Here is a 56357-nt window from a genome sequence, read left to right as displayed (position 1 = left end):
AAATTCCGCAACAAACAGGCGATTATCTGGTGCTGGTGAATGCGGGAATTGCTCGCAAGAAAGCCTTGCAGCTGATGTCGGTTGCTGGTCTGGCTGCAGTGTTGGGCGCAGGTTTGGGCTACACCTTGTTCACTGAATTGCAGGCTTTACTGCCCTATGCCTTGGTGTTTGCGGCAGCCAGCTTCATTTACGTGGCGGTTGCCGATCTGATTCCGCAAATGCAGCAGCGTGTGAAAATCAAGGAAAGCGTGGTGCAGTTGCTTTGTATTGGGTCGGGCGTGGCTTTGGTGGCTATACTGGCCGAAATTCTTCATCACCACCATTGAACAACTACTCGCCCACCAGTTTTCTCTGGTGGGTTGCATAAGAAGACATTGCTCCGCAGGCAATAATCAGTAAAACACCCAACCAGGTTGTGCTGGTGGGAATGTCGCCCAGCACCACAATTCCAAAGAATGTCGACACCAGAATTGTGCAGTATTGCAAAGCGGCTGAAAGCCAGGTTGAGCCGCTTCCGAATGAACGGGTCAGCGCCAGGTTGCCCGCACCACCAAAAAACCCCAGCGCCACAAGCCACAACAAGGTCCAATCGGTGTCTGGAGTCTTAAACACCTCAAATTCCCCGAAGCCAAGGATGTACACCAGTGATGTCACAGTGGCTGTGCCTGCGAAGTAAAGCACAGTTCGCCACTCGGGTTCGCGGGCTTGCCCAAGGCTTTTTAATTGCATGTAAGCCACGGCAGACACCGCACCAGCACTCAGGCCTAAAAGAGCAGTTTGTAGTTGGTTGCCGTAAAACACGGGTTGAAGAACCGCAATGACACCAGAAAAGCCGATTGCAATTGCGAACTGCTCCAGGCGATTTCTGGATTGCCCATACCAAAGCCACAAGATCAGGGCAATGAACAGGGGGGAGGTGTACATCAGTGTGGTCGCCGTGGCCAGGGGCAATTGCGTGGTCGCATAAAAGCCGCACCACATGGCAATGATTCCTGCAACATTTCGTTTCAAATGAAGAAATGCAACCGGGCTTTTCAGGCTCAGGCCTTGAAGCAGAGCCCAACCGGTGATTGCAATGACCGGCACTGCTCCGCGAAAAAGAACAATTTCACCCAAGCTGGCGTGGGTGCCCGCGAGTTTGACCATCAGGCCCATGGTGCCGAAACACAGGCAGGCCATTAACATCCAGAGTGCTTGCATGGGGGCAGATTGTAGCCCGGCTTCATGTCCCGGGGCGATGCTCAGGACAATTCGGGCGTGGCTTTGTAATGTGCAAAGCTCGGATCAAGCCACACCTCCCGTTTCTCCAGTGGCGTATTGTCCATCGAATGGGTAATGCGAAATACACGCAGACTGGGCGCATCCGGAATTTTATTGAACAGGCTCGCAATACGCGGTTCCATTGACTTCACCGACACCTCATCGGTCATCTGGCCAATCCGCATTTGAAACACCTCGGAGGCCAAACGGTACAGGTTGCCGGCCGATTTCTGCAGCATTTCAATGCTCAATTTCGGAAAAACCTTTTTGGAGAGGCACAGCTGTTCATAAGCAATCAGTTGGGTGTGCAGCATGTGCCGAACTTCAATCAACCAGATTGGATCGCCCAAGGCGATACCTAGGGCTCGAGATTCTTCGGTGTCAGCATGAATACTCTCCAGGCTGATCAACTCGGTTTTTACTTCGGTACCCGCATACTCGGTTGCCCAATGGTCATTGAGTTTGAAGGGATCTGCCCGATCGTATACCGGCGAAGGTAAGGCTTTGTCGGTCACAAATGTCCCGAGCCCCTGCATTTTTGTCACCAGTCCAGATTTTTCCAGCGATTCGATTGCGCGGCGAATAGTGCCGATTGACACCTGAAAACGGTCCGACAGTTTTTTTTCATTGGGCAGTGGTTCACCGACTTTCCAGGTTTGCCTGAAAATTTCATCGGTCAGAACTTCACTGATTTGCTGGTAGGCGGGGCCGCCACTACGTACAACGGGCCCGTCCAAGGAATTGGAGCCACGCATCATCTAAATATATCCAGAGTTTTATTTTTGTCTAATCAATGTACCAGAAAAAGATTGAACAAAAATACAAATCGCGATATTGATTTTGACGACGCGTGGTTTTACGGGTCAGAAGGTTTTTTTCAGTTTCCCGGACTGGTGGTGAGTGGGGTTCATTTGAGCCCCATACCAGGAGTGAAAGTGCGCCATGCCATCTTCCATCGGGCTTTGATAGGGGCCTGCGTCGTGTTCCCCTCGATCCATCAGCACCCGGCGGCCTTCGTCCATTCTCTCGGCAATTTCATCGTCTTCGACAGCAGTTTCCATGTAGGCTGCTTGTTCAGCCTCGACAAATTCACGTTCAAACAGGCGAATTTCTTCCGGGTAATAAAACTCCACAACATTTAGGGTTTCTTGTGGACCCTTCGGGTGCAGGGTAGACACCACGAGCACGTGCGGGTACCACTCCACCATGATGTTGGGATACATACAAAACCAGATTGCGCCGTACTTGGGCTCTACACCGTTGCTAAACTTTTTCACGGCTTCGTGCCATTGCCTGTACACCGGCGTGCCCGGGCGACGTAGGCCTGCTTTCACACCCACCGATTGCACGCTCCAGTTCTCGCCGTAGTACCACTGCAAATCCGAGCAACTTACAAACTGGCCAAGGCCTGGGTGGAAGGGCTCAACGTGGTAATCCTCCAGATAAACCTCAATGAAGGTCTTCCAGTTGTAGGGCAGCACATTGGTTTTTACGGAATCCAGTTGAAATTCCGAGAAATCGATTTCTGCGAGAAACGGAACATTCTTCAGATCCTCAAGCACGTTACGCCCGGAATTGAATAGCAGACCGCGCCAGTTCTGCAATGGATACGACTGAAGTTTGGTGCAAGGTTGCTGCGCAAAATGCGGCGCACCCAGCAATTCACCTTTCAAATCGTAGGTCCAGCGGTGAAGCGGGCAAACGATATGGCTGGAATTGCCATGGCCTTTCAACATAATTGCCTGGCGGTGGCGACACACATTGGACAAAAGCTCGATTTCAGAGCCGTTGTTGACTAGAATGCGGCCGTCGCCCTCCCACGGAAGTGACCTCCAGTCGCCGCACTCGGGCACCCAATGGGTGTGACCGACGTAACCCGGTCCGTCTCGATAGAGTAGTTGGATTTCATCCTTCAAAACATGTTCATCGAAATACGTTGAAACATGAGGCTGTAAACTTGATTGCGTCACGGCATGTGACACATTGGACAAATCACTCAAATCGGACATGATCCCGGGGACCTCCTCCAACAGTGTCCCTGATCGACACTGATGCAAATTAACCTGTTGAACAAAAAGAGAAAGTGGGATTGTACCCTTTAGTCTGCATTCCGGCCAAAGACTTTTCGCCTTTGGACAAAGTCGCAGTAAAATGGAGGACTTTGTATCATGCGCCGCAGCACAATGAGCCCGAGCAAATCGAAAATAGCGCCAGTTGACAATGCCCAAGCGGTGCCAGCCTCTTTTGAAGAGGCAGTGGCCGAGCTTGAGGCTTTGGTGAATACCATGGATTCCCAGAATCTTGGCCTGGATCAATTGCTGACCGATTACAAACGTGGGGCCTATCTCGTGAAGTATTGCAGGGACCGGTTAAGCCAGGTTCGCAAAGAGGTCACCGAGATTGAACAAGCATTGAACAAACCCGCTGATGAAGGTGCGCAGTGAGCTTCGCCCAGTCTATTCAGTTGAACTGGTTTGACGAAACTCGCGCGGGTTTTGAAACAGCATTGGCAGAAAAGTTAAACCAGTCCAAAGGTCCTTCCAGTGAGCTGAATGCCGCAATTGAATATGCTTTGTTGGATGGCGGCAAGCGCCTGCGCGCTATGTTGGTATTCGCAGCGGGCCATGCAGTAGAGACACCAGCCAGTGAGTTAAGCGATGCAGCCTGCGCCATCGAAGCCATGCATGCCTATTCTTTGGTGCACGACGATTTACCCAGCATGGACAATGATGTACTTCGCCGTGGCAAACCAACCTGTCATGTGAAATTTGGTGAGGCTTTTGCCCTGTTGGCAGGTGATGCACTACAAACAATTGCTTTTCAATGGCTGGCTGAATCGGACCAAGGCAATGTTCAGGTTCGCATGCAGCAAATTGCAGCCTTGGCTGGCGCCTCTGGTTTGCAAGGCATGGCTGCCGGGCAGGCAATTGACCTTGCGCATGTGGGCAAGCCCATGGACTTGCAGTCGCTTGCCAATATGCACGCGCGCAAAACGGGTGACTTGATCTCGGCGTCAGTGCGCATGGGATATGTAAGCAATACAGCGCTTTCGGCCGTTGAGAGGAATGGATTAGAGGCCTATGCCCATTGTTTGGGCTTGGCATATCAGGTAATTGACGACATATTAGATGTGGAGTCCACCAGTGAGGTGCTCGGTAAAACATCGGGCAAAGACGCACTGAACAACAAACCCACCATGGTGAGTTTAATGGGCCTGGGCGAAGCCAAAGCACTTTTGGCCCGGCTGCGAGAACAGGCTTTCACAGCCTGCGAGGTTATTGCTGCCCCGCGCCGCGCGCCGCTGGAAACCCTTGTAGAACTGATTACAAACCGGAAATCATGACCGATCTGCTGAAAAAAATTGATTGCCCCGCAGACCTGCGGCGACTGTCTGAAAACCAGCTGCCCAAGCTGGCCGACGAGTTGCGCAATTACATCGTGGAGCAAGTCGCAAAAACAGGTGGGCATTTGTCGTCCAACCTGGGCACGGTTGAATTGACTGTGGCTTTGCACTATGTGTTCAACACCCCGAATGATCGCGTGGTGTGGGACGTGGGCCACCAAACCTACCCCCACAAAATTTTGACTGGCCGGCGCGACGCCATGCCAGGTTTGCGCCAATACGGCGGCATCTCCGGTTTTCCGAAGCGTTCGGAGTCTGAGTACGATGCCTTTGGTACTGCACATTCCAGTACCTCGATTTCGGCTGCTCTTGGCATGGCGGTTGCCTCGCGCAACCTGGGCGTGAACCGCAAACACATTGCCGTAATTGGCGACGGCTCCATGACCGCTGGCATGGCCTTTGAAGCCTTGAATAACGCGGGTGTGACGCCCGACATTGATTTGCTGGTTATTCTGAATGACAACGACATGTCCATCTCGCCACCCGTGGGTGCGCTGAACAAGTACTTAGCCAAGCTTTTGTCCGGCCGCATGTTGAACAATGTGAAGGAAGTGGGCAAGGGTATTTTGGGCGTGGCTCCGCCCTTGTACGAACTGGCGCACCGGCTTGAAGAGCATGTCAAAGGCATGATGAGCCCAGCCACACTGTTCGAGGAATTTGGATTCAATTACTACGGCCCCATTGATGGTCACGATCTGGATGCCTTGGTGCCCACCCTGCAAAACCTGCGTGCAATGAAAGGCCCGATCTTCCTGCATGTCATCACCAAGAAAGGGGCAGGCTACAAGCTGGCTGAGCAAGACCCTGTGCTTTACCATGGCCCGGGCAAGTTCGATCCCAGCATCGGTATTCAAAAATCAAGTACACCCAAGCCCCCCACCTACACCCAAATTTTTGGCAAGTGGCTGTGCGACATGGCGCAATCCGATCGCAAACTGGTGGGCATTACCCCTGCCATGCGCGAGGGTTCCGGTATGGTTGAATTCGAGCGTCGCTTCCCCTCGCGCTACTTTGATGTTGGAATTGCAGAACAACATGCAGTCACATTTGCAGCCGGCCTGGCGTGCGAGGGCATGAAACCCGTCGTGGCTATTTATTCCACATTTTTGCAACGCGCTTACGATCAGCTGATTCACGATGTGGCCTTGCAGAATCTGGATGTAACCTTTGCGCTGGACCGCGCCGGTTTGGTGGGTGCTGACGGAGCGACCCATGCGGGCAACTACGACATTGCTTACCTGCGTTGCATTCCCAACATGGTGATCGCCGCTCCCTCCAACGAGGATGAGTGTCGCAAATTACTCACAACCGCTTATCACTATCCCGGCTGCGCCTCGGTTCGCTACCCGCGCGGCATGGGCCCCGGTGTGGTCGCTGACGAATCGCTCGATTCCCTTGAAATTGGCAAGGCAATTGTGCGTTATTCGCCCGATGAATCGGAGCACAAACTTGTAATTTTGGCATTTGGCTCCATGTGTGAATCAAGCCTTGAGGCTGGCCGCGCGCTGGGTGCCACTGTGGTGGACATGCGCTGGGTCAAGCCCATTGATGCCGAATTGCTACAAAGGTTTGCCGAGCAGCGCTACAGCTTTGTGACCGTGGAAGAGGGCTGTATCATGGGTGGCGCAGGTTCAGCCGTGACCGAACACTTGCATGCCCAAGGCTTTAACAATGCAGTTTTGCAACTCGGCTTGCCCGATGAATTCATCGACCATGGAGACCCTGTTCTCCTGCTCAAGAATCTTGGATTGGACGCCCAAGGCATAGAAACGTCCATCAAGCAGCACTATGGCGAGCTCTTCGATCGCCACACCAATGTGGTACGCCATGTAGCAGGGCGTGCCGCGAACACATGAGGAAGTTATGAATACACGTGACAAAGGCTTGGAGAATGCCGTGGCCACCAACCCAATTGACCAGGCCATTCCCGATGTCCAAAGCACCATCGACACCCGCCACATTGCAATCCAATCGGTGGGTATTCGTTCTGTCAAATATCCAGTTCTGATTGAGCTTCAAGGCCAAAAGCCGATGCCCTCCGTGGCCGAGTTCGAAATGACCGTGTTTCTGCCTGCCGATCAAAAAGGCACACACATGTCTCGTTTCATTGCCCTGCTCGAAGAAGCGCAAGGTAATGTGCTGACGGTTAGTGGTTTCCGCGCGATGCTGGTGGAAATGTTGCAGCGCCTGGACGCACCTTCCGGTCGCATCAAGATGGAACTGCCTTATTTCCTATCCAAGGTTGCGCCAATCAGTGGTGTGTCCAGTTTGATGGATTACCAGTTGACACTGGAAGGCTCCGCCACTGAGGCAGGACAAGACATTTACCTGACAGTTGTTGTGCCCGTTACCAGCTTGTGCCCTTGTTCCAAGAAAATTTCTGAGTATGGTGCGCACAACCAGCGTTCGCATGTCACTGCGCGTGTGCAGTTGAAAGAAGACGTGGACATCGCCCAGTTTATTTCAGCGATTGAACAGCAGGCCTCCTGCGAGTTGTATGGTTTGCTCAAGCGTCCCGACGAAAAGTACGTGACGGAACGTGCCTACGACAACCCGAAGTTTGTGGAAGACCTGGTGCGTGATGTGGCCATTGCCATGAACAAGTTCAAGCAGGTGGGCCAGTACACCGTCGAAGCCGAGAACTTCGAGTCCATTCATAACCACTCAGCTTACGCACGCATCGATCGAGCGTAAGCAGCACTCGCAGGTTCTTCAGCACATTGTAAGAATCAACCCCGACAATACATATCAAAATTACATGTCGGGGTGCGAACCCACACCTCAGGAGCTATTCGGTTATGGCTGAACCACCCAAGGTCAAGCCCAAGGAACTGTTTATTCTCGGGCTAACGTCCACGGGAAAACCTTTTCGTCCATCAGATTGGGCCGAGCGCCTGTGTGGCGTGCTGTCCTGCTACCGCCCGCCGGGTCGCCAGCAAAGCCAGCAACACCTGGCTTACAGTCCCTACGCCAAGCCAATCTTGATGAACAATGTAAAGTGCGTCGTGATCGATGAGCGCTTGCGCGACATTGAGCCCATGGCCATGACTTTTGTATTGAACTTTGCGCGTGACAACGACTTGCAAGTGTTGGATGCCTGTTTGTTACCCGATCCAGAGCAGTAAGGTTTCCTGCGTAGTATTTCCGAGCTGTTTGTTAACAGTGGTCAGGCAACACAAAAAGCCCCTTTCAATCAAGGGGCTTTTTTATGTGGAGCAAATTAAAACCTTAAGGCCTCTTAAGACCTATTAGGCGGCCATGCCTTTCACAAGTGCTGACAAGCGTGACTTGTTGCGTGAGGCTTTGTTTTTGTGGATCAGGTCTTTGTCTGCAACGCGATCCAGAATGCTTGTTGTTTCGCGATAAACTGCCTGAGCGGCGGCTTTGTCGCCTGCTTCAACAGCAGCGCGTACTTTTTTAACTGCGGTTCTCATCGCTGAGCGAATGGCTGAATTGTGCGCATTTGCTTTGGCGGCTTGTTTTGCGCGCTTGCGCGCCTGTGCTGAGTTGGCCATATTGCTGAGGCTCCAAGGGGTGTAGAATTCGAAAACCCGCAATTTTAACAAAATACTAGCCCTTTCACAATCACTATATGAATTTATTGAAATCGGCCGCAGCGGTGAGCGCCATGACCATGCTCTCCCGGATCACTGGCCTGATCCGAGAGACAATCACCGCGCGCCTGTTGGGGGCGGGTGCTGAATCCGACGCATTCTTTATCGCTTTTCGAATTCCCAATCTTTTGCGCAGATTATTTGCTGAAGGTGCCTTTTCGCAGGCCTTTATTCCCATTTTGTCCCAGACCAACGCCACACAAGGAAAATCAGCAGCGGTTGACCTGGCCCGGCGCGTCAGTTCTCTCTTGTTCATCGTTTTGTTGCTGATTGTTGTGGCTGGTGTATTGGGTGGCAGTTGGGTGGTCATGGGTATGGCCAGTGGGCTTGATCGGGGTAGTGAGCAGTTTGAGCTGACAGTGTTGCTCACGCAGTGGATGTTTCCATACATTCTCCTGATCTCCATGGTTGCACTGGCCTCTGGCTTGCTGAACACTTTTCGCTCATTCGCATTGCCGGCCTTTGCGCCGGTGCTGTTGAACATCAGTTTTATTGCTGGCGCTTTGCTGCTTGCACCTTACTTTGACCAAGCGGTGAAAGCGTTTGCAATTGCCGTGATGGTTGGAGGTGTTTTGCAGGTGGCGGTGCTTTGGTATGGGCTGGCGCGCACAGATTGTCTGATCAATCCTTTTGCAGGTCTTGGGGACATTAAGGCAGCTTGGGGCGATGAGCGTGTTCGTCGGGTTCTGAAGAATATGGTGCCAGCCACGTTGGCTGTGTCGGTGGCGCAGATCAGTCTGATCATCAATACCAACATTGCATCGCATCTTGAGCAGGGCAGTGTCTCTTGGATTTCTTATGGCGATCGCTTGATGGAATTTCCCACCGCCCTCTTGGGTGTCGCTTTAGGCACTGTATTGCTGCCATCCCTTTCTGCCGCCGCAACACGAAGCCACGAGGAATATTCACGCTTGATGGATTGGGGTTTGCGCTTGACGGTGGTGCTTGTTTTGCCGGCCGCTGTGGGCATGGGCTTGTTTTCGGATGCCTTGGTGGCTCTGCTGTTTCACTACGGACGCTTTGATGCCAACGACGTGGCCATGACCAGTCAAGCCGTGGTTGCTTACAGCTTGGGTTTGGCTGGCTTGGTCTTGGTCAAAATTCTGGCCCCTGGCTTTTATGCCAAACAAGACATCCGGACGCCCGTGAAGATAGGGATTGTGGTGGTGTTGGCCACCCAAGTGATGAATTTGATCACCGTACCATGGCTGGGCCATGCAGGGTTGCCATTGAGCATCAGTGTTGGTGCTGTTCTCAATGCCTCAGTGTTGTATTGGGGGCTTCGCAGGCGTGGTCTGTACACGCCTTCAAGCGGTTGGGGGCTTTATTTGATCAAAGTGTCGGTAGCTGCAATGGCCATGGGCTTTGCCTTGTGGCTCATGAACCAGCAGTTTGACTGGCTAGGCATGGCTTCTACGCCACTGGTGCGTGTGGCCGCTGTACTCGGGGTAATTGGGGTGTGTGGCGTGCTTTATTTTGCGGTATTGGCCGCCTTGGGTCTAAACCCGAAACGCTTGATTCGCAAACCTGTTGTTTGAGTGGGTGTGTGGTGTAGGCGGTGCAGCACCTTCGCAGGTGCTGCAGCCGGATTACTTTTAATTTCAGTATTACTTCAAAGCATCAAAGGCACGCGCCTTGATTTCTTCTACGCTGCCAACACCTGCAATTTTGCGATATTGTGGCGCACTGGCATCGCCTGTGGCTGCCCACTGGCCGTAGTAGTCCACCAAGGGGCGTGTTTGCTTCTCGTATACGTCAAGGCGTTTCTTGACGGTTTCTTCCTTGTCGTCATCACGCTGAACCAAAGGCTCGCCTGTCACATCATCAATGCCTTCCTGTTTCGGAGGGTTGAATTTTACGTGATAGGTGCGCCCCGAGGCTGGGTGAGTGCGGCGGCCACTCATGCGGTCAATGATCGCATCGTGAGGCACGTCAATTTCCAACACGAAGTCGATTTTCACGCCGGCTTCTTTCATGGCTTCTGCTTGCGGAATGGTGCGGGGAAATCCGTCAAACAAATAACCATTTGCACAATCGGATTCCTTCAAGCGCTCTTTCACCAAATTGATGATGATCTCGTCGGACACCAGGCCGCCACTGTCCATGACTTTTTTTGCTTCGATACCCAGGGGGGTGCCGGCTTTAACAGCTGCTCGCAGCATGTCGCCAGTGGAAATTTGGGGAATGCCAAACTTTTCCTTGATGAATGTCGCCTGCGTGCCTTTGCCAGCACCGGGCGCTCCCAATAGAATTAAACGCATAGTCGCCTCAAGAGTTTTAAATCTGCTGGCCTGTTGTACAAGATGCGTCGTTTACAACAGGCAATATTTTTGGCCGTTTTTTCTTATTCGAGGCCTTTGCGATTATGGGTGCTTCAACTTGCAGAAAACTTACCCATGGGCAGGCTCGAATATTTTTTCATGGTCGTTCAGCCTTAACGAGACCCGAACAATGCCCTGACTTTCTCCAGGTCTTGCGCGGTGTCTACCCCGGGAAGCGGGGCATCCTGAATCATACACACTTTTATGCGAAAGCCATTGGCCAGCGCCCTGAGTTGTTCAAGTGATTCAAGCACTTCGATTCTGGCTGGGGGCAGTGTTTGATACACCTTCAGAAAGCGGGCGCGGTAAGCATACAAACCAATGTGCCGAATGCCCAGTTGCCCCGCTGGCACCCCTTGGGGCCAGGATTCAGTCGCATAAGCATCCCGCGGATAAGGAATAGGGGCCCGGGAAAAGTAAAGTGCTTCGCCGTCTTCACGCATGGCGATTTTCACCACGTTGGGGTTTTTGAACTCTTCCCAGTTGTCGATTGCATGCCCACAGGTCGCAATGTCTTGAGCATCTTCCAGCAAGGCTTTGGCCACCAGGTCAATCAAGGCTGGGTCAATCAGGGGCTCATCGCCCTGTACATTCACCACCACGGTGTCGTTGGCCCAGCCTTTGAGTTGGGCCACTTCCGCAATCCGGTCGGTGCCTGTTGGCCAGTCGCCACGGGTCATGACAACCTGCAAGCCATGGTTTATACACACCGACTCAATTTCCGGGTGATCGGTGGCGACCAAGACTTCGTCTGCACCCGATTTCAAGGCCTGCTCGGCCACTCGCACAACCATGGGCTTTCCCGCAATGTCCAGCAGGGGTTTGCCTGGCAGGCGAGTAGACGCATGGCGGGCCGGGATAACGGCTTTGAACATGGAAACTTAGTTGTTGGAGGTTGATACAGGTTCGGCTTGTTCCACCAGCATGATGGGTATTCCGTCCCGTACGGGAAATGCAAGTTTGTCGGCTTTGCATACCAGATAGCTATCGCTTGGGCGTTTTTCAAGCGGCCCTTTGCAGATGGGGCAAACCAGAATGTCAATCAATTGTGGGTCCAATGCAATCCTCTAGGGCTTGTGTCAAGGCAGGGGGCAATTTTACGCTGATCTCGGCCACCCACACTTTTGGGTTTGAATCACCCAATTTTACGGCATCTTTGCCGCTTGTGATCAGCACTTGTTGATCGAACTGTGCGCAAAAGTCTTCAGGGTAATTGAAATGGTCGGGAAGTCCGCGGCATGCGTCAAGATTGAGGCCGGCTGATCGAATCGCATCAAATAATTTGCCTGGATCACCAATGCCGGAAAAAGCCATCAGTTTCAGCTGTTTCCACTGTTCCATGGCTTGTTCGGTTGTCAGGAATTGGCCAGAGCGTAGTTGCCGAAAGCCAGTGAGTTGAACGTGTACCGCGTACCAGTTGTCCCGACACGGCCAATCCAATGCTTTGCTCAGGGCCTCGGGCGAAATGTTGGAACACAACACCGCATCCACTGAGCCTAGCCGGGAAAGTGGCTCGCGCAACGGGCCTGCAGGCAGCAAGCGGCCATTGCCATGAGCCCGCCGGTCGAATACAACCCATTCAATTTGCCGGGCAAGCTTGTGGTGTTGCAGGCCATCGTCCGACACAATAAGTTTCAAATCCGGGAAATGGGCCAAAAGAAGCCTGACCGCTTGGTTTCGATCCGCGCACACAGCCACCGGGCAACCGGTTTCACGGCTTAAGAACAGCGGCTCGTCTCCCGCTTCAATTGCGGCGGGTGTGTTTTTGGCTGGGTCAATTACTATTGGCGCAGTTGTGGATCGCCCATAACCCCGGCTCACGATACCCACCTTGTTACCGCGGGCGACCATGTATTGGCAAATTGCCATCACGATGGGCGTTTTTCCTGCACCGCCGGCAATCAGGTTGCCGACCACCAACACTGGCGGATGGCTTGCTTTCTTTGCGGCAATCGATTTGTAATTTTGCCGGGTGGCCCAGCGCAACGCCTTGTAAGTACATTCAAGTAAACCCAGGGTCAAGCCCGTAACAAGCCCTGGTTTTTGCCCCGAGTACCAAATATTGAGCAACGCAGACTCAATCCTGGCCTTGCGTTCATCTGCGCTCATGGGGATTTGCCACCTGCTGTGGCAATTGATACCTTGGCCACACCCAACGAGGCCAGCATGTCCATCACCATCACCACCGATTGGTGCGTGGCAGCCGCATCGGCCTCAACAATGGCCCTGCGTTCCTCGCTTGCAGGTTTGGCTGACAAAACCTTGCTCAGTTCTGTGCGAAGTTGGGTTTCCGTCAATACACCCTGAGCGCCCAGCGCATAGTTGCCATCCCGACCCACTCGAATTCGAAGTGCTTCAGGCGGTGTGGCATCTTCCTGAGCGCTTTGTGTGCCAGGCAAATCAACTTCCAGTTGGCTGGGCTGCATGAATGTGGTGGACACAACCAGGAAAATCACGATGACCAACAACACATCGATCAGCGGGATGAGGTTGATGTCGGGTGCTTCCGTGCTTGTTGTACGCTTGATTCTCAAAGCCCCGCTCCTTAGCCTGGCTTGCGCGAGTTGGTGTGCTGTTTCAGCAGGTCTTCAAAAGGCTTCAGTGAGTTTCCCATGTCCTCGAGCAGGCCGTTGATACGGATCCGGAACAGTCGATAGGCGACCAGGGCCGGTATCGCAACAATCAAGCCGAATGCCGTGTTGTAAAGAGCTACTGCGATGCCAGCGGCAATCGCTTCGGGCGTCTGGGCACCCGAGCCTTGAACTGCAAAAATCTCGATCATGCCGATGACCGTTCCCAGCAAACCCATCAAAGGCGCGGCACTGGCGATCATGGACAGCACGTCAAGATGTTTTTCAAGTGTGTTTTGAATACCGACAGATTTGTCCTGCATCGCGGTTTCTATGTCCTCGTTCTTGTAGAACGCAGACAGCCCAGCAGCCATCAAGCTTCCGAGCGCACTGTGTGATTCCAGACGGGCAATGTTTTGCCGGTCTTTGAACTGGGGCAGTGTTTTGCACACATCGGCCACCAGGTTTTCCGGGATCAAGTCTTTTTTTCGCAAGGCCCAAACGCGCTCAAGCACGATTGCCAACGCCACCACCGAGCCAAAAATCAAAGGCCAAATTGGCCAGCCCGCTGCAGAAATGATTGACCACACAAGTAGACTCCTATTCAGTAAGACAGGGACTCTAGCGAAAAAACCAACATTACACAAATTACACAAAAGCCGACATATTTGTTCATTGTGGATAACTTTGGGGAAAAGCCCCCCAAATTTTCGAATAATCAGTCGCTTGTGAGAAAGATGAACTTTTTGTGTATCGTATTTTGTTGTATTTTTTCTTTTTAATCAGTTACTTGTGTATATTTTCTTGTATTTCAGCCATGTTGCACAGAAAGTAGCTTTTTGTTAGCGCATGTGGAAATGTTCTGGTTTTTTAGCCAATTTGGTCTATAAATGATTGACTTAAAAACGGTTTTCTCGGTCAGCCAGCTCGCTAGGCACCTGAATGATCACCTCCGAAATGAATTTGGCGCTATCCGGATTCAGGGTGAGGTGGCGTCCTTTACCCGTGCCTCCTCCGGGCATTGGTATTTGGCCCTGAAGGACGAATCTGCACAACTGAAGGCGGTTATGTTCCGCCAACGCAATGTTCTCGCAGGTTTTTCCCCAGCGGTGGGCGATAAAGTTGAAGTGCTTGCGCAACTGGCCATGTATGAGCAGCGCGGCGAGCTGCAATTGATTATTGATGTTATGAAGAAAGCCGGGCAAGGCAATCTGCATGAACAGTACCTGCAACTGAAAACCAAATTGACTCAGGAGGGGTTGTTCGATTCTGCCCGCAAGCGCCCACTGCCTTGGGTGGTTTTTAATCTCGGGGTAATCACTTCACTGCAAGCCGCAGCACTTGCTGATGTAAAACAGGCCTTGGCAAGGCGTGCCCCCCATGTTGAGTACTCGGTTTACCACACCGCGGTGCAGGGCGAACAGGCCGCAGCACAAATTATTGAGGCCCTTCGCAAAGCCGATTCAGCAGGCCACGAGGCGTTGGTGCTTTGCCGCGGAGGTGGCAGTCTAGAGGATCTGTGGAGTTTCAACGTAGAAGCGGTTGTGCGCGCGGTGGCCGCATGCAAAACCCCCATCGTGGTTGGCGTGGGGCACGAAACGGATGTAACCCTGGCTGAATTTGCCGCAGACCTTCGCGCCGCCACGCCCACTGCCGCAGCTGAATTGATTAGCCGGCCCACCAGTGAGCTGCTGTCCGAGATTCAAGGTTTGCATGTGGGCTTGCGCAAGGCTTTACGTCACCGAGCCCAAATGCTTGTTCAACGGGTGGATCGGGCTGAGCTCGGTTTGCTGACGCCCACGGCTTACCTGCATGCGCTTGAGTCACGTTTGAATAACGCAAGTAGTCGCCTGCCGCGCCTTGTCGAGCGAGGCCTTGCACAACAAACCAATTCAATTCAGGTGTTGTGGGAATCCGCGTCGAATGAAATGGGTGAAGCGCAAAACTCGGCCACCAGAAGCGCTCAGTTTCTCGACAGTACGCTTTCATCTGCGCAGCGGCGCAACATTGCAGCGCTAGTTTCCCGCCTTGATCGTCTTGGGTCCGTAGTCGAGGCCGTCTCCCCCCAACGAACCCTAGAGCGAGGCTATGCCTTTTTGCGGCCACAGCACGGGAACGCAGTAGTTCGCTCCGTGCTGGATGTGCAAACTGGCGATGCCTTGCGCGCCACACTGGCGGACGGTGAAATTTTGGTGAATGTGCGCGAGAAAACTGAGCTGCGCGGACCGTTGACCGAGGACGTCAAAAATTCAAGATAGAATCAAAGGGTTGAAATGCGGGGTTTTACCCTTAGCTGAAGTTTTCGTATTGATTGAAGTGAGAGAGGATACTGATATGCAACATACACTGCCCGAATTGCCCTACGCGATGGACGCGCTGGCTCCCCATATTTCCAAAGAAACACTGGAGTACCACTACGGCAAGCACCACGCTGCTTATGTGACCAACCTGAATAATCTGGTAAAAGGCACCGAGTTTGAAAGCTCCAGCCTGGAAGACATCGTCAAGAAGTCAACCGGTGGCGTGTTCAACAACGCAGCACAAATCTGGAACCACACGTTCTACTGGCATTGCCTGTCTCCCAATGGTGGTGGTGCGCCCACAGGCAAGTTGGCCGATGCCATCAATGCCAAATTTGGCAGTTTTGATGCGTTCAAGGAAGCTTTTACCAAAAGCGCGATTGGTAACTTTGGTTCCAGCTGGACATGGCTTGTGAAAAAAGCCGACGGTTCAGTGGATATTGTGAACACGAGCAACGCAGCCACACCCTTGACCACTCAAGACAAGCCTTTGTTGACCTGCGACCTGTGGGAACACGCCTACTACATCGATTATCGCAACGCCCGCCCCAAGTACATTGAAACTTTCTGGAACTTGGTGAACTGGGAATTTGCATCGAAGAATTTCGAAGGTTAACCCCTCGAAATCATCTTCAACACGCCGACCCCTTTTTGTGCCCACAGCGCGAGGAGGGGTCGGTTTTTTTGCGGTCTATTCCTTGGTTTCCAGGACCCGCTCTGGCACCTGTAGTATTTCACCAGCATCAATACCGCGCGTTGAAAACCAATCCCGGTTCATTTCCAGTGCAAGTTTGGCGTTGCCGCTGGAGCAGTGAATGTCAGCCGTACCTGCTGTCATCTGTTCGATATTCAGAATTTTGCCGTTGGCGTCTGCAAAGGCCACATCCAGATCAATCAGGGTGTTTTTCATCCACATACATTGTGTTTCACTGCGTTTGAACACAAACAGCATCCCCGAATTTTTGCCCAGCTCCTTTCTGTTCATCAGCCCGATTTGACGGCTTATATCGGTGTTGGCCAACTCTGCTTTTACCTCATGTTGGCCTACGCGCATTTGAAGTGTTGGCAATTGGGATTGCGCGGGTCCAGCAGCATTGCCTATGCAGGCAGCCAAGCCCAGCGCAGCTGTCACCAAAGTCAACCTGAAAGTAGTGCAGTATTTGTTGATGTGATCAAAGTGCATGAAATCTGGTTCCTGTCAGAGATCTGAAAGAAGATGGCGGTATTATACGGCTTGGCGCAATAAGGAATGCAATTTCATATTGCGAAATAATTGTGATTTTCGTAGTGAAGGGATACACTAGAGTGTTCCCTCTAACACACCAGAGAAGCAGCGGAGAGACCATGTACCAACACATTAAAGTCCCATCAGTCGGCGAAAAAATCACGGTCAATAGTGATTACTCGTTGAACGTACCCGATCAACCCATCATTCCATACATCGAAGGCGATGGCACTGGTTTTGACATTACACCAGTGATGATCGACGTGGTCGACGCTGCAGTGGCCAAAGCGTATGGCGGCAAGCGCAAGATCAGCTGGATGGAAATTTACGCGGGTGAAAAATCGACCAAGGTGTATGGCCCCGATGTTTGGCTGCCCGAAGAAACCCTGGAAGTGCTGAAAGAATATGTAGTGTCCGTCAAAGGCCCATTGACCACGCCCGTGGGTGGCGGTATTCGTTCCATTAACGTTGCACTGCGCCAGCAGCTTGACCTGTATGTGTGTTTGCGCCCGGTGCGCTACTTTGCTGGCGTGCCCAGCCCGGTAAAAGAGCCCCACAAAACCGACATGGTGATTTTCCGCGAGAACTCGGAAGACATTTATGCAGGTATTGAATACGAGGCGGAAACTGACAAAGCCAAAAAGCTGATCAAGTTTCTGCGTGAAGAAATGGGTGTGAGCAAGATTCGTTTCCCTGAAACTTCAGGCATTGGAATCAAGCCAATTTCCAAAGAGGGTACTGAGCGCCTGTTCCGCAAAGCCGTTCAGTACGCCATCGACAACAAAAAGCCCTCGGTGACAATCGTGCACAAGGGCAACATCATGAAGTACACCGAAGGCGCTTTTGCGGCTTGGTCGTATGCTTTGGCAAAGAACGAATTCGGCGCCGAACTGCTTGACGGCGGCCCCTGGATGAAAATCAAGGCTGCGCATGGCGACATCGTGATCAAAGACGTGATCGCCGATGCCTTTTTGCAGCAAATTCTGCTGCGCCCCGCGGAATACAGCGTGATCGCAACCATGAACCTGAATGGCGACTACATCTCTGATGCGCTGGCAGCGCAGGTGGGTGGTATTGGTATCGCCCCAGGTGCCAACCTGTCCGATTCAATCGCCATGTTCGAAGCCACGCACGGCACAGCACCGAAATATGCCGGCAAAGACTATGTGAACCCAGGTTCACAGATTCTGTCTGCGGAAATGATGCTGCGCCACATGGGCTGGATCGAGGCTGCTGACTTGATCATCTCCTCAATGGAAAAATCCATCACGTCCAAGAAAGTAACCTATGATTTTGCGCGCTTGATGGACGGTGCCACACAGGTAAGCTGTTCCGGGTTCGGACAGGTGATGATCGACCACATGTAACAAAGTCTCCGACTTTGGAAAATGAAAAAGCCCCGTTCTGCGGGGCTTTTTTATGAATCGTTTTCGAATCGGCATACAAGAAAAAAGCCGGCTTGGGGCCGGCTTTCCTCTTAATCGGTGGTTTGATTATTTTACTTGTCAGGCGGCGCTGGTTGCGTCCATCACAGAGATGTTCTGAGCCTGCTTACCTTTTGGTCCATCCACCACTTCAAAAGTCACTTTCTGACCTTCTTTAAGTGTGCGGAATCCAGATGCCTGGATTGCTGAAAAGTGGGCGAAAAGTTCATCGCTCCCTTGATCTGGAGTGATAAAACCAAAACCCTTTGCATCATTGAACCATTTTACGGTGCCGGTCGCCATCGCGAAACCTCCTTCAAAAAACAATACTTCGATCGGAACGCACGAACTTTCCGACAACTCGCCAGTCTGAACCAGCTTGCCTTCTATTCTTTGACCTGTTTGGGCTGGGGTCAACCATACAATAGATACATTTTTTAAGGGTTTACCCCTTGTAATAGACAGGTGTTGTCTACATCTGGTGAATTCAGGCTTTTCGGGTGATTGACCTTGTTGGTTATCGATTGCAAATTTGGGAGTGGGTTTGCATAATTTTTGAGATGTTCCTGATTGAATTTTCAGGAAAAATTTCTAGCCTTCAATAAAGGCAGTGTATTGCTCTCTAATCCTTGTTGCGTGCCCCTTAGAAGTGATTACAATGAAGTTATGAGTTCGCAAAACAATCCATCAACAGTACTGGAATCGCAGGCGCAAAAAGCGAAGCTGCCCCCGATGTATCAGGTCGTGCTCTTGAACGATGACTACACCCCCATGGAGTTTGTCGTGATTGTTTTGCAGAAGTTTTTTGGAAAGGGAAGGGAACAGGCCACCCAAATCATGCTGAAAGTGCATCGAGAGGGCAAAGGGGTCTGTGGGGTATATCCCAAAGACATCGCCTCGACAAAAGTCGAAATGGTATGCGGTTTCGCAAAGCAGCATCAACACCCGCTGCAGTGCGTGATGGAGGAAACATGATTGCGCAAGAGTTGGAAGTAAGTTTGCACATGGCATTTGTTGACGCACGTCAGCAAAAGCATGAATTCATCACGGTAGAGCACCTGCTATTGGCCTTGCTGGACAATCCTTCAGCGGCCGAGGTGCTACGTTCATGCTCGTGCGATGTCGAAGAAATTCGAAAGAACCTGCAAAATTTCATCAAGGACAACACCCCTGTGGTGTCCGGTCAGGATGAGGTGGACACGCAGCCCACGCTGGGTTTCCAGCGGGTTATTCAGCGCGCCATCATGCATGTTCAAAGCACATCGAATGGCAAGAAAGAGGTGACTGGCGCAAACGTGCTGGTTGCGATTTTTGGAGAGAAAGACTCCCATGCGGTTTATTACCTTCACCAGCAGGGAATTACCCGTCTGGATGTGGTGAATTACATTTCACACGGCATTACCAAAACGCCGCAGGCCCCTGCGCCTAAGCCCGAGAATTCCCAAAACGAGAATCAGGAGCAGGAAGCCGAAGCCACCCAAAACGTGGGTGACAAGCAGTCTCCGCTCGATCAGTACACCCAGAATTTGAATGCATTGGCCAAGGAAGGGAAAATTGATCCGCTGATCGGCCGTGAGCAGGAAGTGGAGCGGGTTATCCAGGTGCTGTGCCGCCGCCGCAAAAACAACCCGCTCTTGGTGGGTGAGGCTGGTGTGGGTAAAACCGCGATTGCCGAGGGTTTGGCTTGGCGAATTGTGCAAGGTGACGTGCCGGAGATTTTGGCAACAGCGCAGGTTCATTCACTGGACATGGGCGCGTTGCTGGCCGGTACCAAATACCGTGGCGATTTCGAACAGCGTTTGAAAGCGGTGTTGAAACAGCTGAAGGCCAACCCAGACTCGGTGTTATTCATTGACGAAATCCACACCTTGATTGGTGCAGGCTCCGCTTCTGGCGGCACGCTGGATGCCTCCAATTTGTTGAAACCTGCCTTGTCGTCAGGGCAGCTGAAGTGCATTGGCGCAACCACCTTTACCGAGTACCGTGGCATTTTCGAGAAAGACCACGCGCTTTCACGCCGCTTCCAGAAAATTGATGTGTCTGAACCCACCGTGGAACAGACCATTGAAATTTTGCGCGGTCTGAAGAGCCGTTTTGAAGACCACCATGGCGTGAAGTATTCCAGCGCGGCCATTTCGGCAGCCGCTGAGTTGTCGGCCAAGTTTATCAATGATCGTCATTTGCCCGACAAGGCCATTGATGTGATTGATGAAGCCGGTGCGGCTCAGCGTATCTTGCCAAAAAGCAAGCAGCGCAAAACAATCACGAAAGGCGACATTGAGGACATCGTCTCGAAAATTGCCCGCATTCCGCCACAGTCGGTTAACACCGATGACCGCAACAAGCTGGCCACGCTCGATCGCGATTTGAAAGCCACTGTGTTTGGGCAAGACCCCGCCATTGAAGCGCTGGCCAATGCGATCAAAATGTCGCGTGCTGGTTTGGGCAAAGCAGACAAGCCAATTGGCTCCTTCCTGTTCAGCGGTCCCACAGGTGTGGGTAAAACCGAGGTGGCCAAACAGTTGGCATTCATTCTCGGCATTGAAATGTTGCGTTTTGACATGTCGGAATACATGGAACGTCACGCGGTTTCTCGTTTGATTGGTGCGCCCCCAGGGTATGTGGGCTTTGACCAGGGCGGTTTGCTGACCGAGGCCATTACCAAGAAGCCACATTGCGTGTTGCTGCTCGACGAAATCGAAAAAGCGCACCCCGATGTGTTCAATATCCTGCTTCAGGTCATGGACAACGGTACTTTGACTGACAACAACGGTCGCAAGGCTGATTTCCGCAATGTGATCGTCATTATGACCACCAACGCAGGTGCAGAAGCCCTGACCAAACGCGGTATTGGCTTCATGGAATCCAAGGTGCAGGGCGATGAGATGGAAGACATCAAGCGCATGTTCAGCCCCGAGTTCCGCAACCGCCTGGATTCTGTCATTTCCTTCCGTGCGCTGGATGAGGAAATCATTCTTCGCGTGGTCGACAAGTTCCTGATGGAGCTGGAAGAGCAGTTGCACCAAAAGAAAGTGGATGCGGTGTTCACAGACGAATTGCGCAAGCACTTGGCCAAGAAAGGTTTTGATCCATTGATGGGTGCTCGCCCAATGCAGCGCTTGATTCAAGACACCATCCGCAAGGCGTTGGCCGACGAGTTGCTGTTTGGCAAATTGGTGAACGGCGGCAGGGTGACAGTGGACCATGATTTGGAAAATGACCAGGTTTCACTGACTTTTGATGAAGGTTCATCGGGCCAAGAGTCGGAGAGCGGCACTGAGGTTGCTGTTGATTAAAAGCAAGGCTTGGTCGTAAAGCATCAGGTAGGGGCTAGCCCGGATAGGTATCCGGGCTAATCCGAACTCGGCTCGCCTGAGTTTCCCTCGCAGGGATTCTCAGGCGTTTTGTTTTTCCGGCGGTGTGTTGCGTTGCTTGTTTTGCTGCTTAATCAACCACTGACTTGGCCCAGGCAACTGCGGTTTCTACCTTTGTTCTTGGCTTGGTAAAGCGCGTGGTCAGCTTGCGCCATGGTGCGGTCAATGCTGTCAGCCTGGGTGATGTCGCAAATTCCTGCCGAAAACCCAACTTTGCAATTGCCGTTCAGCCGAATCCTGTCTACGATTCTTTGGGTGTCGTCGGCGGTGCAGTTCGGTAGAAGCACTGCAAACTCTTCGCCCCCGACACGTGCGATCAAATCACCAGGTCTGAAGTTGGTTCGAAGCGTTTCGGCAAACTCCCGAAGTCGCATATCCCCGGCCTCGTGACCATAGGTGTCGTTGTATTGTTTGAAGTAGTCAATATCGATAATTGCTACGCTGCCTTGACGCTGATTTTCTCTTTGCATTTTTCGCAGGTAGGCGCTGCTCAGGTCTTGCCAGCCCCGGCGATTGAGCAAACCAGTGAGTGGATCGCTGCGAGCCTGATTGCTCAGGTGAAGCAGTTCCACTGCGAAGCGCTTTCGCAAGTTTGATTGTCGCCACAGAGTCAGGCTGACAAAACTTACCGAGTGAACCAAGACAATCAATGTGAGTATCAGGTTGTTGCGTTGCAATGCATTAACTTTTTCATCGGTCGATTGTGTATGTTTCTTCAAGGTGGTGTTGAATATCCCAAGCTCGATCAACCAAAACTCGATGCGTTGAGGGTCGGGTTTGCCGAACCTGTCAAGTTGCTGGTCCATCGCGATCAGGTGTTCTCGGAGGCTTGCAGCCGATTCAGTCAGCCCGCTGTGGGTGTTGATCGTTTCGATGACAGCCAATCTCGCAGCCAGTTGATTGAGTAACTCCTGAGGTGAGCTGTAGCCACGCGTTTCCAGACCAAGTTTGGTTTCATAAGCATGCTGATTGCCCAGGTGATGCAGGGCGGTGCTTTGTACGATCAGGTCTTGCAGGGACACTTCAAGTAGCCGTCTCTTGGCCAGGTCACCTTGAATTTGATGTGCTTTGCCGTAGTTGAATATAGCCACTGCCGCCAGAATGACGCAGAGTGCCAACCAAAAATACCGGATGGTTTTTTCAGAACAGGGACGCAGGTGCCGGATTGCGTGAACCAACCATGTACGGCCTGTCGTTGTGGCTGGCCCGTTGCCCTCTGAGTCCATTGTTTTCCTGATGCTTCACAATGACACTCAGTGGCAAATCTGCTTGGGGTGGTTCCTTTCGCTCGGTTTTCTCTAGCGTGTCCCGGTGCTTCCGAACCCACCTTCACCGCGTTCGCTGGGGGTGAAATCGCTGACCACCTTGAAGTCGGCGTGTGCCACGGGCAAGATGACCAGTTGAGCGATGCGCTCCATGGGTTCAATGGTCACAGGCACTTGGCTGCGATTCCAGGCCGAGACCATCAGCGGGCCCTGATAGTCGGAATCGATTAAACCCACCAAATTACCAAGTACCAAGCCTTTTTTGTGACCCAAGCCTGAACGGGGCAAAATTGTTGCACAGTAATTGGGGTCGCCGATATACATGGAAAGACCGGTTGGCACCAGTTCAGCCTGGCCGGGTTGCAAAGTCAGTGGCTCAGTTAGGCAGGCGCGCAGGTCGATACCCGCACTGCCAGGAGTGCCATAGGCTGGCAATTGCTCTTGCATGCGCGGGTCGAGTACTTTCAGTTCAACTTGAATTTTCATGAGTGTATTAGCGTTTTCAGGAGTGTTTGGAAATGAAAGACAAAACTGCTTGCGCAGCTTGCAACTTGTCCATGCTGCCCAGGTTTTCGGGTTTGGGGTTTTTGCTGTAAATGGTTAACTCGGTTTGGTCGGCACCCAAGGCGTGTTGGGCCAAATTGCCAACAATGAAATCCGCTTTCTTGCTGTCCAGTTTGCGGTTTGCATAGTCATCCAGGTTTTCTGTTTCGGCAGCAAAACCGACTACAGTCAGTGATTTCTTCTGACCACTGGCAAATTCGCCGACATCTGCAAGAATGTCCGGGTTCAGTTCGAATTCCATGTGCAAGCCTGGCAGCTGTCCATTCTGTTTTTTTTGTTTTTGAGCGCTCGGGTTCTTGATACCGTAGTCGGCCACAGCGGCGACACCAATGAACAGGTCTTGTTGATCGATTTGACTGAACACAGCAGCGTGCATTTGTTTTGCCGATTGAACCGACAACACGCGGGCGCCATAAGGCATGGGCAGCGCGGTGGGGCCACTCACCAAACTCACTTCGGCACCCATCAACCATGCTGCTTGTGCCAATGCGTAGCCCATTTTTCCGCTGGATCGATTCGTAATGCCGCGCACCGGGTCAATGGCTTCAAAGGTTGGCCCAGCCGTCAACAACACTTTTTTACCAGCCAAGGGTTTGTGATTCACTGCCCGCGCCAGTTCCAATACGATCTCAAAGGGTTCCAGCATGCGGCCACTGCCCACTTCACCGCAGGCCTGTTCGCCAGCAGCGGGGCCAAACACATGCACACCATCGTTTTTGAGTTGATTGATATTGCGCTGGGTGGCCGGGTTGTTCCACATTTCCACATTCATGGCTGGGGCAATTGCCATGGGGCAGTTTCGGGCCAATACAAGGTTATCCAGCAAATTGTCAGCGAACCCATGTGCGTACTTCGCCATGGAATTGGCCGTGCAAGGGGCAATCAACAAAAAGTCAGCATTTCGGCTGATGTCGATGTGAGGCATGCCACGGTCAATATTGTTATCACTGTGCCCAGCTGGCCATTGCGACACATGCACAGCCTTGCCTGAAAGGGCTTGGAAGGTGAGCGGTGCAATGAATTGTGTGGCCGATTCAGTCATGACCACTTGCACCGAGCAGCCCTGTTTCATTAACAGGCGCACCAGCTCGGCCGATTTGTACGCGGCAATGCCGCCGCACACGCCCAGCACTACACGCAGTTGGTTCAAACCAGGAAGCGGTGGCAATTCGACAGGGCGCATGGGCAATAAACCTTATTCGCTTTTTGCAGGTTTGGCGGCTTTGTGTTCTTTGTTGAAGAACAGTTCGTCGATGATTAGACCGACTGCTCCCATGGTAATTGCAATGTCGGCCACGTTGAAAGCAGGCCAGTGATAATTTCCCACATAAAAATCGAGGAAATCGATGACTGCGCCGTGAGCGACACGGTCAATCAAATTGCCGATTGCACCACCCAAAATACAGGCCAGGCAGAACATCGCGAATTTGCGGTGGCTGGAGGAGCGCATCATGAACAGAATGACAATCGACGCAATGACCGCCACAGCAGAAAGAAAATGTTTTTGCCAACCCGCCTGATCGGCGAGGAAGCTGAATGCGGCACCCGGGTTGAACACGTACACCAGGTTGAAGAAAGGGGTGATTTCAACCACCGCACCCAGATCAAGGCGTGATTGAACCCACAGTTTGCTGATTTGATCAACCAGAATAAGCAGCAGGGAAAAACCGATCCAGGGGAGGATGGATTTTTTGGGTGCCCTCAACGCGCCGGTTGCATTGACTGGTTTGGTGGTTGAGGCTGGTTTTCTCGGCATGGGTTTAGACATGATCACGCACCTCGCCTTGACCAAACAGATTGCTTACACAGCGGCCACAAATACCTGGGTGTTCAGGGTTTGCGCCCGTGTCGGGGCGTACATGCCAGCAACGTTCGCACTTTTCGCCTTCTGCAATACCCACTTCAATTTTCTCCTCGGCCGCTGGGGCTATTTCAATTTGGGAAACAATGAACAGAAATTTCAGATCATCGCCCAAACTTGCTGCGGCCTTGTACAAGTCGCCTGGCAAATGCAGTGTGGCTGTGCCTTGCAGGGATGAACCAATTTTGCCGTCTGTTCGCAGGTTTTCCAGTTCCTTCACCACGCGCGCACGCAGCGCGAGCAACTCGGCCCACTTTCTGCCCAGCGTATCTGCGTCAGCTACGTTTGGCACCTTGTAGAATTCATTGCAGAAAATGGAAGGCTCAACATTGCCCATCACTTCACGGGCCTCTTCAGCAGTAAAGCTGAGTACTGGTGCCATCAAACGCAACAGTGCGTGAGTGATGTGGTACAGCGTGGTTTGCGCACTGCGACGTGCTTGGGAATTCTCGCCAGTGGTGTACAAGCGGTCTTTCAGTACATCCAGATAGAACGCACCCAGGTCTTCGGAGCAGAAAATTTGCAGCTTGCTGACAATCGGGTGGAATTCGTACTTCATGTAGTGCACTTCGCACTCGCTTTGCAGCTTGCCCAGCAGGGTAAGTGCGTACTGGTCTACTTCGGCCAGTTCCTCGGTGGGAACCGCTTCGGTGGCAAAGTCGAAATCAGAAATATTGGCCAGTAAAAAGCGCAGAGTGTTGCGAATGCGGCGATAACTTTCCACAACGCGCTTTAAGATTTCATCGGAAATGGTGAGTTCGCCGGAATAGTCGGTGCTGGCCACCCAAAGGCGCAAAATTTCGGCCCCCATTTTGTCGGACACTTGTTGGGGTGCAATCACGTTACCGACCGACTTGCTCATTTTGCGTCCTTGGCCGTCCACCACGAAGCCGTGTGTCAGCAGGGCTTTGTAGGGCGGCACACCGTTGATCATGCAACTGGTCAACAGTGAAGAATGGAACCAGCCACGGTGTTGGTCCGAGCCTTCCAGATACAAATCGGCGGGGAAATGGCTTTCCTCGGCATGGCTGCCGCGCAACACAGTTTCGTGCGTGGTGCCGGAATCGAACCACACGTCGAGTGTGTCCGGGTTTTTTACGTAATCCTTGGCTTCGTCACCAATCAATTCTTCAACTGACACATGCTGCCAGGCTTCAATGCCTTTCTTCTCAATCAACTGCGCAATAGTCTCGATCAGTTCAGGCGTTCGCGGATGCAGTTCGCCTGTTTCGCGGTGCACCAAGAACGCCATGGGTACGCCCCATTGGCGTTGACGCGACAGGGTCCAGTCTGGGCGGTTGGCAATCATCGCATGCAAGCGTGCCTTGCCCCAGGCCGGGAAAAACTCGGTGGCCTCCACGCCAGCGAGTGCTTTCTCGCGCAGGCTGCCGCTGCCATCGTTGGGTTTCACGTCCATACCCGCGAACCACTGCGAAGTGGCACGGTAAATGATGGGGGTTTTGTGCCGCCAGCAATGCATGTAGCTGTGGCCAAATTTCACTTGTTTGATGAGCGAGCCCACTTCAATCATTTTTTCAACGATAAGCGGGTTGGCCTTCCAGATGTGCAAGCCACCAAAGAACGGAAGGGAGTCGGCATATACACCATTGCCCGTCACCGGGTTGATGATGTCGGCGTCTTTCATGCCGTAGGCTTTGCTGGTCAAAAAGTCGTCCACACCATAGGCGGGCGAACAGTGCACAATGCCCGTACCCGCATCGGTGCTGACGTATTCGGCCAGATACACCGGGCTAAGTCGGTCGTAGAAGGGGTGCTTGAATGCAATCCCTTCCAGCGCAGCACCCTTGGCGGTGGCGATTTCAGCGCCTTGTAGTTCATAGCTTTCCAGGCAGGGCTTTACCCGTTCTTGTGCCAACAACAAATACTTGCTGCCCACATCCACCAGGCTGTACACCAATTCAGGGTGCATGTTCAAGGCTTGGTTCGCAGGCAAGGTCCATGGGGTGGTGGTCCAGATCACCAGTTGACCCGGTTTGGACTGCAGCATGGTCACCGGTACATTGAAAGCAATGGCCAGTTTTTCGAGGTTTGCCTCATCGAAAGCAAATCCCACATCGACTGCGATGTCTTGTTTGTCCTTGTACTCCACTTCGGCTTCGGCCAATGCAGAACCGCAGTCGAAACACCAGTTCACAGGTTTCAAGCCACGGAACACATAACCCTTTTCCATGATTTTGCCCAAGGCGCGAAGCTCATCGGCCTCGTTGCCAAAGTTCATGGTTTTGTAGGGGTTTTCCCAATCGGCTAGCACGCCCAGTCGAATAAAGTCTTTTTTCTGACGCTCAATTTGCTCAGCCGCATAAGCACGGCTTTTCTCTTGCACTTCCAGCGTGGGTTTGCCTTTGCCGATGGTTTTTTCAATTTGAATTTCAATCGGCATGCCATGGCAGTCCCAGCCCGGTACGTAGCGTGCGTCGTAACCCGCCAGGCAACGGCATTTTACGATGATGTCTTTCAGGATTTTGTTGACCGCATGGCCAATGTGAATGTCGCCATTCGCATAGGGTGGGCCGTCGTGCAGCACAAATTTTGGCTTGCCCACCTTGGACTGGCGTATCGCCTTGTACAAATCTTCCTTGCACCATTGTTCAACCCAGTTCGGTTCCCGTTGTGGCAGGTTGCCGCGCATGGGGAAGGGTGTGTCGGGCAGGTTCAGTGTGTTCTTGTAATCCATCTTGGGTTAACAGCCTGTATTTGAAATCTTGGGTTGGTTGGCAGCCAGTAAAGCCATGGCTTTTGCCGTGTCTTTGTGCATTTGCTCAACCATCGTATCGAGCGAATCAAAGTGTTGCTCCGGGCGAATGTGTGCCAGCACCTCGATGCGCAGCAGCTTGCCATAGGCATTTCCTTGCCAATCGGGGATGAATGTTTCCAGCAAAATTTGATCGGATTGTTCAACGGTGGGGCGCACACCCATGCTGGCTACAGCAGGAAGTGGCTGGGGCTCCAGCCCATGCACCCACACAGCCAAAATACCAGTGAGTGCACTGGCCCTGCCGGCAATTCGCAGGTTCATGGTCGGGAAGCCCAGGGTACGTCCCAGCTTTTTGCCATGAACAATGTGCCCGGAGTACACCAGCGGATGCCCCAGCATGTGGGTGGCTTTTGCAACATCGCCAGCTTTCAGAGCTTCCCGAATATTCGAACTTGATACCCGGCTGCCGTCTGTCTGTACCTCGGCAAGGTCGTTCACTTCGAAGCCGTTTGATTCCCCGAGACCTTTCAGCAACGCGAAATCGCCAGCGCGCTTGGCACCAAAGCGGAAATCATCACCTACCCACACTTGTTTGGCATTCAATTGGTTTAGCAATACTTCTTGCACAAAAGCTTCGGGGCCAAGGCTTGCCATGCGCCGGTTGAAGGGCAGAATACACACTTGCTCAATGCCGCAGTGCTTCATTTCAATGATTCGGTCGCGCAGCGTGGAAATTCGGTCGAGCTTGAATTCGGGATTGAAAAATTCTTTCGGGTGTGGGTGCAGCGTTACGACAGTGGGTACCAAACCTTGTGCGTGTGCCGCAGACACAACACGGCGAAACAACTCGGCATGGCCAGAGTGAACGCCGTCGAAGTTTCCAATGGTGAGCGCAGTGCCCTTGGCAGATGTGTGTGGCCGGGGGCGGCGAATGATTTTCATACCGAGTGTGTCGGCTCTTTAGTGGTTGCAAAACAACCGGTTATTATAAGGCCTGAATGGTGAAAAATAGGGCTTTTTCGCCCGCACAGTGATAAACTCGCGCCATGCAAAATTCCACACCTTCCGTCGTCATTTTGATCTCGGGGCGGGGTTCAAATTTGAATGCCCTGATCGATCATGCCAAACAGACCGGGGCCTACCAAATTAGTGCAGTCATTTCCAACCGCCCAGCCGCGGCTGGACTGGCTTTGGCGCAGTCGGCCGGGCTCGATACTGCAATTCTTGACCACACTGAGTACGAAAGTCGCGAGGCCTTTGACGAAGCCCTGGCTAGCCTGATCGATCAATATCAGCCCGACTGGGTTGTGCTGGCTGGTTTTATGCGTGTGCTCACCGAGGGTTTTGTGAATCGGTATTTGGGGCGCTTGGTGAATATTCACCCATCGCTGTTGCCCGCTTTTCCGGGTTTGAAAACCCACCAGCAGGCGCTGGATGCCGGCGTACGTGTGCATGGTGTAACAGTGCACCTGGTAACGCCCGAACTAGACCATGGCCCGATTCTGGACCAAGCCTTTTTGCAGGTGTTGCCTGGTGATACAGCCGAGACACTGGCTGCGCGCGTGCTGGGGCTTGAGCATCAAATCTATCCCCGTGCTCTGGCGGCACTGGCCAGCGGGCAAATTAAAATGGTGAACGGGAAGCTTGAAGGCACTTTGACTTCACCCCTGATTCACGCAATTCAATAAAACAGGATATTCAATATGGTCGGGTCTACTAAAAAAACCCCATTTCGCAAACCCAGCACGCGGCGCGACAGCAAAGTCGAGCGTCAAGGCGCCCAGTCGCGTTATGGCCTGGTGAGCACGGTTGCGCAGTTGATCGACCTGTTGGCTCAGTTTGAAGGCCCTGCAGATGCAGCGATTTCCCGGTTTTTCAAAGATCACCCTGAGTTAGGTGGGCGCGATCGCCCCATGGTGGCCGAGGCTGTGTATTGCTGGTTGCGTTATCGTTATCGAATCAATCACTTGGCGCAGTCAGGCGAGGGCCCTTCAGTGGTTCGCCAAGCCAAGCTGGCTTTGTTGTGGTCGGGTGCGCCTGAACAAATCTGGTCGGCTGGCAAGCAAGCTGATAACGAATGGCTTAGCCGTGTCATTAATATTTCCGCCGAGGACCTGGGTGTTGAGGCGCGTACCTGTTTGCCAGAATGGTTTTATACCAAACTGGCTGAGCAATTCGGGCAAGATCGCGCGGAGTCTTTCTCTCAAGCCGTGCTGAGTGCCGCGCCGCTTGACTTGCGTGTGAACACAGTGAAAGCCAGTACGGTAGATTTGTTGGCCGCGCTCACCAATATGGGTATTCAAGTGAAGCCGATTGAAGGTCTGCCGGAAGGTTTGCGTGCCGTAGGCAAGCCAATCGTTGGCAAAACCGAGGTGTTTCAGGAAGGATACTTCGAAGTTCAGGATGCGGGCAGCCAGTGGGTTAGCCGGCTAGTGGCGCCGCGACGTGGCGACCTTGTAATCGATTTTTGTGCGGGTGCGGGTGGTAAAACATTGGCCATCGGCGCACAAATGAAGAATACCGGCCGAATTGTTGCGCTCGACACCTCAGAGAAACGCCTTGTGAAGTTCAAGCCCCGTGCGGCCCGTTCAGGGTTGAGCAACTTCTACACGATGGTAATTAACGATGAAGCCGATCCACGCCTGAACAAGTATTTCGGCAAGGCTGACCGGGTCGTGACCGATGTACCTTGCAGCGGCATGGGAACCTTACGGCGTAACCCGGATCTTAAATTTAGACAGAACTTGCAGAGTCTGTCAGAATTGACCGCGAAGCAAAAATCCATCATCGAGCATGCTGCCAAGTTGGTAAAGCCCGATGGTCGGCTTGTTTACATCACATGCAGTGTTCTTCGCGACGAGAATGAAGACATTGTCAATGCGTTCCTGGAAACTCATCCGGAATTCCGGCTTCGCCGCTGGACTGAAGTGCTGAACCCTGGAGAACGGCCTGTCAAGGCGAACACGACTGACGACATGCTTCGATTGTGGCCAGAGGATGGTGAATCCGATGGCTTCTTTGCAGCAGTGTTACAACGTTCCAAAGCCTGAACTGAATATAAATTCCAAATGTGTTCCGGCTTTAAAAGTACACTTGTACACTGAAAATATGATACGGCTCCTTCAGAAGCAAATTGAGATGGCCGTAACCTTTGAAATACGACCTGTTGAGAGTTAGTGAATATGATTGAATTTTTGACCTCGGGTATCACTGGTGCAAGTATTGGCCAAATGGTGATTTACACCCTGATCGTAACCCACGTCACCATTGTGGCCGTAACAGTGTATTTGCACCGCTGCCAAGCCCACCGTGCCCTGGAGGTACACCCTGCGCTGGCGCATTTCTTCCGCGCATGGTTGTGGTTGACCACCGGCATGAGCACCCGTGCATGGGCTGCCATTCACCGCAAGCACCACGCGAAATGCGAGACACCCGATGATCCCCACAGCCCACAAACCCGTGGTCTGAAAACCGTATTCTGGCGCGGTGCTGAGTTATATCGTGCAGAATCGAAGAACCAGGAAACATTGGCCAAATACAGCCATGGCACCCCCAGTGACTGGCTGGAGTTTCAGGTGTACGAGCGTTTTCCGTGGCAAGGCGTGGGCTTTACCTTGGTGCTCAGCTTCATTTTGTTTGGTTTTCCTGGTGTCAGCATTTGGGCCATTCAAATGTTGTGGATTCCTGTGTTGGCGGCAGGCGTGATCAACGGCATTGGCCACTACTGGGGTTACCGCAACTTCGATTGCCCCGATGCAAGTCGCAACATCTCTCCGTTTGGCATCTTGATCGGTGGCGAAGAGCTGCACAACAACCACCACACGCACGCGACTTCCGCCAAGTTGAGCAACAAGTGGTACGAATTCGATATTGGCTGGATGTACATCAAAATTTTCAGTTTTCTGGGATTGGCCAAGGTCAAGAAAGTGGCTGAATCGCCCAAGTTTTCATCTGAAAGTAAGCCAGTGCTGAGCTTGACGACGGTTCAGGCGGTTGTAAATCACCGCTACGATGTCATGGCGCGTTACGCCAGCTCCATGCGCAAAGCCTTCCGTTCCGAAGTGGCTGCACTGAAGCAAAAAGCTGCGAATGCTCAAGAGCGCAAGGTGTTGGCCAAAGGCACCAAGTTGTTGTCTATCGACGAGAGCAAACTGTGCGATGTGCAGCGGGCTGAACTGGCGCAGTTGTGTGCCCAGTCCAAAATGATCAATACGCTGGTGGAAATGCGCGCTGAACTTCGTCAGATTTGGGAAAAAACCAATTTGAGCCGTGAACAAATGCTGGTTCAGTTGCAAGCCTGGTGTGAGCGTGCCGAGCAAAGTGGTATTCGCTGGCTGGAAGACATGTCGATTCGGATTCGTCGCTACGCGGCGTAATTTGAAAGTTGTTTGATGGATGAAAGCCGCTGGTGAGAATCAGCGGCTTTTTTTATGCTTGGTTTGCAGGTGGTGATTTGCAGCAGCGCTACCCATCCTGCCAAGATCCAAGTCGAATTCCCCGCTTTTGATTCTGGCTCGGTGTATGCGAAACGCTAAAGCGTCTTCGCATCGACCTGCGGTCGCCCCTCGCTGCGAATCAAGCCGGGCGACTTGATCTTGAATCGGCAGGATGATGCAACGCTGCTGCAAATCACCCAAGCCACTTCTACATCAACTATTAAGCCTCGCCGAAGCAGTGGCCAACAAAAAACCCGCTCTGAACTTAAGTAGCGGGTTTCTGTAGAAACAGCGAAGTAAGTTGAATTACTTCAGCTTGGTTTCTTTGTATGACACATGCTTACGAACCACTGGATCGTATTTCATGATTTCAATTTTCTCGGGCTTCGTGCGCTTGTTCTTGGTCGTGGTGTAGAAGTGACCAGTACCAGCAGAAGATTCGAGTTTGATTTTTTCGCGACCACCTTTAGCCATGATTTACTCCTGCTTTAGATTTCGCCACGTGCACGAAGATCGGCCAAAACAGCATCAATGCCGTTTTTGTCGATAGTGCGCAGGGCGTTATTAGTTAGACGCAGGCGAACCCAGCGGTTTTCGCTTTCAACCCAGAACTTGCGTGACTGCAAGTTAGGCAGGAAACGACGTTTTGTTTTGTTGTTGGCATGGGAAACTTTGTTTCCAACCATCGGGCGTTTACCCGTTACTTGACATACGCGAGCCATGATGACCCCAAAAAATTCAGCAAATTAGTGTATCTGCAAAACCACACGGCATGAATTCAAAAACCATGGATTTGCGGCGAAGTCCAAGATTGTAACCAATTACTATTCTTTTGCCCAGCCCTTTTTGCGGAAAAAATCAAAAAGGTGGGCGATTGTGTAGCCGGTAGGAGTAACTACAGTTGGGGCCAACCACCACATGGTCAACCAATTCAATATCAATCAGCGCCAAAGCCGATGAAAGCTCGCGGGTTAGCCGGTCGTCCGCGCTGCTTGGGGTGCAGCAGTCGCTGGGGTGATTGTGCGCCACCATGATGCGAGGTGCATTAGTTTGTATGGCAAATTTAAGCACCTCACGCGGAAAAACCACAGTTTTGTTCACGGTGCCGCTGGAGAGTATTTTGTGGTCCAGTACTTTTAGTTGGCTGTCCAAGGCGATCACAAGGAAATTCTCGATTTCGCTTAAGCCGATTTGCGCACGCACAAACTGTTCAAACAGATCGGGAGAAGCAAGCATTCCGTGTGGTGTTTCCTGCAATTCATGGCTTAAACATCGCTTGGCCATTTCAAGACAGGCGCGCAGTTGGGCGTATTTGGCCTCGCCAAGACCACGAATTTGGACCCACTCAGCCAGGGAAACACGGTTCAGGTTTTGCAGACCGCCAAATTGTGTGATCATTTCCCGGGCCAGGTCGACCGCACTTTTGCCAGGAAGGCCCGTACGCAAGAAAATGGCAAGCAATTCGGCATCAGAAAGTGCCTGAGCCCCTTGTTTGATCAGCCGCTCTCGTGGGCGGTCATGTTTGGGCCAGCTTTGAATGCTCATGAGGAATTGAACCTGAAAGCCACTTGGTGGCCTTCAGCCAGATCAAGTTCCCAGTTTGTGTAACAGGGAGGGCTGCACGATTTCGATCCAGTAGCCGTCCGGGTCTTTGATGAAAGCCACATCTTTCATCTTGCCTTGCTCGGGGCGTTTCACATAGGGGACCTGGTTCTCGTCAAACCAGCGAACAGCGGCGGCAAGGTCCGGCACGGAAAAGCAAATGTGTCCAAATCCTTGTGGCTGCTGGTTTCCATCGTGATACTTGAAGTCAGGGTCGTTTTCCGTGCCCCAATTGTGGGTCAGCTCCAGAATGCCGGTCTGGCTGAATGTCCACGCTGTGCGTTTGCCTTCCTCTTCGGGTACTTCGTCGTTTTCGTCTATTCGGGCAAGGAAATACAGCGAAAATTTCATTTCCGGAAAGTCGAGCTTGCGCAAGGCGCTCATGCCCATGACACGGGTGTAGAAATCGAGCGACACGGCGGGGTCTTTGACGCGCAACATGGTGTGGTTAAGTACAAACCCGCGTGTGGCGTTGGGCACTTCTGAGTGTACGCCGGGGTGATTTTCTGAATTGAACGACATGGACTAAAAGCTCCTTGTTTTGTTGCTTAATTGGTTGGTAGGTGCTGTAGACGGTAGATCAGCGATTTGCTATGGAAACCACCGACTTCGGCGCATTCGCCAGTTCATCTTTTCGGCGGTAGTATCGCAAGCACGTTACTCGTAAAAATGAGGTGAAGTTGCTGACCTCACCGCTGCTGGTCATGATCTCATCATGCAGGGCTGCGATTAAAGCATTGGTGCTTTTTCCTTCGTCGGCTGCGATTTGTGCCAGCGTGTCCCACATCAGGTTTTCAAGTCGAATACTCGTGAGTACGCCGTGAATGCGCACTGTGCGTGAGCGTGTTTCATAGAGAATGGGGTCTGCGCTAACGAAGAATTGGCACATGCAGGTCTCCTTGCCAAGTAATTAAATCATCTTTTCAACCATTTGCTTGCGAATATATTCCGCTTGGCGAATGGCGAGGCTGACGATTGTGAGTGTGGGGTTTTCTGCACCTCCGCTGGTGAATTGACTGCCGTCAGAAATGAACAGATTGTCGATGTCGTGTGTTTGCCCCCATTTGTTACACACGCTGTTGGCCGCCGTACTGCCCATGCGACAGGTGCCCAGGTTGTGGGTAGACGGATAAGGCGGTGTACGAAACGCCTTGATTGAACCTGCCGCCTGATACACCCTTTCACCCTGCGTGAATGCGTGTTCCCGCATGGCGAGGTCGTTGCGGTGGTCGTCGAAGTGAACGTTGGGCACTGGCAATCCCCATTGATCCTTGATGTCACTGTTAAGGGTAATTCGGTTGGTTTCCCGTGGCATGTCTTCGCCCACAATCCACATGCCAGCCATGTGGGTGTAATGCTCCATGAACCATGCAAAGTCTTTGCCCCAGCCGCCAGGGTTTAGAAATGCGGCCATGAAAGGCAGGCCAAGCGAGAGCGTTTCCATCTCGTAGCCTCCCACGAATCCGCGTTTTGGATTGTTGTTGGCTTCATCGCGGATTATTCCTGCCATGGTGGTTCCACGGTACATGTGGACGGGGTCGTTGAATACGCCGTATACCGTACCTGTTAAATGACGCATGTAATTTCGACCGACCTGACCAGAGGTGTTCGCCAGTCCGTCAGGGAACATGCCGGAAGCAGACAGAAGCAGCAGACGCGGCGATTCGATAGAATTACCCGCCAAACAAACCAAGCGGGCCTTTTGTCGATGTTCTTTGCCTTGCTTGTCAAAATATATGACGCCAGTGACTTTGCCTTTGGCGTTGTGTTCAATGCGCGACACATGAGACTCAGGCCGAAGGTCAAGATTTCCCGTGGCTTCGGCTTTCGGAATTTCGGTGTATAGGGTTGACCATTTGGCCCCTGATTTACAGCCTTGAAAACAGAAACCGATTTGCATGCAACGTGCGCGGTCATCCCTGGGGACGCTATTGATGGCCATGTTGCCAGTGTGACAATCCTGATAACCCAGTTTTTTTGCACCTGCATACATCACTTTAAAGTTGTTGTTGCCAGGCAGGCCGGGAATGCCATTGGTTCTGGTTACGCCCATTTTGTCTTCGGCTTTGGCGTAATAAGGTTCCAGTTCCTTCAAAGTAATGGGCCAATCGAGTAAATTCGCACCTTCCAGCTCGCCGTAGTGAGTGCGTATTTTGAATTCGTGCTCTTGAAGCCGTAAGGAAGCACCCGCCCAGTGTGTTGTGGTGCCCCCGACGGTTTTACAGATCCAGGCAGGCAAATTTGGGAAGTCTTTGGCGATACGCCAGCTACCTGATGTGGTGCGGTTGTCCAGCCATGCGAGCTGGGCGAACGACTTCCATTCGTCGTTGATGAATGTTGCCTGTGATTGCAAGGCACCGGCTTCGAGAACGACGACTTTGATGCCTTTCTGGCACAACTCGTTTGCCAGCGTTCCGCCGCCTGCCCCCGAACCAATAATGACCACGACCGAGTCGTCGTTGTGATTGAACTTTGCCATGTCTGTCTCCACGTCTTGTAAGTCAACAACTTCGTTTTGGTTTTCCGTTTCAACCTAGCCCATGTAAGGTGGTGGGCTTACATCTTCAGGTGGGGCTGGAAGCCAACTAAGGTCTTGGAAGCCGCGCGTGATGTATCCGCCTTTCTCCCATGAGCCTCCGGGATAGCCAAAGGCCGCAAAGGCCATGTCGTTGTCATAAAGCGAGGTGACGCATTTGCTGCGTACGGTGTTAAAGAAGGGGGTTCCTTGCAAAGCTGTTACCGCTTCCAGTTTTTTGGTGTCGCTGGCTGCAATAAAGCTGCCACCGGCCTGTTGATCAAGTTTCTTCAGGCCCTGAACCAGCTGGTCGGCTAAATCGGGGTTGTTCGCTGCTTCAGCATCGAGGTCTTTTGCCAGCAAGGCATAAACTGCATCGGACAGTTTGTCGTGTGGATAAAGAACACGACCCATCTGCATCAGTGCTGTGCCCTGGTTTTTTGAGAGTTTTTTTAATTCAACAGCCCAGACAGGGCTCGGGGCCAGTGCAAAAAGAACGTTGCTGGAGGCGATTGTGCCGATCAATACGGCCGAGCCTTTCAAAAAACTTCTGCGCGTGAGTGGAATGTTGAGTTTGGGTATTTCGCCTGATGGTTCATCGCATGTCTCGATGGACAATGGAATCGTCTTCATGTGGTCTCCTCTCTTGTAATCCATGTACCTGCGTCTTTGCGCAAATCTCAGATTCATTATTGCACCGATGGTTTTTACGATGGTAATTACAGTTGTACCTACAATTTTGTGGATGGGCTTTTCCAGGGGCACGTGCGGCCGTGCTCATTCACATGCGCCTTGGGCCGCTTGAGTGCTTTCAAAAGCGTAGAATAGAGCCGTTTTTGAAATGAATTCAGGATGTTGAAATGACTGATGCAGTACAGCCCAAGCCCGTAGTAAACGAATCTTCATTCGTGACACTGCATTACCGCATTCGCTTGGCTGATAGCCAGCAGGTGATTGTGTCCACCTTTGAGGACAAGCCCGCCACATTGTCGATTGGCGCAGGCCAGTTGGCCGAGGGTTTGGAGCGTTGCCTGTTTGGTATGCAGGCGGGGCAGCGTGACATATTCACTTTGCCCGCAGGCAGCGGTTATGGTGACGTCAATCCCGATTTGTACCGACCGGTCAGCAAAGCGTTGCTGTCGAAATACGCCGAAGAGGGCACTACGTTTGAGCCAGGCGAATTTGTGCATTTTCCTGCACCCGATGGTGGGCAGTTTGCTGGCACTGTGGTGGAAGAGCGTGAAGACGATATTTTGTTTGATTTTAACCACCCCTTGGCAGGCAAGGCACTGACCTTTGAAGTGCAATTGATCGGGGTGCTGTGAGGTGAGTATGGAAATTAGCCTGGCCCAACCACGCGGTTTTTGCGCAGGTGTAGACCGCGCCATTGAAATTGTGGAACGCGCGTTGCAGCAATTCGGTTCACCCATTTATGTGAAGCATGAAATTGTTCACAACAAAACGGTGGTCGAAGATTTGCGCGGCAAGGGCGCAATATTTGTTGATGAACTGGAAGATGTGCCCACCGGCTCCACAGTTGTGTTTTCCGCCCATGGTGTGTCGCAAGATGTTCGCACCCAAGCGGAAAGCTTGGGTTTGAAAGTGTTTGATGCCACATGTCCACTGGTGACGAAAGTGCATGTGGAAGTCAGCAAAATGCGCGCACAGGGTTGCGAGATCATCATGATTGGTCACGAAGGCCACCCCGAGGTGGAAGGCACGATGGGACAGGTGAAAGACGGCATTTACCTGGTGGAAACCGAGGAGGACGTGGCCAAGCTGAATATTGCAGCGGGTACGCAACTGGCTTTGGTGACCCAAACCACGCTAAGCGTGGACGATGCTTCCAAGGTAATCACGGCGCTGAAGGCTAAGTTTCCCGATATTCGCGAGCCGAAGAAAGCAGACATTTGCTATGCCACGCAAAACCGTCAGGACGCTGTCAAGTTTATGGCGCGCCAGGTTGATTTGGTGTTGGTGGTGGGCAGCCCAAGCAGCTCCAATTCCAATCGCTTGCGCGAAGTGGCCGAGAAGTTGGGTGTGCCGGCCAAGCTGATTGAAAATGCGGACAGCTTGGAGCGAGACTGGTTCGACGGTGTGAAACACATCGGCCTGACGGCGGGTGCTTCAGCGCCTGAGCACCTTGTGCAGGGTGTAGTGAAGCGACTGAAAGAATGGGGTGCTTTGTCGGTTCGAAACATGGAAGGCGTGGAAGAAAACATTGCCTTTCCAATGCCCAAGGGTTTGGTCCGCTCTGAGGTATGAGCGGACTTGCTTAACTGTTCAACATATGGTGCTGGTGCCAATCGACCAGGTCTCGAACAAACCATGGGTTGACCTTTGCGGCCGGTTTGGCTGAGTAAACCGCAAGCAGGGCCTGTTTGACATTCATGTTTCCGTGGTCAATAAGGTGTGCTGCGATCAGGGCAGCCGATCTGCTGATTCCCTGTTCGCAGTGCACGATTACCTTGCCTTGGTTTTGGTGTGCCTGGTTGATAAATTCACATACGGTTTGGAAGTGAGCAAGCAGGGACTCGTCAGGGTTGTCGCTCACTGGAATGTGAAGCTGAACAATTCCTTGCCGAAGCCTGGGGCAAATTTCGATGCAACTGACCGCATGAGTAAATGACGAGTGTGGTTTTTGAAGGGCTTCGCTGGCGCCCTGCAGTGAACCAATCCACAGATTGGGACGCACTTCATGAATGTTTTCATGAATCATTGTGCAAGCCCTGGATGATGGCTTCAATCGCGGATTTAATTACCTCTTGTTGCGACGTGGTGTACCGGCTGAACAAATTGACCTTCAAATGAGGGGCGACCTTGGGATCTTGTAGGGTGGATGCAAGCAGGCGAATTTGCAGACTGCGGGCATTGGGCACTTCTTGGTTGGTGTGCAGTGTTTTCAGCTTTACAAGGGTGTTCAGAGTATCTGGATTTGCGGAATCGGGGATGCCGTTGCTCGCGGATATGTAAGCAAGCTTGTTCACCAGTGCATGTGGAATTAAAACCTGCATCAGGACGCTCGCTTTTTTTGTGGTCGGCAAGGTACTGTTCGCCTGGGCACACAGGTGGAGAATATTCTCGGTGGCTTTATTGATGCGGGCGTCTTCGCAGGCAGGGAAACGGGTTTGCAACATGCCTGAAATCCATTCCTTCAAATTGGGCGGGGCCACGTTGATCGCGTCGTGCAAGTAATCTGCGGTGCTCTCCATGGCGTCGACATCCGTATTCTGAAACAGGCTTGGATTACAGGACAACAAGGAAAAGCGCCCCACATCGCCATTGTCTCTAGAGGGGTGGCTGGCGGTGTATTCCATCAGGTTGTGGACGTCGCGGCCTCGATTTTTGTTGATTTCAAACGGGTTTCGGTGCCAGCTTAAGTGGTTCAGATTTTCTCGTGTGTCTGCGCTTTCGTGTTTGCAAAGCACTTTCATTAGCACCTCGCCAGTCCAGTGCGCTGGCAAAAGACTGTCCGCAAATGCGTGGTAAGCCACTACATGGCTTTTCGAATGTTCATCCTCGATGCGGATGATTTCAGGGATACTCACCGGCAGCTTGTCGATGGTGTCCTGATCCCATCCGGGTGGAAGCTGATCTGGATGTTGACTTAACCAAACCCTGGTTGGAGCTTCCGCGTATTCAATTAAAGCCCGAATTTCAGAGGGTAGGGCTTGCGCGAGGCTGGTTTCGACGGAGGACGACACAGGAGTTTCGAGATTGCGCAAGGCAAACTGTGCCTCTGTAATGTAAAGCGGGTTTGTGTTGGGTGTGGCATTTACTGCAAATGAGAGAGGCTGGTTCTGGATTGCCGGAGTCCACTGCTGCGCCATGTGATCAAGCGCACACCGAACACCCGGATGCAATTCGGACGTATGCGAGGCATGCTCAAGGGCTTGCCATGAATAGGCATTGTGTTCAGCACGAATGCTCGGGTTCCATTGACTGTTTGTCGGCAAGAGGCACAAGAATAGACGGTAAGTAAAACCAGTGTGCGCGTTGCGCAGCACAATCGGGTTAGTCCACACCTGGCCGTTGGGCAGTCGATGAACTTCCTCCAGTGTTTCGCGCAGTGCACAGTGCAATGGGTCTTCGGGTTTGTTGGTGTGCGCAATTCTTTCAATTGCGCCCCCGGGGACGCTCCACAGCCCTTCATCGTGTGTGCCCTGCGCATTTTTCAGAAGCAGGATCGAACACCTGCCTGAATCATCAGGCTTGAGCATGCACAGGCCAGCGCCACCATCGCAGCCCCATTCTCCATGGGGTGTTTCAGATGCGCCGTTCAGCTGGGGGTACTTTAACCCCAATGTAGATTCTTTGAGAGGAATCCAGCAGCCGGAACCCGCTTTAAGTACAGCGGCGTCACGATGACTTGTTTGGCTTTCCGTGACTGAATTTGATGGTGAAAAAAAATGGCTGTTTGATGTTGGCGACAACTGCGGCATTGAGGGGCGGGGCGAAGCAAATGTGAAATCTAAGTGCCGCCAAACCCGGGAAAGTTCATTTGTTGGGAGTGGCCAGTACTTGGTCTACCCGGTTTCTGTCTACATCCACCACTTCAAATCGCCAGTTGTTCCAGTCGAATTTCTCGGTTTTTTTCGGAATTCGACCCAACGAGGCCAATACGAACCCACCGACGGTGTGGAAGTTGCCCAAGTCTTCCTGGGGCAAGCCGCGAATGCCCAGTTTTGTTTTCATTTCGTCGATGGGTAAAAGTCCATCGAGCAACCATGAACCATCTTCGCGTTTTACAGCCAGTGCTTCTTCGGGGGTGTCCATCAGCGGCATCATGTCACCCACCACGCTGGACAGTACATCATCGATGGTGACAATGCCTTCGGTCATGCCAAATTCGCTGACCACGAATGCAAAGGTTTTTTTCTGCTGGCGGAAAGTCCGCAGCAGATCGACCAGCGTGAGTGAGGCGGGCACGAACAGTGCATTTTGCAGGGGTATTTCAGCAAAATTGATGTCGCCCTCCATGGCGGCTTGAAGAATGTCGTGGCTTTCTGCCACGCCAATTACTTGCTGCAAACTGCCCTTGCAAATTGGCAGCATGGAGTGGGGCGCTTCACGCAACAAGCGCAGGTTGTCCTCGCGCGGGGCATGTAAATCAAGATAGGCTATGTCGCTCACCGGGGTCATGACCGAGGCCAGTCGACGGTCCTCGAGCCGCAACACATTGCTCATTAGGTGGCGTTCTTCGGGGGCCAGCATGCCTGTTTTGGCGCCTTCATCAAGAAAGGCCTGAATTTCTTCGATGGTGCTAACCGCAGGTGCAGCTTTGAACGGGATGAAGCTGAGCACCAGATCGGAGCCCTTGGACAGCAAGGTGATGGCGGGGCTGAGCACTTTCAGGAATATCGACATGAAGGGCGCGCAAAACGCAGCAACCTTTTCCGGGTTAGCGATGGCCAGGCGCTTGGGCACGATTTCGCCAAAAACAATGGAAAAACCTGTGACCAAGGCAATGGTGACTGCGAATGAGATAACACTGGCCCAATCGCTGAGTGCTGGAAAGTGCTGGTCGATGGTTTGTTGAAACGTGGCGGTAAGCGCCGATTCGCCATAAATACCCATGAGCAAAGCGGCTGCGGTAATGCCGGTTTGAGTGGCTGCGAGCAGGCGGCTGGGGTTGTCCATGATTTGAATGGCGATTCGGGCTTTTGGGTTCCCTGAGTCGGCCATGGCTTGAAGTTTGGAGCGTCGACTGGAGGCCAGTGCCATTTCCGAGAGGGCAAAAAAGCCGGAAACCAAAATCAAAAGGACCAAGATCCAGAAGGCATTCATGATGTGTGTTCTTGTAGTGGGGGTTGCTGCTGCACAGCGCTGTATGTGGCTCAGTTTACCAAAGCCCATGCTAATTTGGCTTTTTGCTTGATTGGGTAAATTCTGGTGCTCGGTTACAATAACGGGCTAAGTTGTTTTGTCTGATGATTTTTTGAAAGAATTGCCATGTCCATGAGCGAAGCCTCCATTCCCAAGTCCGATCAAATCGTAGTCGCTGCCCTGTACAAATTTGTCAGCCTGCTCGATTTCGAGGAGATCAAGCCCCGGCTTGAGGCTGTGTGCACTGAAAACGCTGTGCTGGGCACTTTGTTGCTGGCCAAGGAGGGCATCAATGGTACGGTCAGCGCGCCCCGCGCGGGCATTGTGGCCTTGATGAATTTTTTGTGGGCCGATTCCCGGTTTGCCGATTTGGCACCCAAGTATTCAATTGCGCCTGAACAGGCTTTCACTCGCATGAAGGTGAAGCTGAAACGTGAAATTGTGACCATGGGCAAAGACGGAATTGATCCGAATCGCCTGGTGGGCCGCTATGTGAAACCAGCCGACTGGAATGCCTTGATCCAAGATCCGGATACCTTGGTAATTGACACTCGCAACAACTATGAGTACGCGATTGGTACTTTCGAGGGCGCAGTAGACCCTGCCACCACGACATTCCGCGAATTTCCTCAATGGGTTGAAAAGAATTTGAAAAGCCTGCCTGCGGACAAACGCCCCAAGAAAATTGCCATGTTTTGTACCGGTGGTATTCGCTGCGAGAAATCCACGGCCTACATGCTGGAGCAGGGGTTTGACGAGGTGTACCACCTTGAGGGCGGTATTCTGAAGTACCTCGAAGAGATTCCCGAAGAACAAAGTTTGTGGAAGGGCGAGTGCTTTGTGTTTGATCAGCGGGTGTCGGTCACCCATGGTTTGCAGGTTGGGCATTACGACCTGTGCCACGCTTGCCGCATGCCAATTACCGAGGAAGAAAAGCAGAGCGAAAAATACATTCAGGGCGTGGGTTGCCCGCATTGCTATGATTCGCTGACCGATGATCAAAAAAAGCGTTTTGGCGAACGCCAAAAACAGATTCAACTGGCCAAGCAGCGCAATGAGAAGCACATTGGCCGCAAGATGTTGCCCAAAGAACCGTTACCCCAACAAGCACACGCGGAGTGAGCAGGGTGGAGCAGCAAGCCGATCACGGGCACCAGCTTGGTTTACCCGTGTTGTACACCTTTCGCCGTTGCCCCTATGCCATGCGTGCACGGCTGGCGATTGTTGCCGCCGGTTTAAAGGTTGAAGTGCGTGAACTGGTGCTGCGCGCCAAACCCGCACACATGCTTGAAATTTCACCCAAAGGCACCGTGCCCGTTTTGTGGTTGCCGGATGGCACTGTGATCGATGAAAGCCTGGATGTGATGCATTGGGCGGTGGGCCAGAATTTTCCGGCAGACTGGTTGGTACTGAATACTGAGCAGCAACAACAGTGTGATGAATGGATTGCGCTGCTTGATGGCGAATTCAAGCGAAACCTGGACCGTTATAAATACCCACACCGCTATCACGTAAAAACCGACACTGACACCTACACCTGCGACCCGCTGGAACACCGCGCGGTATGCGAAAAAATTTTGGCACAGTGGAATGCGGTACTCAAACAACAGGGACAGCAGGGAAGCTCCTACCTGTTGGGTAAGCAACCCAGCTTTGCCGATTATGCAATTTTGCCTTTCGTGCGCCAATTTAGGATCGCCGATGAGGCTTGGTTCGATGCGGTACCTGGCTATGATGCACTGAAGTTGTGGCTCCATTCTTTTTTGACATCGCCTTTGCTGGAACAAGCCATGGTCAAGTACACCCCTTGGCAACCTGGCGACGCACCTTTAACCTTTCCGGGTTAGAGACGACCCTCTACGATTTTCTGGTCAAGTTTCTATACACTCGCAAGTTACGCAACAGTAACATTGTCTTGCTGGGCTATGCTAGGCCCTTAAAAAAGACATTCCCCCTATAAGAAGGACGAGACTCATGGCCGACAAAATTCTTGAATTTGTTCACACCTCAACAGGTAAACAAATTGCCGCTGCACTGGGCCTGCCCGTGCCCCCCATGTTGAAGCGCGCCAAAGCTGGATACGCCGAAAAATCATTGGCCAATTCAAATGCCTTGGTGGGTGCCAGTGCATTTGGCCCAGTGGCTTCGGCCGTGGTCAAGGCGCTGGACTCCATGGGGGCGTCCATCAAGGTATCCGCCGATTTGGCAGGCCTGGACGGCATCAAGCAAGCTGCGGCCAAAGCCAAAGTAGACGTGAGCATTTCTCAAGCTGACAACGGCGTGCCTGAAAACGTGTACGTGCTCGACGTGACTGCAGCAGCCAATGTGGCGGATCTGCGTTTGCTGTACGACTTTTTTAACCCACGCCTGCGCAAAGTGCCATCCAACAGCCGCATCGTGGTGATTGGACGCCCACGCGGTGATTGCAAAGACGCCCTGGCTGAAACAGCACAGTCCTCATTGCCCGGTTTTATTCGCAGCCTTGCGAAAGAAAGCGGCAAGAACGGCACCACTGCCAATTTGATTCAAGTGAAAACCGGCGCTGAAAACGGCATTGAAGGCGCACTGCGCTTTTTCTTGAGCCCACATTCAGCATTTGTGACCGGCCAAGTGTTGCCCGTGGTTGGCGCGCCCAAGGGCGTGAAAGTTGCCGCGTTTTCTGAAAAACCATTGACAGGCAAGTTGGCTGTTGTTACGGGTGCTGCACGCGGCATTGGTGCAGCCATTGCTGAAGTGTTGGCCCGTGAAGGCGCCACCGTAATTGGTGTGGATCGCCCTGCGGATGAAAGCACCTTGGGTGCAACCATGAGCAGCATTGGTGGCATTGCCTGCCCGCTGGACATTACTGATGCTGACGCTGGCAAGAAGCTGGCAGCCGTTGCTGCTGGCAAGGGTGGCAAGATCGACATTATCGTGCACAACGCAGGCATTACTCGCGACAAGATGATGCGCAACATGGCCGCCCACTTGTGGGACATGGTGCTGGACGTGAACCTGGGTGCGATTGTTCGTTGTAACGACCAATTGTTGGCAGGTGATGCGTTTGGTGCGAATGCACGCATTGTGTGTATTTCATCGATTGGCGGCATTGCCGGGAATGCAGGCCAAACCAACTACGCTGCTACAAAGAGCGCCGTGATTGGTTATGTGGACGCCATGGCCAAGCAACTGGAAGGCAAGGGCATTTCCATCAATGCGATTGCGCCGGGCTTCATCGAAACACAAATGACTGCAGCCATTCCCGTGGTAACCCGCGAAGTGGCCCGTCGTTTGTCCAGCCTGTCGCAAGGCGGCTTGCCAGTGGACATTGCAGAAGCAGTGACTTTCATGGCCAGCCCCTTGGCTGCTGGTGTAAACGGCGCCACCTTGCGTGTGTGCGGACAAAACCTGGTGGGCGCGTAATTTATTCATCGACTGAATACGCTGCCTGCAACTAAAAAATTATCTGGAGAAAACTATGAAACACGGTCGTCGCGTTGCCATCATTGGCGGTTCACGCATTCCATTTGCACGTTCAAACACAGCCTACATTGGCAAGTCCAATCAGGACATGCTGACCGCAGCATTCCGCGGTGTTGTTGACAAGTTCCAGTTGCACGGTGAAGAACTTGGCGATGTGGTTGCAGGTGCGGTAGTGAAGCACAGCCGCGATTTTTCCCTGTGCCGTGAATCAGTATTGGGTTCAGGCTTGAGCCCAATGACACCTGCATTCGATATTCAGCAGGCTTGCGGTACTGGTCTGGAAGCGGCAATTGTGGTCGCCAATAAAATTGCTTTGGGTCAGATTGAAGTGGGCATGGCTGGCGGTGTGGACACCACCACCGATGCACCGATTGCAGTCAGCGAAGGCCTGCGCAAAATTCTGCTCGAAGCCAACCGCGCCCGCGACACCAAAGGCAAACTGGCCGCACTGCTGAAGATTCGCCCCAAGCACCTTGCACCACTGCCACCTGCAAACGCTGAACCCCGCACAAAAATGAGCATGGGTGCGCACTGTGAAGTGATGGCGCAAACCTGGGGCATCACTCGTGAAGATCAAGATGAGTTGGCTGTAAGCAGCCACTTGAAGGCTGCCAAAGCCTACGAAGAAGGCTTCTTCGATGACCTGGTGGTGCCATTCAACGGCCTGACCCGCGACAATAATTTGCGTGCTGATTCTTCAGTTGAACGCCTGCAAGGTTTGAAGCCTGCGTTTGATCGCAAGAGCGGCAAGGGCACGATGACTGCCGGTAACTCTACACCGCTGACCGACGGCGCTTCTGCCGTGTTGCTGGCCTCTGAAGACTGGGCCAAGGCACGTGGCATTCAGCCATTGGCTTACCTGACATTCAGCGAAACCATCGGTGTTGATTTTGTGTCTGGCAAGGAAGGCCTGTTGATGGCTCCCGCTTATGCCGTTCCACGCATGCTGAAGAAGGCCAACATGAAGCTGCAGGACTTCGATTTCTATGAAATCCATGAGGCGTTTGCTGCCCAGGTTCTGTGCACATTGAAGTCTTGGGAAGACCCCAAGTTCTGCAAGGAAAAACTGGGCCTCGATTCTGCTTTGGGTTCAATTGACCGCAGCAAGCTGAACGTAAAGGGCGGATCACTGGCCGTTGGCCACCCATTTGCAGCCACTGGTGGCCGTATTATTGCCACATTGGCCAAGTTGCTGAATGAAAAAGGCAGCGGCAAAGGTTTGATCTCTATCTGTGCAGCCGGTGGTATCGGTGTAACTGCAATTATCGAGAAGTGAAATCATGAGCGTGAATGACACCCTGAAAGCAGCGGCGAAATTTTTCGAGCTGTCTGAGTTTCCAAATGGCAAGGCGCTGCTGCTGAAGGCTGCCACCACGTCCAATAAAAAACCAAAACCCGACACGCAGGCTGCACGCCTGGGTGCCCGGGTGAAGAAAGTGTTCATCGACCGTGAGTGGGTGCGCCAGTACAACGCCGTGTGCGGTTTCAAGGAAGATGAAATTTCCCTGACGGCGCCACAGGTGGTGGCTTCGCCCCTGCACATGTATTTGCTGAGTCGCCCTGAGCACCCCATGCCCATGTTGGGCATGGTTCATTTGCACAACTCGATTGAGTGCGCCAAGCCTTTGGAGTATGGCGTGCCTTACGATGTGTTGGTGACTGTGGGCGACACCCGCAGTATTTCACTGGGCCTGGAATTTGATGTGCACACTCAGTTTTTGGTGGGTGAAGAAGTGCACTGGAGCAGTGTCATGACCATTTTGTGCCGCGTAAAGGGCATGCCCAAGCCACTGACAAAGCCCGCGCCAGTTGAGCCTTTGAGTGCAATCGGTGCGCAATACGCCGCCGTGAAAGTACCTGAAAACCAAGGCCGCAAGTACGCCAAGGTTTCAAATGATTACAACCCGATTCACCTGTATGCGCAAACCGCAAAAATGTTTGGTTTCAAGCAAGCGATTGTGCATGGCATGTGGACTGCGGCAAAAACGCTGAGCATTGTTGAAGCCAGTTTGGGTTCTCGAGCCAGCAAGTTTGATCTGTCGTTCAAGCAGCCGGTGTTCCTGCCGTCTGGCATTTCGGTGAAGCATGTAACAGCTGATGGTACTTCGAAGTTTGAAGTGCTGGCCGAGCGGGATTCGAAAGTGCTGATGGTGGGAAGTATTGCGGCTTGATTTTTTGATTGAATGAGTGGCTCGGTTGGGTTTGCAGCGCGTCACTCATTTCGCCTTGATTCAAGTCGAATTCCCCATCTTTGTTTCTTGCTCGGTTCATGCGAAACGCAAAAGCGCTGGCGATTATCGTTCCGACAGCCCCGGCATCAAACTGGTTTCGATCATTTTCTGCATGTCGCGAATCGGAATTTCGGGATGTTGAATCCACCACCGGGCGCCCGCTTCAACAGCGCCAACCATGATATTGGCCAAGGCCACCGCTTGTATGCCGGCCTTGTCGCCGTTCTTGGCTTTTGATGGATCGTTGAGTTCTTCAATGGTTTTGGCCGAGGCCTCAATAAAGCTGTTTCTGAAGAAAGCAACTTTCTCGCCGACTGGCCCCACGCTGGTGAGTGCCTCGTTGTAAAGCACTGACCAACCTTCCCTGTGACGTTCTACAAACGTCAAAAAGCTGAGCATGATCAACTTCAGCCGCTCTTTTGGATTGGGATTGGCCATTAGCAAGGTTAAGCCCGACATCAAGTGATTGCCTACCTGGGTAATGGTGGCCAGGTAAAGCGCATCTTTTGAGCCAAAGTAGCGGTAAAGCAGGGGTTTGGTCACGCCAGCGCCCTCGGCGATTTGCTCCATGCTGGTGGAGTGAAAACCGTGGCGGGAGAACACTGAGCCTGCCACGTCCAGAATTTGACTCATGCGTTGTTCTTTGGGCACCTTTCGTGTGCCCAGGCGTTTTGTCTCGAGGGTAGGCGCCGCGTTTTTGTTGTTGTGGTTCGCTTTTTTCACCAATTTACTAGCCGGTTACATGGATGTTTTGAAGTGTAGCAAGCTTCTTTCAGTTTTGTGAATAAAAAAAGCCCCACAAAAAATGTGAGGCCTTTTTACGGGTGAGCGGTCGGTAAGTTACTGCTTTTTCTTACTTGTAACCCACGCGATCCATAATTTGCTGGGACAAGGCTGTGTTCGCCGCCAGTGTTTTGGAAGGTGTTACGTCTTGCTTGTAAGTACCCAAAGACTCCAAAGCAGGATTGTCTACTTTCACGCCAGGCACTGTTGGCCATTCATTGTTGCCATTCGCGAAGTATTTTTGAGCCGAATCGCTGGCCAGGTATTCCAGAAACTTGATTGCACCTTCGCGATTGGGTGCGTTTTTGGCCACAGCACCACCAGACACGTTCATGTGCACGCCATAGCTGCTTTGGTTGGGCCAAATGAAACCAACCTTGGACACTACTTCCTTGTCTTCCGGCTTGTCGGACTTTAACAGGCGCACCCAGTAGTAGCTGTTGGTTAGGGCCACGCCACATTCACCAGTCGCCACTGCACGAATTTGGTCAGTATCACCGCCCTTGGGGCTGCGAGCCATATTGGCGACCACGCCTTGCGCCCAGGTTTCAGCACCTTTTTCACCCAGATGATTGATCATGCTGCTCATCAATGAGAGCATGTAGGGATGTGAGCCTGTGCGGGTACAAACCTTGCCCTTCAAAGCGGGCTTAGCCAAGTCTTCATAGTTTTGGGCAAGCTTGGGGTCAACGTTTGCTTTGTTGTACACAATGACGCGGCTGCGCGCTGAAAATGCATACCACAGGCCATTTTCACCAGTAAACTGCGCCGGGATTTTGTCGCTGAGCACCTTGGATTTCACAGGCTGAAACAGGCCATCTTGTTGGGCTGTTGCAAGGCGTGCAGCGTCAACAAGCAACACCACATCGGCAGGGCTACGCGCGCCTTCGCTGCGCATGCGCTCAAGCAGAGCCTCATCGCCCAACTCGAGGCGCTTGATAGCAATGCCGGTTTGCTTGGTAAAGTCCTCGTACATTTTTTCATCTGTCGAGTAATGGCGGGCCGAGTACAGGTTGATGACTTTCTCGTCGGCCTGTGCGGCAGCGCTTACGCCAATCAAGCCAGCGATGGAAACTGAAATCAGTTTTTTGAAAGTGTTATTCATGGTGATAGGGACTTTCCTGAATGTGGTTGGTTGAAATTAAACTGCTTTAGTTTAGCAAATAGTAATCATTTATGTAACAAGAAGTGTTCTCGTTTAACAATAATTTTTGCAGTAGTCAGAGTGTCGTAAGCGCGAGTTTCTACATTGATTGCAACAAGAACGAGGAGACAGCGCTGTGGTTGAGCAAGCGAAGCACCAGTCCAATGGGACTTATCAGAATTTGTACGATGAATCCATCCGCAATCCCAAGGGTTTTTGGGCTCGTCAGGCGGACTTGATTCATTGGCAAAAGCCGTTCGAGAAAGTGCTGGATGACAGCAAACCCCCTTTTGCCGATTGGTACGTGGGTGGAGAAACCAATCTGTGTTACAACGCCGTGGATCGGCATCTTGATCAGTTGGGCGACAAGCCCGCACTAATCTATGTGTCCACTGAAGTTAATCAAGAAAAGGTTTATACATTTCGCCAATTGCACCAAGAAGTGCAAATTGCTGCTGCGATGCTGCAAAAAATGGGTGTGAAAAAAGGCGACCGTGTGTTGATCTACATGCCCATGATTCCAGAAGCGACCTTTGCAATGCTGGCTTGTGCGCGAATCGGTGCAATTCATTCGGTGGTGTTTGGCGGTTTTGCATCACACAGCCTTGCTTCAAGAATTGAAGACGCAAAACCGAAGGTGATTGTCTCGGCCGATGCAGGTTCACGCGCTGGCAAGGCAGTCGCTTACAAACCACTGCTGGACGAAGCGATTGCCCGTTCAAGCTACAAGCCTGGCCATGTGTTGATGGTGAACCGGGGCTTGGTGCCATTTGACACTGTGAAAGGGCGAGACCACGACTACGCTGCATTGCGCAAAGAACTGGCTACGGCCAAAGTCCCAGTAACCTGGCTTGAGGCGACAGACACCAGTTATATTTTGTACACCAGCGGCACCACCGGCAAACCGAAGGGTGTGCAGCGCGACGTAGGTGGGTACGCCGTGGCCCTTGCTGCTTCAATGAAATACATTTTCATGGGCGAGAAGGGAAAAACGTTTTTTGCGACCAGCGACATTGGCTGGGTTGTGGGACACAGCTACATTATTTACGGCCCTTTGATCGCAGGCATGGCCACGGTGATGTACGAGGGCTTACCCATTCGGCCTGACGCTGGCATTTGGTGGAAGATCGTTCAGGATCACAAGGTGTCGGTGTTGTTCTCGGCACCAACGGCTGTGCGCGTGCTGAAGAAACAGGATCCCGCCTATTTGAGCAAATACGATTTAAGTTCGCTGAAAGCACTGTTTCTTGCGGGCGAGCCTTTGGATGAAACCACTTCAGACTGGATTTCAGGGGCTATTGGAAAGCCGATTGTTGACAACTATTGGCAAACTGAAACTGGCTGGCCAATTTTGGCGATACAGCGTGGCGTTGAAGAAATGCCCGGTAAGTTGGGCAGCCCTGGTGTGCCGGTGTTTGGTTTCAACGTGAATGTGTTGAATGAAGACACCGCGCAACCCTGCAGGACCAACGAAAAAGGAGTGGTGGCCATTGAAGGGCCACTGCCGCCCGGTTGCATGCAGACCGTGTGGGGCGACGATGAGCGGTTTGTAAAAACTTACTGGTCAAGCTTTAAAACCCGGCAGGTGTATTCCACTTTCGATTGGGGCATTCGCGACGAGGACGGGTACTTTTTTATCCTTGGCCGCACCGACGATGTGATCAATGTGGCTGGTCACCGTTTGGGAACCCGCGAGATTGAGGAAAGTATTTCCTCCCATCCCGCAGTCGCCGAGGTAGCAGTGGTGGGTGTGGCTGACCAGGTGAAGGGGCAGGTGGCTGTGGCGTTTGCCATTTTGAAGTCGGCTGACGCAGTCAACGAGACACAAGCCAAAACACTGGAAGCCGAGATCATGAAGGTGGTGGATTCCCAGTTGGGCGCAGTGGCCAGGCCCGCACGCGTTTACTTTGTGAATGTGTTGCCCAAGACCCGTTCCGGCAAATTGCTGCGCAGGTCAATTCAGGCGGTGTGCGAAGGCCGGGACCCAGGCGACATGACCACCATTGAGGACCCCACTGCACTTGCGCAAATCAAGAACGCAATGGCGTGAACGAAGCACACCAATGAAGCTTGAAAACAGACCAGAAAATCAGGGTTTGTTTAGGTTTTGTGGTGTGTTTTAAAACGTGTTTTAATGGTTTGTCACTGGCCGTTTCAGGGAGGGCTACTGAATGGCAAATCATTCGCTGGAAGTACTCAAGCTCAGCGTGTTGTTCGACAACCATTTTTTCAATGGTGTGCCCACGCAAGTCCATTTCATTCAAGACAGCACCATGGTGGGCACCTGGATTGACGAGCAGGGCGCCGCGAATTTAAGCATCGGACTGGATCGGATTCAGTTCATGAACAGCGAGCAGTTGGCGTTTTTGATTGCTCATGAGTACGGTCATTTGGTGTTGAAGCATCCTCAAAAAACGCTTGAAATCCAGCAGCAGTATGGCATTGTGTCCAGCCTGGATGAGTTCATGTTGTCGTTCGATCTTAAGCGCGACTATTCCAAATTGATGCGTGAAATGGAACTGCAGGCCGATTTGTTCGGCGCGACATTGGTCATGGGTTTGGGGCACGATCCTGTTGCCGGAGCCTCGTTCTTGCTTGGCGAAAGCAAGAGCATCCAGCACCCGGAAGGTACCTTGCGGGTTTCAAAAATCAAGGCAGGTGAGGACACTCTGGTGGCTGAGGATTTCTCAGGCACATTTAATCATTTGGCCATGCAATTAAGTGATGCGGAAGTATTGGCAGCTTTGGTGCCTAGCTACACCCAGCCTATCGATTCTATTGATTCGACAGTAAAAGCGGCGGTGGAAAGCTGGCCAGCATCAGGTGCTGACGGCTATGCCGGCGACACCTTGTATGGGTTTGAGGTGTCGGTTTTGCTGACAATTGCGGTGCTGGCCTGCGCCATGCCAAGATGGTGGCGCAAAACCAGCGTCGGTTAGCTGTGGTGGATGGTTAAGCCACGCTGACGGGAATTTTTCCGATCTTGGCTTGCCACTCTTTCGGGCCTGTGTTGTGCACGGAAATACCCGTGCTGTCCACGGCCACTGTGACCGGCATGTCCTTGATCTCGAACTCGTAAATCGCTTCCATACCCAAGTCTTCAAAGCCAACCACTTTTGCGTTGGTGATTGCCTTTGAAACCAGATAAGCCGCACCACCCACAGCCATCAGGTAGGCTGATTTGTTGTCACGAATTGCTTCAATGGCCACTGGGCCGCGTTCGGCTTTGCCAATCATGGCGATCAAGCCGGTTTTCTCCAGCATCATGCGGGTGAACTTGTCCATGCGGGTGGCCGTAGTGGGGCCTGCTGGACCAACCGCCTCGTCGCGCACTGGGTCTACCGGGCCCACGTAATAAATCACGCGGTTTGTGAAATCCACTGGCAGTTTTTCGCCTTTGGCCAGCATGTCAGCGATGCGCTTGTGCGCGGCGTCCCGACCAGTCAACATTTTGCCGTTCAGCAACAAGGTTTGACCTGGCTTCCAGCTGGCCACTTCCTCGGGGGTCAGTTTGTCCAAATCGACACGTTTGCTTTTTTCTGTGTCAGCAGTCCAGCTGACTTGTGGCCAGTCGGCCAGATTGGGCACTTCCAGCTTGGCTGGTCCATCACCATGCAAATGGAAATGCACGTGACGTGTGGCTGCACAATTCGGAATCATCGCGATGGGCAGCGACGCAGCGTGTGTGGGGTAATCCAGAATCTTCACGTCCAGCACGGTGGTCAGGCCACCAAGCCCTTGCGCACCAATGCCCAGTGAGTTTACTTTGTCGTACAGCTCAAGGCGCAGTTCTTCAATCCGGTTGCTGGGGCCGCGCTCTAGCAGTTCATGAATATCGCAAGGGGCCATCAGGCTTTCTTTGGCCAGCAGCATCGCTTTTTCGGGCGTGCCACCAATACCAATCCCCAAAATACCCGGGGGGCACCAGCCCGCGCCCATGGTGGGAACAGTTTTCAGTACCCAGTCCACGATTGAATCCGAGGGGTTCAACATCACCATCTTGGACTTGTTTTCCGAGCCGCCACCCTTGGCTGCACAAATCACTTCTACATCATCGCCGGGCACAATTTCGTAGTGAATCACGGCGGGTGTGTTGTCTTTGGTATTTTTACGGGCACCCGCAGGATCGCTAAGCACAGAGGCACGCAGTTTGTTGTCGGGGTGCAGGTAAGCACGGCGCACGCCCTCGTTCACCATGTCGGAAACACTCATGGTGGATTCCCAACGCACGTTCATGCCCACTTTCAGGAACACCACTGAAATACCGGTGTCTTGACAAATAGGGCGCTTGCCTTCTGCGCACATGCGGCTGTTGGTCAGGATTTGCGCAATTGCATCTTTGGCAGCAGCACTTTCTTCGCGTTCGTACGCCTTGCCCAGTGCCTGAATGTAGTCAAGCGGATGGTAATAAGAAATGTACTGAAAGGCATCGGCGATCGAGCTGATGAAGTCTTCTTGCTTGATGGTGGTCATGAACTGCTCCTGATCAAATTGGGTGCTTAGCCCGCTATTTTAATGTTTTTTGGGAGAGGCTGACTCGTTCAACAGCTTATCGCAGTATGCGATTGCCACAGCAGATACGAGGAAAATCATGTGGATTGACGCCTGTGCAATGATGGTTTTCTCATCGTACTGTTCAGCATTGATGAATGTTTTCAGCAGATGAATGGAGGAAATGCCGATGATCGCCATTGCCAGCTTCACTTTCAAAACAGAGGCGTTTACATGGTCCAGCCATTCGGGTTGATCGGGATGGTTTTCCAGATGCATTCGGCTTACAAATGTCTCGTAGCCGCCCACAATCACCATGATTAGAAGGTTGGATATCATGACCACATCGATCAGGCCGAGAACCACCAACATGATGCCAGCTTCATCCAGTGTGTGATTGGTGGCACCGGTAACCAGGTGCCAGAGTTCAATCAGAAAGTGGTAAACATAAACACCTTGCGCGACGATCAGTCCAAGGTACAGCGGCAATTGAAGCCAACGGCTCATGAAGATTAGACGGGCCAATCGGGGTGGTGGTAGTTTTTTCTGTTGTTCCATTTTGTGACAAGTGTGCAGTGCAGCAATAGTTAATGGGGTGATGGCGGAAACTATAGCAGAACCAAGCTACACAGGTGCTACTTGCACCGGGCTGGAACGCGAATTGCTGTGGTGCGCCATGGTGTAAGGTGAGAGTAAGAGCTTTTGCCTATTGTTTATGCAAACTAAATTAATAGAAAACTAAGTAACCCTTGGAGGACAGGATGTCATCAATCGAATCAGTGTCACACGAAACGCGTGTGTTTCAGCCCAGTGCAGACTGGCAGCGCAGCGCCGCAATTGGCGGCATGGACGCATACAAGGCCCTGTGCAAGGAAGCTGAAACCGATTTCGAAGGTTTCTGGGCTCGCCTGGCCAAAGAGAATCTGCAGTTTGGCAAGGCCTACAACCAGGTACTGGACGAATCCAACCCCCCATTCTACAAATGGTTCACCGGCGGCGAATTGAACGTATCGGCCAACTGCCTGGACAAAAACGTGGACGCGGGTCTCGGTGACAAGGTGGCCTTGATTTTCGAAGCCGATGGCGGTGAAGTGACCAAGGTGACCTACAAGGAATTGCTGGGCAAGGTGAGCCGCATTGCAAACGGACTGAAAAGCCTGGGTGTAAAGAAGGGCGACCGTGTAGTAATTTACATGCCCATGAGTGTGGAAGGTGTTGCGGCCATGCAAGCCTGTGCGCGCATCGGTGCGACGCATTCCGTCGTGTTTGGTGGTTTCTCAGCCAAGGCTTTGCAAGACCGCATCGTGGACACTGGTGCCGTGGCTGTGTTCACCGCTGATCAACAAGTGCGTGGTGGCAAACAGTTGCCTTTGAAAAGCATTGTGGATGAAGCGCTGAGCCTGGGTGGCTGCGATGCTGTGAAGAATGTCATTGTGTATAAGCGCACCGGTGCAGACGTAGGCATGCAGGCCGGTCGCGACATTTACATGCACGAGTTGGCTGACAAGCAAAGCGATGTATGTGCGCCTGAAATGGTGGATTCCGAGCATCCGCTATTCATTCTCTACACCTCGGGCTCAACAGGTAAACCCAAGGGTGTGCAGCACAGTTCAGCTGGTTATTTGTTGTGGGCCATGCTCACCATGAAGTGGACATTCGACATCAAGCCCAATGATGTGTTTTGGTGTACGGCTGATATTGGCTGGATTACCGGCCACACCTACATTACTTATGGCCCATTGGCTGTAGGCGCCACGCAAATCGTGTTTGAAGGCGTGCCCACCTACCCGAACGCTGGCCGTTTCTGGGAAATGATTCAGCGCCACAGTGCTACTATTTTCTACACAGCACCCACTGCCATTCGCTCCTTGATCAAGGCGTCCGAGGCCGACGAGAAAGTGCACCCCAAGAGCTACGACCTGTCGAGCCTTCGTTTGATGGGCTCCGTGGGTGAGCCGATCAACCCCGAA

General features: G+C 52.4%; 57 protein-coding genes (2 of these 57 cut by a window edge). 25 read left to right on the top strand and 32 right to left on the bottom strand.

Features of this window, described 5'->3' with window-relative positions; translation table 11 throughout:
* On the top strand, positions 1–326 hold the final stretch of the coding sequence (locus tag PY990_RS04770; protein ID WP_275270636.1) for a ZIP family metal transporter. The gene continues 460 nt to the left of window position 1, outside the view; 326 of the gene's 786 nt are visible here — the last part of the coding sequence; its start codon lies beyond the left edge, outside the window; its stop codon occupies positions 324–326.
* Positions 327–330: 4 nt separating this feature from the next.
* Here the strand turns inward: PY990_RS04770 and PY990_RS04765 are convergent, their stop codons facing one another.
* The 3 genes from PY990_RS04765 to PY990_RS04755 all read right to left on the bottom strand — a co-directional run bounded on the left by PY990_RS04765 (position 331) and on the right by PY990_RS04755 (position 3251).
* Positions 331–1200 (bottom strand): DMT family transporter, encoded by an 870-nt coding sequence (locus PY990_RS04765; RefSeq protein ID WP_171100060.1) that lies wholly within the window; start codon positions 1198–1200, stop codon positions 331–333.
* A 41-nt stretch (positions 1201–1241) separates the two neighbouring features.
* Complete coding sequence (locus tag PY990_RS04760; RefSeq protein WP_171100057.1) at positions 1242–2018, bottom strand: GntR family transcriptional regulator; 777 nt, start codon at positions 2016–2018, stop codon at positions 1242–1244.
* A gap of 105 nt (positions 2019–2123) precedes the next feature.
* Positions 2124–3251 carry an aromatic ring-hydroxylating oxygenase subunit alpha gene (locus PY990_RS04755; protein WP_275270643.1) on the bottom strand — a complete coding sequence of 376 codons (1128 nt, stop codon included), beginning with the start codon at positions 3249–3251 and terminating at the stop codon, positions 2124–2126.
* A gap of 177 nt (positions 3252–3428) precedes the next feature.
* Here PY990_RS04755 and xseB point away from each other — a divergent pair, with 177 nt between their 5' ends.
* The 5 genes from xseB (at position 3429) to PY990_RS04730 (ending at position 7788) form a co-directional block, all read left to right on the top strand.
* A complete protein-coding gene (gene xseB, locus PY990_RS04750) occupies positions 3429–3704 on the top strand; it encodes an exodeoxyribonuclease VII small subunit (RefSeq protein WP_275270635.1) in 276 nt (91 codons plus the stop codon).
* On the top strand, positions 3701–4603 hold the full coding sequence (locus PY990_RS04745) for a polyprenyl synthetase family protein (protein ID WP_275270634.1): 903 nt from the start codon (positions 3701–3703) through the stop codon (positions 4601–4603). Before xseB ends, PY990_RS04745 begins: the two co-directional genes overlap by 4 nt.
* Positions 4597–6519 carry a 1-deoxy-D-xylulose-5-phosphate synthase gene (gene dxs, locus PY990_RS04740; RefSeq protein ID WP_275270642.1) on the top strand — a complete coding sequence of 641 codons (1923 nt, stop codon included), beginning with the start codon at positions 4597–4599 and terminating at the stop codon, positions 6517–6519. Before PY990_RS04745 ends, dxs begins: the two co-directional genes overlap by 7 nt.
* A gap of 7 nt (positions 6520–6526) precedes the next feature.
* The gene (gene folE2, locus PY990_RS04735; protein ID WP_275270633.1) at positions 6527–7357 is read left to right on the top strand and encodes a GTP cyclohydrolase FolE2; all 831 of its coding nucleotides are present in this window, start codon (positions 6527–6529) and stop codon (positions 7355–7357) included.
* Positions 7358–7461: 104 nt separating this feature from the next.
* The gene (locus tag PY990_RS04730) at positions 7462–7788 is read left to right on the top strand and encodes a DUF3579 domain-containing protein (RefSeq protein WP_275270632.1); all 327 of its coding nucleotides are present in this window, start codon (positions 7462–7464) and stop codon (positions 7786–7788) included.
* Positions 7789–7911: 123 nt separating this feature from the next.
* Here PY990_RS04730 and rpsT read toward each other — a convergent pair whose 3' ends face one another.
* On the bottom strand, positions 7912–8178 hold the full coding sequence (gene rpsT, locus PY990_RS04725) for a 30S ribosomal protein S20 (RefSeq protein WP_105029612.1): 267 nt from the start codon (positions 8176–8178) through the stop codon (positions 7912–7914).
* A 77-nt stretch (positions 8179–8255) separates the two neighbouring features.
* Between rpsT and murJ the strand changes: the two genes are divergently transcribed.
* Complete coding sequence (gene murJ, locus PY990_RS04720; protein WP_275270631.1) at positions 8256–9815, top strand: murein biosynthesis integral membrane protein MurJ; 1560 nt, start codon at positions 8256–8258, stop codon at positions 9813–9815.
* A 69-nt stretch (positions 9816–9884) separates the two neighbouring features.
* Here murJ and adk read toward each other — a convergent pair whose 3' ends face one another.
* The 6 genes from adk to PY990_RS04690 all read right to left on the bottom strand — a co-directional run bounded on the left by adk (position 9885) and on the right by PY990_RS04690 (position 13758).
* Positions 9885–10538, bottom strand: a complete 654-nt coding sequence (gene adk / locus PY990_RS04715) for an adenylate kinase (RefSeq protein ID WP_275270630.1) — start codon at positions 10536–10538, stop codon at positions 9885–9887.
* A gap of 173 nt (positions 10539–10711) precedes the next feature.
* A complete protein-coding gene (kdsB, locus tag PY990_RS04710; protein ID WP_105029609.1) occupies positions 10712–11473 on the bottom strand; it encodes a 3-deoxy-manno-octulosonate cytidylyltransferase in 762 nt (253 codons plus the stop codon).
* 6 nt (positions 11474–11479) lie between these two features.
* Positions 11480–11656 (bottom strand): Trm112 family protein, encoded by a 177-nt coding sequence (locus PY990_RS04705; RefSeq protein WP_105029608.1) that lies wholly within the window; start codon positions 11654–11656, stop codon positions 11480–11482.
* Positions 11637–12707 (bottom strand): tetraacyldisaccharide 4'-kinase, encoded by a 1071-nt coding sequence (lpxK, locus tag PY990_RS04700; RefSeq protein WP_275270629.1) that lies wholly within the window; start codon positions 12705–12707, stop codon positions 11637–11639. The genes PY990_RS04705 and lpxK overlap by 20 nt, the downstream gene beginning before the upstream one ends.
* Entirely contained in the window at positions 12704–13132 is a 429-nt protein-coding gene (locus PY990_RS04695; protein ID WP_275270628.1) for an ExbD/TolR family protein, read from the bottom strand. The genes lpxK and PY990_RS04695 overlap by 4 nt, the downstream gene beginning before the upstream one ends.
* Positions 13133–13143: 11 nt before the next feature.
* Positions 13144–13758, bottom strand: coding sequence for a MotA/TolQ/ExbB proton channel family protein (locus PY990_RS04690; protein ID WP_275270627.1), 615 nt, complete (start codon positions 13756–13758; stop codon positions 13144–13146).
* A gap of 300 nt (positions 13759–14058) precedes the next feature.
* On the opposite strand from PY990_RS04690, the gene xseA reads away from it, so the two are divergent.
* Positions 14059–15426: an exodeoxyribonuclease VII large subunit gene (gene xseA, locus PY990_RS04685; protein ID WP_275270626.1), complete on the top strand. Its 1368-nt coding sequence runs from the start codon at positions 14059–14061 to the stop codon at positions 15424–15426.
* A gap of 76 nt (positions 15427–15502) precedes the next feature.
* Positions 15503–16084 carry a superoxide dismutase [Fe] gene (sodB, locus tag PY990_RS04680; RefSeq protein ID WP_275270625.1) on the top strand — a complete coding sequence of 194 codons (582 nt, stop codon included), beginning with the start codon at positions 15503–15505 and terminating at the stop codon, positions 16082–16084.
* A 75-nt stretch (positions 16085–16159) separates the two neighbouring features.
* Here the strand turns inward: sodB and PY990_RS04675 are convergent, their stop codons facing one another.
* A complete protein-coding gene (locus PY990_RS04675; RefSeq protein WP_275270624.1) occupies positions 16160–16651 on the bottom strand; it encodes a DUF192 domain-containing protein in 492 nt (163 codons plus the stop codon).
* 161 nt (positions 16652–16812) lie between these two features.
* Here PY990_RS04675 and icd point away from each other — a divergent pair, with 161 nt between their 5' ends.
* Positions 16813–18060 (top strand): NADP-dependent isocitrate dehydrogenase, encoded by a 1248-nt coding sequence (gene icd, locus PY990_RS04670; RefSeq protein ID WP_275270623.1) that lies wholly within the window; start codon positions 16813–16815, stop codon positions 18058–18060.
* Between the two features lie 138 nt (positions 18061–18198).
* Here the strand turns inward: icd and PY990_RS04665 are convergent, their stop codons facing one another.
* On the bottom strand, positions 18199–18420 hold the full coding sequence (locus PY990_RS04665) for a cold-shock protein (RefSeq protein ID WP_008252332.1): 222 nt from the start codon (positions 18418–18420) through the stop codon (positions 18199–18201).
* Positions 18421–18783: 363 nt separating this feature from the next.
* On the opposite strand from PY990_RS04665, the gene clpS reads away from it, so the two are divergent.
* Both clpS and clpA read left to right on the top strand, forming a co-directional pair.
* Entirely contained in the window at positions 18784–19092 is a 309-nt protein-coding gene (gene clpS / locus PY990_RS04660) for an ATP-dependent Clp protease adapter ClpS (protein WP_105029601.1), read from the top strand.
* Positions 19089–21413, top strand: a complete 2325-nt coding sequence (gene clpA / locus PY990_RS04655) for an ATP-dependent Clp protease ATP-binding subunit ClpA (protein WP_275270622.1) — start codon at positions 19089–19091, stop codon at positions 21411–21413. The genes clpS and clpA overlap by 4 nt, the downstream gene beginning before the upstream one ends.
* A 152-nt stretch (positions 21414–21565) precedes the next feature.
* Here the strand turns inward: clpA and PY990_RS04650 are convergent, their stop codons facing one another.
* From PY990_RS04650 to PY990_RS04625, 6 genes are all read right to left on the bottom strand, one after another.
* Positions 21566–22717, bottom strand: coding sequence for a GGDEF domain-containing protein (locus tag PY990_RS04650; RefSeq protein ID WP_275270621.1), 1152 nt, complete (start codon positions 22715–22717; stop codon positions 21566–21568).
* 72 nt (positions 22718–22789) lie between these two features.
* Entirely contained in the window at positions 22790–23242 is a 453-nt protein-coding gene (gene dut, locus PY990_RS04645) for a dUTP diphosphatase (RefSeq protein WP_171100032.1), read from the bottom strand.
* 16 nt (positions 23243–23258) lie between these two features.
* Positions 23259–24503 carry a bifunctional phosphopantothenoylcysteine decarboxylase/phosphopantothenate--cysteine ligase CoaBC gene (gene coaBC / locus PY990_RS04640; protein WP_275270620.1) on the bottom strand — a complete coding sequence of 415 codons (1245 nt, stop codon included), beginning with the start codon at positions 24501–24503 and terminating at the stop codon, positions 23259–23261.
* Between the two features lie 12 nt (positions 24504–24515).
* The gene (gene lspA, locus PY990_RS04635; protein ID WP_275270619.1) at positions 24516–25088 is read right to left on the bottom strand and encodes a signal peptidase II; all 573 of its coding nucleotides are present in this window, start codon (positions 25086–25088) and stop codon (positions 24516–24518) included.
* Complete coding sequence (ileS, locus tag PY990_RS04630; RefSeq protein ID WP_275270618.1) at positions 25081–27876, bottom strand: isoleucine--tRNA ligase; 2796 nt, start codon at positions 27874–27876, stop codon at positions 25081–25083. Before ileS ends, lspA begins: the two co-directional genes overlap by 8 nt.
* A gap of 6 nt (positions 27877–27882) precedes the next feature.
* Entirely contained in the window at positions 27883–28839 is a 957-nt protein-coding gene (locus PY990_RS04625; RefSeq protein WP_275270617.1) for a bifunctional riboflavin kinase/FAD synthetase, read from the bottom strand.
* Positions 28840–28943: 104 nt separating this feature from the next.
* Between PY990_RS04625 and purN the strand changes: the two genes are divergently transcribed.
* The 3 genes from purN (at position 28944) to PY990_RS04610 (ending at position 32273) form a co-directional block, all read left to right on the top strand.
* Positions 28944–29585: a phosphoribosylglycinamide formyltransferase gene (gene purN / locus PY990_RS04620; RefSeq protein WP_275270616.1), complete on the top strand. Its 642-nt coding sequence runs from the start codon at positions 28944–28946 to the stop codon at positions 29583–29585.
* Positions 29586–29600: 15 nt separating this feature from the next.
* Positions 29601–30947, top strand: coding sequence for an RsmB/NOP family class I SAM-dependent RNA methyltransferase (locus PY990_RS04615; protein ID WP_275270615.1), 1347 nt, complete (start codon positions 29601–29603; stop codon positions 30945–30947).
* Positions 30948–31079: 132 nt separating this feature from the next.
* Positions 31080–32273, top strand: coding sequence for a DesA family fatty acid desaturase (locus PY990_RS04610; RefSeq protein ID WP_275270614.1), 1194 nt, complete (start codon positions 31080–31082; stop codon positions 32271–32273).
* A 366-nt stretch (positions 32274–32639) separates the two neighbouring features.
* On the opposite strand, the gene rpmG is transcribed toward PY990_RS04610, so the two are convergent.
* The 7 genes from rpmG to PY990_RS04575 all read right to left on the bottom strand — a co-directional run bounded on the left by rpmG (position 32640) and on the right by PY990_RS04575 (position 37083).
* On the bottom strand, positions 32640–32807 hold the full coding sequence (gene rpmG / locus PY990_RS04605) for a 50S ribosomal protein L33 (RefSeq protein WP_008253405.1): 168 nt from the start codon (positions 32805–32807) through the stop codon (positions 32640–32642).
* Between the two features lie 14 nt (positions 32808–32821).
* Positions 32822–33055 (bottom strand): 50S ribosomal protein L28, encoded by a 234-nt coding sequence (rpmB, locus tag PY990_RS04600; protein ID WP_008253404.1) that lies wholly within the window; start codon positions 33053–33055, stop codon positions 32822–32824.
* A 136-nt stretch (positions 33056–33191) separates the two neighbouring features.
* A complete protein-coding gene (gene radC, locus PY990_RS04595) occupies positions 33192–33878 on the bottom strand; it encodes a RadC family protein (RefSeq protein ID WP_275270613.1) in 687 nt (228 codons plus the stop codon).
* Positions 33879–33920: 42 nt separating this feature from the next.
* Positions 33921–34457 carry a lactoylglutathione lyase gene (gloA, locus tag PY990_RS04590; protein WP_275270612.1) on the bottom strand — a complete coding sequence of 179 codons (537 nt, stop codon included), beginning with the start codon at positions 34455–34457 and terminating at the stop codon, positions 33921–33923.
* A 58-nt stretch (positions 34458–34515) separates the two neighbouring features.
* Positions 34516–34824, bottom strand: a complete 309-nt coding sequence (locus PY990_RS04585; RefSeq protein ID WP_275270611.1) for a ribbon-helix-helix domain-containing protein — start codon at positions 34822–34824, stop codon at positions 34516–34518.
* A 21-nt stretch (positions 34825–34845) separates the two neighbouring features.
* Positions 34846–36414, bottom strand: coding sequence for a GMC family oxidoreductase (locus PY990_RS04580; protein ID WP_275270610.1), 1569 nt, complete (start codon positions 36412–36414; stop codon positions 34846–34848).
* A gap of 54 nt (positions 36415–36468) precedes the next feature.
* The gene (locus PY990_RS04575; protein WP_275270609.1) at positions 36469–37083 is read right to left on the bottom strand and encodes a twin-arginine translocation signal domain-containing protein; all 615 of its coding nucleotides are present in this window, start codon (positions 37081–37083) and stop codon (positions 36469–36471) included.
* A gap of 227 nt (positions 37084–37310) precedes the next feature.
* Here PY990_RS04575 and PY990_RS04570 point away from each other — a divergent pair, with 227 nt between their 5' ends.
* Entirely contained in the window at positions 37311–37775 is a 465-nt protein-coding gene (locus PY990_RS04570) for an FKBP-type peptidyl-prolyl cis-trans isomerase (protein ID WP_275270608.1), read from the top strand.
* 7 nt (positions 37776–37782) lie between these two features.
* Complete coding sequence (gene ispH, locus PY990_RS04565; RefSeq protein WP_171101487.1) at positions 37783–38715, top strand: 4-hydroxy-3-methylbut-2-enyl diphosphate reductase; 933 nt, start codon at positions 37783–37785, stop codon at positions 38713–38715.
* Between the two features lie 10 nt (positions 38716–38725).
* Here ispH and PY990_RS04560 read toward each other — a convergent pair whose 3' ends face one another.
* From PY990_RS04560 to PY990_RS04550, 3 genes are all read right to left on the bottom strand, one after another.
* Positions 38726–39169: a dual specificity protein phosphatase family protein gene (locus tag PY990_RS04560; protein WP_275270607.1), complete on the bottom strand. Its 444-nt coding sequence runs from the start codon at positions 39167–39169 to the stop codon at positions 38726–38728.
* Positions 39159–40754, bottom strand: coding sequence for an NUDIX domain-containing protein (locus PY990_RS04555; RefSeq protein ID WP_275270606.1), 1596 nt, complete (start codon positions 40752–40754; stop codon positions 39159–39161). Before PY990_RS04555 ends, PY990_RS04560 begins: the two co-directional genes overlap by 11 nt.
* 193 nt (positions 40755–40947) lie before the next feature.
* Entirely contained in the window at positions 40948–42237 is a 1290-nt protein-coding gene (locus tag PY990_RS04550) for a hemolysin family protein (protein ID WP_275270605.1), read from the bottom strand.
* A gap of 165 nt (positions 42238–42402) precedes the next feature.
* Between PY990_RS04550 and trhO the strand changes: the two genes are divergently transcribed.
* From trhO to PY990_RS04525, 5 genes are all read left to right on the top strand, one after another.
* Positions 42403–43398 carry an oxygen-dependent tRNA uridine(34) hydroxylase TrhO gene (gene trhO / locus PY990_RS04545; protein ID WP_275270604.1) on the top strand — a complete coding sequence of 332 codons (996 nt, stop codon included), beginning with the start codon at positions 42403–42405 and terminating at the stop codon, positions 43396–43398.
* Positions 43395–44123, top strand: coding sequence for a glutathione S-transferase (locus PY990_RS04540; RefSeq protein WP_275270603.1), 729 nt, complete (start codon positions 43395–43397; stop codon positions 44121–44123). The genes trhO and PY990_RS04540 overlap by 4 nt, the downstream gene beginning before the upstream one ends.
* 127 nt (positions 44124–44250) lie before the next feature.
* On the top strand, positions 44251–45678 hold the full coding sequence (locus PY990_RS04535) for a 3-oxoacyl-ACP reductase (protein WP_275270602.1): 1428 nt from the start codon (positions 44251–44253) through the stop codon (positions 45676–45678).
* A gap of 55 nt (positions 45679–45733) precedes the next feature.
* Entirely contained in the window at positions 45734–47014 is a 1281-nt protein-coding gene (locus PY990_RS04530; RefSeq protein WP_105029584.1) for an acetyl-CoA C-acetyltransferase, read from the top strand.
* Positions 47015–47018: 4 nt separating this feature from the next.
* Complete coding sequence (locus PY990_RS04525; protein ID WP_275270601.1) at positions 47019–47909, top strand: MaoC family dehydratase; 891 nt, start codon at positions 47019–47021, stop codon at positions 47907–47909.
* A gap of 123 nt (positions 47910–48032) precedes the next feature.
* Here the strand turns inward: PY990_RS04525 and PY990_RS04520 are convergent, their stop codons facing one another.
* A complete protein-coding gene (locus PY990_RS04520) occupies positions 48033–48602 on the bottom strand; it encodes a TetR/AcrR family transcriptional regulator (RefSeq protein WP_275270600.1) in 570 nt (189 codons plus the stop codon).
* A gap of 220 nt (positions 48603–48822) precedes the next feature.
* A complete protein-coding gene (locus PY990_RS04515) occupies positions 48823–49857 on the bottom strand; it encodes an extracellular solute-binding protein (protein ID WP_275270599.1) in 1035 nt (344 codons plus the stop codon).
* Positions 49858–50032: 175 nt separating this feature from the next.
* Here PY990_RS04515 and PY990_RS04510 point away from each other — a divergent pair, with 175 nt between their 5' ends.
* Both PY990_RS04510 and PY990_RS04505 read left to right on the top strand, forming a co-directional pair.
* Entirely contained in the window at positions 50033–51946 is a 1914-nt protein-coding gene (locus PY990_RS04510) for a propionate--CoA ligase (protein WP_275270598.1), read from the top strand.
* A 121-nt stretch (positions 51947–52067) separates the two neighbouring features.
* Positions 52068–52835, top strand: coding sequence for a M48 family metalloprotease (locus PY990_RS04505; RefSeq protein WP_275270597.1), 768 nt, complete (start codon positions 52068–52070; stop codon positions 52833–52835).
* Positions 52836–52848: 13 nt separating this feature from the next.
* Here the strand turns inward: PY990_RS04505 and PY990_RS04500 are convergent, their stop codons facing one another.
* Positions 52849–54369, bottom strand: coding sequence for a fumarate hydratase (locus PY990_RS04500; protein WP_275270596.1), 1521 nt, complete (start codon positions 54367–54369; stop codon positions 52849–52851).
* A 39-nt stretch (positions 54370–54408) separates the two neighbouring features.
* A complete protein-coding gene (locus tag PY990_RS04495) occupies positions 54409–54945 on the bottom strand; it encodes a TIGR00645 family protein (protein WP_275270595.1) in 537 nt (178 codons plus the stop codon).
* A gap of 203 nt (positions 54946–55148) precedes the next feature.
* Here PY990_RS04495 and acs point away from each other — a divergent pair, with 203 nt between their 5' ends.
* Positions 55149–56357: the 5' portion of an acetate--CoA ligase gene (acs, locus tag PY990_RS04490; protein WP_275270594.1), read on the top strand. The gene runs 774 nt beyond the window's last position; the window shows 1209 of its 1983 coding nt (coding positions 1–1209); its start codon is at positions 55149–55151; its stop codon lies beyond the right edge, outside the window.

It is taken from the genome of Limnobacter olei (assembly GCF_029087225.1).
GTDB classification, from domain to species: Bacteria; Pseudomonadota; Gammaproteobacteria; order Burkholderiales; family Burkholderiaceae_B; genus Limnobacter; species Limnobacter olei.
This window is presented reverse-complemented; position numbering and strand designations above follow the sequence as displayed.

Bases quoted from the DNA above. Each gene is read 5' to 3' on its own strand.
- PY990_RS04730 (WP_275270632.1), top strand. From the start codon at position 7,462: ATGGCTGAACCACCCAAGGTCAAGCCCAAGGAACTGTTTATTCTCGGG.
- ileS (WP_275270618.1), bottom strand. From the start codon at position 27,876: ATGGATTACAAGAACACACTGAACCTGCCCGACACACCCTTCCCCATG.
- PY990_RS04675 (WP_275270624.1), bottom strand. From the start codon at position 16,651: ATGCACTTTGATCACATCAACAAATACTGCACTACTTTCAGGTTGACT.
- clpA (WP_275270622.1), top strand. From the start codon at position 19,089: ATGATTGCGCAAGAGTTGGAAGTAAGTTTGCACATGGCATTTGTTGAC.
- rpsT (WP_105029612.1), bottom strand. From the start codon at position 8,178: ATGGCCAACTCAGCACAGGCGCGCAAGCGCGCAAAACAAGCCGCCAAA.
- gloA (WP_275270612.1), bottom strand. From the start codon at position 34,457: ATGTCGTTCAATTCAGAAAATCACCCCGGCGTACACTCAGAAGTGCCC.
- xseA (WP_275270626.1), top strand. From the start codon at position 14,059: ATGATTGACTTAAAAACGGTTTTCTCGGTCAGCCAGCTCGCTAGGCAC.
- PY990_RS04650 (WP_275270621.1), bottom strand. From the start codon at position 22,717: ATGGACTCAGAGGGCAACGGGCCAGCCACAACGACAGGCCGTACATGG.
- ispH (WP_171101487.1), top strand. From the start codon at position 37,783: ATGGAAATTAGCCTGGCCCAACCACGCGGTTTTTGCGCAGGTGTAGAC.
- PY990_RS04535 (WP_275270602.1), top strand. From the start codon at position 44,251: ATGGCCGACAAAATTCTTGAATTTGTTCACACCTCAACAGGTAAACAA.
- rpmG (WP_008253405.1), bottom strand. From the start codon at position 32,807: ATGGCTAAAGGTGGTCGCGAAAAAATCAAACTCGAATCTTCTGCTGGT.
- PY990_RS04580 (WP_275270610.1), bottom strand. From the start codon at position 36,414: ATGGCAAAGTTCAATCACAACGACGACTCGGTCGTGGTCATTATTGGT.
- PY990_RS04665 (WP_008252332.1), bottom strand. From the start codon at position 18,420: ATGGCGACCGGCACCGTAAAATGGTTCAATGATGCAAAGGGTTTTGGT.
- PY990_RS04530 (WP_105029584.1), top strand. From the start codon at position 45,734: ATGAAACACGGTCGTCGCGTTGCCATCATTGGCGGTTCACGCATTCCA.
- PY990_RS04515 (WP_275270599.1), bottom strand. From the start codon at position 49,857: ATGAATAACACTTTCAAAAAACTGATTTCAGTTTCCATCGCTGGCTTG.
- PY990_RS04500 (WP_275270596.1), bottom strand. From the start codon at position 54,369: ATGACCACCATCAAGCAAGAAGACTTCATCAGCTCGATCGCCGATGCC.
- PY990_RS04625 (WP_275270617.1), bottom strand. From the start codon at position 28,839: ATGAAAATCATTCGCCGCCCCCGGCCACACACATCTGCCAAGGGCACT.
- sodB (WP_275270625.1), top strand. From the start codon at position 15,503: ATGCAACATACACTGCCCGAATTGCCCTACGCGATGGACGCGCTGGCT.
- PY990_RS04560 (WP_275270607.1), bottom strand. From the start codon at position 39,169: ATGATTCATGAAAACATTCATGAAGTGCGTCCCAATCTGTGGATTGGT.
- PY990_RS04550 (WP_275270605.1), bottom strand. From the start codon at position 42,237: ATGAATGCCTTCTGGATCTTGGTCCTTTTGATTTTGGTTTCCGGCTTT.
- lpxK (WP_275270629.1), bottom strand. From the start codon at position 12,707: ATGAGCGCAGATGAACGCAAGGCCAGGATTGAGTCTGCGTTGCTCAAT.
- PY990_RS04505 (WP_275270597.1), top strand. From the start codon at position 52,068: ATGGCAAATCATTCGCTGGAAGTACTCAAGCTCAGCGTGTTGTTCGAC.
- folE2 (WP_275270633.1), top strand. From the start codon at position 6,527: ATGAATACACGTGACAAAGGCTTGGAGAATGCCGTGGCCACCAACCCA.
- lspA (WP_275270619.1), bottom strand. From the start codon at position 25,088: ATGTCTAAACCCATGCCGAGAAAACCAGCCTCAACCACCAAACCAGTC.
- rpmB (WP_008253404.1), bottom strand. From the start codon at position 33,055: ATGGCTCGCGTATGTCAAGTAACGGGTAAACGCCCGATGGTTGGAAAC.
- PY990_RS04760 (WP_171100057.1), bottom strand. From the start codon at position 2,018: ATGATGCGTGGCTCCAATTCCTTGGACGGGCCCGTTGTACGTAGTGGC.
- dut (WP_171100032.1), bottom strand. From the start codon at position 23,242: ATGAAAATTCAAGTTGAACTGAAAGTACTCGACCCGCGCATGCAAGAG.
- icd (WP_275270623.1), top strand. From the start codon at position 16,813: ATGTACCAACACATTAAAGTCCCATCAGTCGGCGAAAAAATCACGGTC.
- PY990_RS04765 (WP_171100060.1), bottom strand. From the start codon at position 1,200: ATGCAAGCACTCTGGATGTTAATGGCCTGCCTGTGTTTCGGCACCATG.
- PY990_RS04615 (WP_275270615.1), top strand. From the start codon at position 29,601: ATGGTCGGGTCTACTAAAAAAACCCCATTTCGCAAACCCAGCACGCGG.
- PY990_RS04575 (WP_275270609.1), bottom strand. From the start codon at position 37,083: ATGAAGACGATTCCATTGTCCATCGAGACATGCGATGAACCATCAGGC.
- radC (WP_275270613.1), bottom strand. From the start codon at position 33,878: ATGAGCATTCAAAGCTGGCCCAAACATGACCGCCCACGAGAGCGGCTG.
- trhO (WP_275270604.1), top strand. From the start codon at position 42,403: ATGTCCATGAGCGAAGCCTCCATTCCCAAGTCCGATCAAATCGTAGTC.
- PY990_RS04495 (WP_275270595.1), bottom strand. From the start codon at position 54,945: ATGGAACAACAGAAAAAACTACCACCACCCCGATTGGCCCGTCTAATC.
- PY990_RS04520 (WP_275270600.1), bottom strand. From the start codon at position 48,602: ATGAGTCAAATTCTGGACGTGGCAGGCTCAGTGTTCTCCCGCCACGGT.
- PY990_RS04610 (WP_275270614.1), top strand. From the start codon at position 31,080: ATGATTGAATTTTTGACCTCGGGTATCACTGGTGCAAGTATTGGCCAA.
- adk (WP_275270630.1), bottom strand. From the start codon at position 10,538: ATGCGTTTAATTCTATTGGGAGCGCCCGGTGCTGGCAAAGGCACGCAG.
- clpS (WP_105029601.1), top strand. From the start codon at position 18,784: ATGAGTTCGCAAAACAATCCATCAACAGTACTGGAATCGCAGGCGCAA.
- purN (WP_275270616.1), top strand. From the start codon at position 28,944: ATGCAAAATTCCACACCTTCCGTCGTCATTTTGATCTCGGGGCGGGGT.
- kdsB (WP_105029609.1), bottom strand. From the start codon at position 11,473: ATGTTCAAAGCCGTTATCCCGGCCCGCCATGCGTCTACTCGCCTGCCA.
- coaBC (WP_275270620.1), bottom strand. From the start codon at position 24,503: ATGCGCCCTGTCGAATTGCCACCGCTTCCTGGTTTGAACCAACTGCGT.
- murJ (WP_275270631.1), top strand. From the start codon at position 8,256: ATGAATTTATTGAAATCGGCCGCAGCGGTGAGCGCCATGACCATGCTC.
- PY990_RS04570 (WP_275270608.1), top strand. From the start codon at position 37,311: ATGACTGATGCAGTACAGCCCAAGCCCGTAGTAAACGAATCTTCATTC.
- PY990_RS04525 (WP_275270601.1), top strand. From the start codon at position 47,019: ATGAGCGTGAATGACACCCTGAAAGCAGCGGCGAAATTTTTCGAGCTG.
- PY990_RS04585 (WP_275270611.1), bottom strand. From the start codon at position 34,824: ATGTGCCAATTCTTCGTTAGCGCAGACCCCATTCTCTATGAAACACGC.
- xseB (WP_275270635.1), top strand. From the start codon at position 3,429: ATGCGCCGCAGCACAATGAGCCCGAGCAAATCGAAAATAGCGCCAGTT.